Annotated in this window: 55 protein-coding genes (2 of these 55 only partly in view); 20 read left to right on the top strand and 35 right to left on the bottom strand. The window is 35.8% G+C overall.

Annotation, left to right across the window (positions count from 1 at the left end; genetic code table 11):
- Window positions 1–726: the 5' portion of a diacylglycerol kinase family protein gene (locus tag LUA91_RS09510; protein ID WP_231425810.1), read on the bottom strand. Its footprint begins 129 nt before the window's first position; the window shows 726 of its 855 coding nt (coding positions 1–726); it begins with the start codon at window positions 724–726; its stop codon lies off the left edge, out of view.
- A 60-nt stretch (window positions 727–786) separates the two neighbouring features.
- Between LUA91_RS09510 and LUA91_RS09505 the strand changes: the two genes are divergently transcribed.
- Entirely contained in the window at window positions 787–1,761 is a 975-nt protein-coding gene (locus tag LUA91_RS09505) for an App1 family protein (RefSeq protein WP_231425809.1), read from the top strand.
- A gap of 144 nt (window positions 1,762–1,905) precedes the next feature.
- Here LUA91_RS09505 and LUA91_RS09500 read toward each other — a convergent pair whose 3' ends face one another.
- Entirely contained in the window at window positions 1,906–2,274 is a 369-nt protein-coding gene (locus tag LUA91_RS09500) for a YccF domain-containing protein (protein ID WP_231425808.1), read from the bottom strand.
- Between the two features lie 119 nt (window positions 2,275–2,393).
- On the opposite strand from LUA91_RS09500, the gene LUA91_RS09495 reads away from it, so the two are divergent.
- On the top strand, window positions 2,394–2,747 hold the full coding sequence (locus tag LUA91_RS09495) for a hypothetical protein (RefSeq protein WP_231425807.1): 354 nt from the start codon (window positions 2,394–2,396) through the stop codon (window positions 2,745–2,747).
- Between the two features lie 150 nt (window positions 2,748–2,897).
- Here the strand turns inward: LUA91_RS09495 and LUA91_RS09490 are convergent, their stop codons facing one another.
- The gene (locus LUA91_RS09490) at window positions 2,898–4,097 is read right to left on the bottom strand and encodes a DUF1501 domain-containing protein (protein ID WP_231425806.1); all 1,200 of its coding nucleotides are present in this window, start codon (window positions 4,095–4,097) and stop codon (window positions 2,898–2,900) included.
- 17 nt (window positions 4,098–4,114) lie between these two features.
- Complete coding sequence (locus LUA91_RS09485) at window positions 4,115–5,557, bottom strand: DUF1800 family protein (RefSeq protein ID WP_231425805.1); 1,443 nt, start codon at window positions 5,555–5,557, stop codon at window positions 4,115–4,117.
- Between the two features lie 73 nt (window positions 5,558–5,630).
- On the opposite strand from LUA91_RS09485, the gene aat reads away from it, so the two are divergent.
- A complete protein-coding gene (aat, locus tag LUA91_RS09480) occupies window positions 5,631–6,263 on the top strand; it encodes a leucyl/phenylalanyl-tRNA--protein transferase (RefSeq protein WP_231425804.1) in 633 nt (210 codons plus the stop codon).
- A 201-nt stretch (window positions 6,264–6,464) separates the two neighbouring features.
- Here the strand turns inward: aat and LUA91_RS09475 are convergent, their stop codons facing one another.
- The 7 genes from LUA91_RS09475 to LUA91_RS09445 all read right to left on the bottom strand — a co-directional run bounded on the left by LUA91_RS09475 (window position 6,465) and on the right by LUA91_RS09445 (window position 15,321).
- Window positions 6,465–7,247, bottom strand: a complete 783-nt coding sequence (locus tag LUA91_RS09475) for a DUF1080 domain-containing protein (RefSeq protein ID WP_231425803.1) — start codon at window positions 7,245–7,247, stop codon at window positions 6,465–6,467.
- Between the two features lie 68 nt (window positions 7,248–7,315).
- Window positions 7,316–7,630, bottom strand: a complete 315-nt coding sequence (locus tag LUA91_RS09470; RefSeq protein WP_231425802.1) for a DUF2892 domain-containing protein — start codon at window positions 7,628–7,630, stop codon at window positions 7,316–7,318.
- A 56-nt stretch (window positions 7,631–7,686) separates the two neighbouring features.
- A complete protein-coding gene (locus tag LUA91_RS09465) occupies window positions 7,687–10,578 on the bottom strand; it encodes a DEAD/DEAH box helicase (RefSeq protein ID WP_231425801.1) in 2,892 nt (963 codons plus the stop codon).
- Window positions 10,579–10,711: 133 nt separating this feature from the next.
- Window positions 10,712–11,287 (bottom strand): pentapeptide repeat-containing protein, encoded by a 576-nt coding sequence (locus LUA91_RS09460; protein WP_231425800.1) that lies wholly within the window; start codon window positions 11,285–11,287, stop codon window positions 10,712–10,714.
- A 153-nt stretch (window positions 11,288–11,440) separates the two neighbouring features.
- Window positions 11,441–13,141, bottom strand: coding sequence for a glycoside hydrolase family 3 protein (locus LUA91_RS09455; protein ID WP_231425799.1), 1,701 nt, complete (start codon window positions 13,139–13,141; stop codon window positions 11,441–11,443).
- Window positions 13,142–13,408: 267 nt separating this feature from the next.
- Window positions 13,409–14,341 (bottom strand): hydrogen peroxide-inducible genes activator, encoded by a 933-nt coding sequence (locus LUA91_RS09450; RefSeq protein ID WP_231425798.1) that lies wholly within the window; start codon window positions 14,339–14,341, stop codon window positions 13,409–13,411.
- A gap of 53 nt (window positions 14,342–14,394) precedes the next feature.
- Window positions 14,395–15,321, bottom strand: coding sequence for a GDP-L-fucose synthase (locus LUA91_RS09445; protein ID WP_255717772.1), 927 nt, complete (start codon window positions 15,319–15,321; stop codon window positions 14,395–14,397).
- A gap of 116 nt (window positions 15,322–15,437) precedes the next feature.
- On the opposite strand from LUA91_RS09445, the gene trmB reads away from it, so the two are divergent.
- From trmB to LUA91_RS09430, 3 genes are all read left to right on the top strand, one after another.
- Window positions 15,438–16,088 (top strand): tRNA (guanosine(46)-N7)-methyltransferase TrmB, encoded by a 651-nt coding sequence (trmB, locus tag LUA91_RS09440; RefSeq protein ID WP_231425797.1) that lies wholly within the window; start codon window positions 15,438–15,440, stop codon window positions 16,086–16,088.
- Complete coding sequence (locus LUA91_RS09435; RefSeq protein WP_231425796.1) at window positions 16,088–16,426, top strand: MGMT family protein; 339 nt, start codon at window positions 16,088–16,090, stop codon at window positions 16,424–16,426. Before trmB ends, LUA91_RS09435 begins: the two co-directional genes overlap by 1 nt.
- Window positions 16,427–16,491: 65 nt before the next feature.
- Complete coding sequence (locus LUA91_RS09430) at window positions 16,492–16,836, top strand: carboxymuconolactone decarboxylase family protein (RefSeq protein WP_231425795.1); 345 nt, start codon at window positions 16,492–16,494, stop codon at window positions 16,834–16,836.
- Window positions 16,837–17,052: 216 nt separating this feature from the next.
- On the opposite strand, the gene LUA91_RS09425 is transcribed toward LUA91_RS09430, so the two are convergent.
- Window positions 17,053–17,736, bottom strand: a complete 684-nt coding sequence (locus LUA91_RS09425; protein WP_231425794.1) for a hypothetical protein — start codon at window positions 17,734–17,736, stop codon at window positions 17,053–17,055.
- A 178-nt stretch (window positions 17,737–17,914) separates the two neighbouring features.
- On the opposite strand from LUA91_RS09425, the gene polA reads away from it, so the two are divergent.
- The 3 genes from polA (at window position 17,915) to LUA91_RS09410 (ending at window position 22,021) form a co-directional block, all read left to right on the top strand.
- Window positions 17,915–20,722, top strand: a complete 2,808-nt coding sequence (polA, locus tag LUA91_RS09420; RefSeq protein ID WP_231425793.1) for a DNA polymerase I — start codon at window positions 17,915–17,917, stop codon at window positions 20,720–20,722.
- A gap of 2 nt (window positions 20,723–20,724) precedes the next feature.
- The gene (locus LUA91_RS09415; protein ID WP_231425792.1) at window positions 20,725–21,600 is read left to right on the top strand and encodes an energy transducer TonB; all 876 of its coding nucleotides are present in this window, start codon (window positions 20,725–20,727) and stop codon (window positions 21,598–21,600) included.
- Window positions 21,601–21,685: 85 nt separating this feature from the next.
- The gene (locus LUA91_RS09410; protein WP_231425791.1) at window positions 21,686–22,021 is read left to right on the top strand and encodes a hypothetical protein; all 336 of its coding nucleotides are present in this window, start codon (window positions 21,686–21,688) and stop codon (window positions 22,019–22,021) included.
- A gap of 54 nt (window positions 22,022–22,075) precedes the next feature.
- On the opposite strand, the gene LUA91_RS09405 is transcribed toward LUA91_RS09410, so the two are convergent.
- The 6 genes from LUA91_RS09405 to pdhA all read right to left on the bottom strand — a co-directional run bounded on the left by LUA91_RS09405 (window position 22,076) and on the right by pdhA (window position 28,381).
- Complete coding sequence (locus LUA91_RS09405; RefSeq protein WP_231425790.1) at window positions 22,076–22,753, bottom strand: metal-dependent hydrolase; 678 nt, start codon at window positions 22,751–22,753, stop codon at window positions 22,076–22,078.
- A gap of 56 nt (window positions 22,754–22,809) precedes the next feature.
- Window positions 22,810–23,115: a YbaB/EbfC family nucleoid-associated protein gene (locus LUA91_RS09400; RefSeq protein WP_231425789.1), complete on the bottom strand. Its 306-nt coding sequence runs from the start codon at window positions 23,113–23,115 to the stop codon at window positions 22,810–22,812.
- A gap of 448 nt (window positions 23,116–23,563) precedes the next feature.
- On the bottom strand, window positions 23,564–24,796 hold the full coding sequence (locus LUA91_RS09395; RefSeq protein WP_231425788.1) for a serine hydrolase: 1,233 nt from the start codon (window positions 24,794–24,796) through the stop codon (window positions 23,564–23,566).
- Window positions 24,797–24,864: 68 nt separating this feature from the next.
- Window positions 24,865–25,416, bottom strand: coding sequence for a cupin domain-containing protein (locus LUA91_RS09390; RefSeq protein ID WP_231425787.1), 552 nt, complete (start codon window positions 25,414–25,416; stop codon window positions 24,865–24,867).
- A gap of 267 nt (window positions 25,417–25,683) precedes the next feature.
- The gene (locus tag LUA91_RS09385) at window positions 25,684–27,354 is read right to left on the bottom strand and encodes a dihydrolipoamide acetyltransferase family protein (RefSeq protein WP_231425786.1); all 1,671 of its coding nucleotides are present in this window, start codon (window positions 27,352–27,354) and stop codon (window positions 25,684–25,686) included.
- Between the two features lie 31 nt (window positions 27,355–27,385).
- Window positions 27,386–28,381 (bottom strand): pyruvate dehydrogenase (acetyl-transferring) E1 component subunit alpha, encoded by a 996-nt coding sequence (gene pdhA, locus LUA91_RS09380; protein WP_231425785.1) that lies wholly within the window; start codon window positions 28,379–28,381, stop codon window positions 27,386–27,388.
- Between the two features lie 991 nt (window positions 28,382–29,372).
- Between pdhA and LUA91_RS09375 the strand changes: the two genes are divergently transcribed.
- The 3 genes from LUA91_RS09375 to LUA91_RS09365 all read left to right on the top strand — a co-directional run bounded on the left by LUA91_RS09375 (window position 29,373) and on the right by LUA91_RS09365 (window position 31,438).
- The gene (locus LUA91_RS09375) at window positions 29,373–29,930 is read left to right on the top strand and encodes a C40 family peptidase (protein WP_231425784.1); all 558 of its coding nucleotides are present in this window, start codon (window positions 29,373–29,375) and stop codon (window positions 29,928–29,930) included.
- A gap of 182 nt (window positions 29,931–30,112) precedes the next feature.
- Window positions 30,113–31,234 (top strand): CapA family protein, encoded by a 1,122-nt coding sequence (locus LUA91_RS09370; protein WP_231425783.1) that lies wholly within the window; start codon window positions 30,113–30,115, stop codon window positions 31,232–31,234.
- 21 nt (window positions 31,235–31,255) lie between these two features.
- On the top strand, window positions 31,256–31,438 hold the full coding sequence (locus LUA91_RS09365; protein WP_231425782.1) for a hypothetical protein: 183 nt from the start codon (window positions 31,256–31,258) through the stop codon (window positions 31,436–31,438).
- Window positions 31,439–31,445: 7 nt separating this feature from the next.
- Here LUA91_RS09365 and LUA91_RS09360 read toward each other — a convergent pair whose 3' ends face one another.
- Window positions 31,446–31,631, bottom strand: a complete 186-nt coding sequence (locus LUA91_RS09360) for a hypothetical protein (protein WP_231425781.1) — start codon at window positions 31,629–31,631, stop codon at window positions 31,446–31,448.
- Between the two features lie 113 nt (window positions 31,632–31,744).
- Between LUA91_RS09360 and LUA91_RS09355 the strand changes: the two genes are divergently transcribed.
- Window positions 31,745–32,677, top strand: a complete 933-nt coding sequence (locus tag LUA91_RS09355) for an SPFH domain-containing protein (protein ID WP_231425780.1) — start codon at window positions 31,745–31,747, stop codon at window positions 32,675–32,677.
- Between the two features lie 67 nt (window positions 32,678–32,744).
- On the opposite strand, the gene LUA91_RS09350 is transcribed toward LUA91_RS09355, so the two are convergent.
- From LUA91_RS09350 to LUA91_RS09335, 4 genes are all read right to left on the bottom strand, one after another.
- The gene (locus LUA91_RS09350) at window positions 32,745–34,913 is read right to left on the bottom strand and encodes a carboxy terminal-processing peptidase (protein WP_231425779.1); all 2,169 of its coding nucleotides are present in this window, start codon (window positions 34,911–34,913) and stop codon (window positions 32,745–32,747) included.
- 257 nt (window positions 34,914–35,170) lie between these two features.
- Complete coding sequence (locus LUA91_RS09345; protein ID WP_231425778.1) at window positions 35,171–35,854, bottom strand: hypothetical protein; 684 nt, start codon at window positions 35,852–35,854, stop codon at window positions 35,171–35,173.
- A 29-nt stretch (window positions 35,855–35,883) separates the two neighbouring features.
- Window positions 35,884–36,726 (bottom strand): isoaspartyl peptidase/L-asparaginase, encoded by an 843-nt coding sequence (locus LUA91_RS09340; RefSeq protein WP_231425777.1) that lies wholly within the window; start codon window positions 36,724–36,726, stop codon window positions 35,884–35,886.
- Window positions 36,727–36,788: 62 nt separating this feature from the next.
- On the bottom strand, window positions 36,789–37,664 hold the full coding sequence (locus LUA91_RS09335) for a cyanophycinase (protein ID WP_231425776.1): 876 nt from the start codon (window positions 37,662–37,664) through the stop codon (window positions 36,789–36,791).
- A gap of 294 nt (window positions 37,665–37,958) precedes the next feature.
- Between LUA91_RS09335 and cphA the strand changes: the two genes are divergently transcribed.
- Window positions 37,959–40,574: a cyanophycin synthetase gene (cphA, locus tag LUA91_RS09330; protein WP_231425775.1), complete on the top strand. Its 2,616-nt coding sequence runs from the start codon at window positions 37,959–37,961 to the stop codon at window positions 40,572–40,574.
- A gap of 264 nt (window positions 40,575–40,838) precedes the next feature.
- On the opposite strand, the gene LUA91_RS09325 is transcribed toward cphA, so the two are convergent.
- Complete coding sequence (locus LUA91_RS09325) at window positions 40,839–41,294, bottom strand: PA2169 family four-helix-bundle protein (protein WP_231425774.1); 456 nt, start codon at window positions 41,292–41,294, stop codon at window positions 40,839–40,841.
- A 234-nt stretch (window positions 41,295–41,528) separates the two neighbouring features.
- On the opposite strand from LUA91_RS09325, the gene LUA91_RS09320 reads away from it, so the two are divergent.
- A complete protein-coding gene (locus tag LUA91_RS09320) occupies window positions 41,529–42,206 on the top strand; it encodes a hypothetical protein (protein WP_231425773.1) in 678 nt (225 codons plus the stop codon).
- A 55-nt stretch (window positions 42,207–42,261) separates the two neighbouring features.
- A complete protein-coding gene (locus LUA91_RS09315) occupies window positions 42,262–42,666 on the top strand; it encodes a hypothetical protein (protein ID WP_231425772.1) in 405 nt (134 codons plus the stop codon).
- 83 nt (window positions 42,667–42,749) lie between these two features.
- On the opposite strand, the gene LUA91_RS09310 is transcribed toward LUA91_RS09315, so the two are convergent.
- The 10 genes from LUA91_RS09310 to LUA91_RS09265 all read right to left on the bottom strand — a co-directional run bounded on the left by LUA91_RS09310 (window position 42,750) and on the right by LUA91_RS09265 (window position 49,576).
- Window positions 42,750–43,481 (bottom strand): ThuA domain-containing protein, encoded by a 732-nt coding sequence (locus LUA91_RS09310; protein ID WP_231425771.1) that lies wholly within the window; start codon window positions 43,479–43,481, stop codon window positions 42,750–42,752.
- Window positions 43,482–43,518: 37 nt separating this feature from the next.
- Window positions 43,519–43,941, bottom strand: coding sequence for a low molecular weight protein-tyrosine-phosphatase (locus tag LUA91_RS09305; protein WP_255717769.1), 423 nt, complete (start codon window positions 43,939–43,941; stop codon window positions 43,519–43,521).
- A gap of 13 nt (window positions 43,942–43,954) precedes the next feature.
- Window positions 43,955–44,383 (bottom strand): lipocalin family protein, encoded by a 429-nt coding sequence (locus LUA91_RS09300; RefSeq protein WP_231425769.1) that lies wholly within the window; start codon window positions 44,381–44,383, stop codon window positions 43,955–43,957.
- A gap of 114 nt (window positions 44,384–44,497) precedes the next feature.
- Window positions 44,498–44,932, bottom strand: a complete 435-nt coding sequence (locus LUA91_RS09295) for a hypothetical protein (RefSeq protein ID WP_231425768.1) — start codon at window positions 44,930–44,932, stop codon at window positions 44,498–44,500.
- Window positions 44,919–45,299 (bottom strand): phage holin family protein, encoded by a 381-nt coding sequence (locus LUA91_RS09290; protein ID WP_231425767.1) that lies wholly within the window; start codon window positions 45,297–45,299, stop codon window positions 44,919–44,921. The genes LUA91_RS09295 and LUA91_RS09290 overlap by 14 nt, the downstream gene beginning before the upstream one ends.
- Before the next feature lie 54 nt (window positions 45,300–45,353).
- Window positions 45,354–45,620, bottom strand: coding sequence for a YtxH domain-containing protein (locus LUA91_RS09285; protein WP_231425766.1), 267 nt, complete (start codon window positions 45,618–45,620; stop codon window positions 45,354–45,356).
- 71 nt (window positions 45,621–45,691) lie between these two features.
- Window positions 45,692–46,741: an AI-2E family transporter gene (locus LUA91_RS09280; RefSeq protein WP_231425765.1), complete on the bottom strand. Its 1,050-nt coding sequence runs from the start codon at window positions 46,739–46,741 to the stop codon at window positions 45,692–45,694.
- 63 nt (window positions 46,742–46,804) lie between these two features.
- Window positions 46,805–48,205, bottom strand: coding sequence for a sigma-54 dependent transcriptional regulator (locus LUA91_RS09275; RefSeq protein WP_231425820.1), 1,401 nt, complete (start codon window positions 48,203–48,205; stop codon window positions 46,805–46,807).
- Between the two features lie 169 nt (window positions 48,206–48,374).
- Complete coding sequence (locus tag LUA91_RS09270; protein ID WP_231425764.1) at window positions 48,375–49,154, bottom strand: enoyl-CoA hydratase/isomerase family protein; 780 nt, start codon at window positions 49,152–49,154, stop codon at window positions 48,375–48,377.
- A gap of 2 nt (window positions 49,155–49,156) precedes the next feature.
- Window positions 49,157–49,576, bottom strand: a complete 420-nt coding sequence (locus LUA91_RS09265; protein ID WP_231425763.1) for a cobalamin B12-binding domain-containing protein — start codon at window positions 49,574–49,576, stop codon at window positions 49,157–49,159.
- Between the two features lie 291 nt (window positions 49,577–49,867).
- Between LUA91_RS09265 and LUA91_RS09260 the strand changes: the two genes are divergently transcribed.
- Window positions 49,868–51,523: a glutamine--tRNA ligase/YqeY domain fusion protein gene (locus LUA91_RS09260; RefSeq protein WP_231425762.1), complete on the top strand. Its 1,656-nt coding sequence runs from the start codon at window positions 49,868–49,870 to the stop codon at window positions 51,521–51,523.
- 128 nt (window positions 51,524–51,651) lie between these two features.
- Here LUA91_RS09260 and LUA91_RS09255 read toward each other — a convergent pair whose 3' ends face one another.
- Window positions 51,652–52,488, bottom strand: a complete 837-nt coding sequence (locus LUA91_RS09255; protein WP_231425761.1) for an N-acetylmuramoyl-L-alanine amidase — start codon at window positions 52,486–52,488, stop codon at window positions 51,652–51,654.
- Between the two features lie 112 nt (window positions 52,489–52,600).
- Here LUA91_RS09255 and LUA91_RS09250 point away from each other — a divergent pair, with 112 nt between their 5' ends.
- From LUA91_RS09250 to LUA91_RS09240, 3 genes are all read left to right on the top strand, one after another.
- On the top strand, window positions 52,601–54,280 hold the full coding sequence (locus tag LUA91_RS09250; protein ID WP_231425760.1) for a Zn-dependent hydrolase: 1,680 nt from the start codon (window positions 52,601–52,603) through the stop codon (window positions 54,278–54,280).
- 435 nt (window positions 54,281–54,715) lie between these two features.
- Window positions 54,716–57,157 carry a TonB-dependent receptor domain-containing protein gene (locus LUA91_RS09245; RefSeq protein WP_231425759.1) on the top strand — a complete coding sequence of 814 codons (2,442 nt, stop codon included), beginning with the start codon at window positions 54,716–54,718 and terminating at the stop codon, window positions 57,155–57,157.
- Between the two features lie 110 nt (window positions 57,158–57,267).
- Window positions 57,268–57,671 carry the 5' portion of a hypothetical protein gene (locus LUA91_RS09240; protein WP_231425758.1) on the top strand. 1 nt of this gene lie beyond the right edge of the window, so the window shows 404 of its 405 coding nt (coding positions 1–404); it begins with the start codon at window positions 57,268–57,270; the stop codon is cut by the window's right edge — 2 of its three bases fall inside, at window positions 57,670–57,671.

Raw genomic sequence — 57,671 nt, 5'->3', positions numbered from 1 at the left:
AACTTCAATCTTTTTAGGGTTGAAAGGAAGCTTGGTGATCCAAATTTTAAGGATCTCTAAATATGAATAATCTTTAACCAAAACGATTTCGAAAAGCCCGTCATCCAATTTCCCATCAGGATTGATTTTTAAACCAGAACCATACATTGTAGCGTTTGCTATGGCTACCATAGCAGCCTTCGATTTTATAATTTCGCCATCAATATTCAATTCTACATCCATTCTTTTATGGTTCCACAGTGCATGCCATGTTGCTTTTGCATAACCCCACATACCACGTTGCGGCAGGGTATCAAATTTTTTTACCAGGTATGCGTTAAAACCTAAATCAGATAAATGAATGCAAATTTCATCATTAAGCTGTACTACATGAATCTTTTGAGGATTGCCTGCTTCTACTAAATCCAAAGCTTCTTCCAATTCTTGCGGTATACCCAATTCCTTAGCCATTCCATTAGCAGAACCTGCCGGGATAATGCCAATCGGCGTATCCGTATTTAATAAACACTCTGCAACTAATTTTAATGTGCCATCACCTCCCACTGCCACAACGCGATCGGCTTTAGATTGATCAATTTTAGCTTTTATTTTATCTAAAGAACAATCATCAGGTAATTCGAAGAGATCTATAGTTGTATTCTTCTGTTCGAAATGTGTAGAAATTACTTCCTTTAAATTAATATCGTGACTACCAGAGCCAGGGTTGATAATGAACAATAATTTCATGTTTTTGCTTTAAATGCGTTACATCACAAACAACTTTTAATTCACTCTGTTTTAACTGCAATGAATAAATCTGTAAGTGTAAAAATTTATCATGGCTATGGCCACAAACATAACTTAGTGGTATATGGCCATGTTTTTAAACGTAAGGCCAGAACATCGCAGATTTACAGCAATAATATTTTCGTAAATATCATCCACCTTTTCAAACTCTTTATCATCAAACCCTACCCTCAAGTAAGGGTTCGTCTACAATTTTTCGATCAAACTATAGAAAACAAAACCGAACTGGATGGTTTTTTTAAGTTTGAGTGGGAAGCATTACAAGATCTTGAAGCTGGTTGGCATTTTGTAAAAGTTGAAGCCATTGATGAAAATGATAAAGTTTTAAGCTCAAGCGAGGGTAAGGTTTATGTGCCTCACATTACCCAATATGCATTTATTTCAGATATTGACGATACAGTAATGGTTTCCCATTCGGCTACCATTGGCCGAAGGTTAAGAGAATTATTCATCAAAAATCCACATACCAGAAAAACATTTCCAGATGCGGCAAGTCACTACCAGCAACTTGCTTTGTCGCATACCGAAAAAGGCCAGCCTAATCCTTTTTTTTACGTAAGCAGTAGCGAATGGAATCTTTATGATTATTTAATTGAAACCTTTAGGTTTAACAAATTACCAGATGGTGCCTTTTTACTTAACACCTTAAAACGCTGGAGAGATTTGATTAAAACCGGCAAAACCGGTCACGAAGGGAAATTACTAAGGGTGATGCGAATTTTAGATGCATTTCCAAATCAGAAGTTTATCTTCTTCGGCGATAACTCTCAACAGGATCCTACCATTTATGCTTCAATTGTAGAGAAATATCCTAAAAATATCGAAGCAGTTTACATTCGCAACATCCGACCAGAAAAAGAGGAAGAAACCAAAACTTTACTTCAAAAAATTGAAGCGAAAAATGTTTGTGCCTGCCTTTTTAAAGATAGCGCCGAAGCCATCGAACATTCTAAAAAAATTGGATTGATTAAATAGATTTTGGAGCGCAATTGCTCGTTTTCTTAGGTTACCTTCTTCCCGCTTTTCATTTCAACCTTCGCTACGCTGCAGTTTCCATTACAATCGGGGCTAATTAACACCTACCTATGCCTTGAATAAGCAAGTTGAGCGCCTTAAGTTTTACGATATTGATTTTCCAAAAGGTGTGAAAGCCAGGTTCATCAATTTAAAATGCTGGCGACCAAATGGAATACCTATAATGGTTATGCAAAACAAAATTCCGAAGAATAAATGTGTTAGGGCAATCCAAAAGCCACCACAAACTAACCAAAGCAAATTCATTACTGTTGATAAGCAGCCGGTATTTGATGAAGTATCAGTAATTTTAACCCCAAAAGGTGCTAAGCCAACAATGGCGAATTTAAAACACTGGATACCGAACGGAATGCCCACAATAGTTAGGCAGAGTATCAAGCCACCGATGATGTATTCGAAGAAGATAAATATCCCACCGAAAATTACCCAAATGATGTTGCCTAAAAAGTTCATCTATTTTTTTTAGGGTTAAGATATAATTTGGCTACAAATGTTACAATCCTCCATATGATTTCTGTTTTTTCATTGCCCAAAAATTTTTAATTTACAGGCACACACAAAAGAAACACATCATGAAAAAATTATTAATTGCTGCGGCACTTGCTGCCTGCTTTGCCACAAGTATTTCAAAAGCTCAAACGGTAAACGGAATAAGGTTAAGCGAAATAAAAGCAGATTACATTCAGTTTAAAGGGATTAGAAGAACATTTTCAGATAAATACCTTATCTCTTTAGAATATGGACAAAACATAACTAATTTTGAAAATAGTTACGTTAAAGACGATAACGGGAAAAAAATGGAGTTTGATTCAACCTTTGATTTTTTAAATAAAGTGAAAGGTTACGGTTATGAACTTTTTCAAATTTTTCCTGAAACTACAGGAACCGATAGTAACAGGCCAATGTATGTACTTAAGAGAAAATAGCGCCGATACTAAATTTATCTAATGGAGAATTTCTTATAATAAACAACGTTAAAGGCCAGTCTAAATTTGTTGGCCTTTAACGTTTAGTAAATAAATCTGTTGTACTTCCAGGTTATGTTTTAAGTGAATTCCGGATATACTTTCTGAAACCTAGATAAAATCTAAGGTGTTAAATTTCTTATTTAAAATATCGGCATTGTTTACATCCAGCCATTTATCTAAAATGGTTCCGTAAACTTGTCTAAAATCGAGCTGATATTTTAAATCTCCGGTATCTAAATCACTTAAGTTTGGAGCAGCATTAAATATGCCTTGTTTTTTCAATCTTCCACCAAAAACAAACATGTTGTTCGCCGTTCCATGGTCGGTTCCATTACTTGCATTTTGTTCTACACGGCGGCCAAATTCAGAAAAAGTGACCACTAAAGTATCATCGAGTTTGTTGTTCGACTTTAAATCTTTTAAAAAAGCAGACATACCTTCGCTATATTGTTTAAGCAAATTGCCCTGCTGATTCAATTGGTTAACATGCGTATCGAAACCACTTAAGGACACATAATACACCCGTGTTTTTAAACCTGAAGAAATAAATTTTGATACCGTTTTAAGCTGATTTGAAAAGCCACTTTGAGGATATACAGCCTGAGATTTATATATTTTTGATGTGTTTTGAATATAACTTGCTGATGATTGCGTTTCAATCATTGTTTTATATAAATAGCCTAAATTATCTTCATCTAAATGCTCTTTGTCGTTTTGCAACATGGATTTGAAAAATGGATCATTCGTATTGCGGAACAAGGCTGCAGGATCTTTCAGCGCAATTCCTTTTTTAGTTTGCCCTTTCATGGCCAAAGAAAGTGAATCATCAACTTCAATAGCTGTATAGGGGAACTTGCAGGTTTGGCAATTGCTATCTAAATAGCGGCCAATCCAACCAGTAGAAAGAAACTGATTACTATCGCTTCCAGTTTGCCAAATATCCATTGAACGGAAATGTGACCTATCCGGATTTGGATAGCCAACATCGTTTATAATGGTCATCCAACCCTGATCATAAATCTCTTGGAGTGCCTGCATATTTGGATTTAAGCTCTGCATATCATTAAGCTTAATCACTTCCTCTGGTTTAATGGCAATGTTTTTACGCTTTTGGTAATAAATATCATTTCCAAACGGAACTACGGTATTCAATCCATCGTTTCCACCTGATAGCTGTACCACAACCAAATTTTTATACAAGCTTAGCTCATCAAGCGCCATTGCTTCCAGCGGTTTCATAAATGCAGGTACAAATAATGAACCGGCGGCAACGAAACCTGTATTTCTTAAAAAATTTCTTCTGTTCATTTTTTCAGGTTTTAAACTTAGCAAAGTTGATATTCTGGCATGCTTGTAATTTCTACCGCAGTACTTCTTAATCCTTTATTATCACTAACCATTTTGGTTATTTTATCGTTCAGCTTTGGCTGAAGAAGGAATTCTGTTAACGCTAAAGGACTTAAGCCCTTAGGCAAAGTATCTAAAAATTTCGGCCAATCGGCTTGTGCATTAACGTATGATTTTGGTTTGTTGTTGCTGTTTGCATTGGTAGTTGCAATTCTACTCAAGGCAATTACCGCCTCGTCTTCCGGATCAGCTTTGCCACTAAAATCGATTTCTCCATCGTTTAAAACCAACGAAGGAATACGCATTCTTAACATTAACGAAGAGCTGTCTATCCAGTTTTGCCCTCCCGGCCAACCAGCCACATTTGGTGGATTAAACAGGTACTGACCCAAACTACTTTGCAGCTGAATAAGTACTTGTGGTTTATTGTAGGTAACAAAAAACTCGCGACTTAACCCGATCAGAAACTCCGCTGGTGATTTTATTTTAGTACCGACATTTTCAGGATTGTAAAACCATTCTGAAGTAAACAGTTTACGCATGAGTTCACTAATATTATATTTTGAGTTGTAAAAATGATCGGCCAACTCCTTTATATGTGCATCATTTGGATTATCATTTACAAAGAATTTATATACCTTTTTACTGATGAAAGTGGCCGTTTCAGGTTTTTCTAAAATGATATCGATGATGTTTTCACCTTCAAAATTTCCAATTTTACCAAAAAAAGTTTTTGTGCCATCATCATGCTGGGTTTTTCTAAATATAAAAGCCCCATCCTTATCGTAGCTCCAACCTGTAAATGACCTAGCCGATTCCTTAATGTCATTTTCAGTATAGTTCCCTCTGCCTAAAGTGAAAAGTTCCATTAACTCACGGGCAAAATTCTCGTTAGGTTTTCCTTTTTTATTTTGCTGATTGTTAAGGTATTGCAGCATTGCCGGAGATTTAGATACTTCGACAAGAAGTGTTCGGAAGCTCCCCAAACCATGCTGACGCTGGATATTATTCAGCTGTTGCGCATACATAGGGTTATTGTTCCGGCAGGCAAAGTGACCATGCCAAAAAAGAGTCATTTTTTCTCGCAAAGGGCTTTCTGTATTGATCATTTTGCTTACCCAAGCGATATTTAAATCGCGACTAACTTTATTTTGCATTTGAACAATTTCACGGCGCATTTTCTTTTCATCATCCGTTAAATCTTTTTTTGCATACAATCCCGATTGAACCAGCATTTGTCGCCGCGATTCGGTATCATTAACCAAAGTTATAGCATAGTCCTTTTTGGGCTCTTCAAGTAATCCATCAACAACTTTACTAATATTTTTTTTGCTTAATTTATTCAGTTCAGGATAAGAAATACCGAAGCCTGCACGGTTGTAAAGATGCTTTACTTTGCTGAAATTATCTTTTGCGCTCATAATGGACAATTTAACAGTATGACATAAATTAAACGCCAGGGTTTAATGTTTGTTTTCTTTCTTATTTTCGCACATGTTTTTTCAACTGCTTGAAGATGACTATAGTTTCCCGGATCCATCACTGGCAGAAGCCGATGGTTTGCTAGCCATTGGAGGGGATTTAAGCGTGGATAGGTTGCTTAGTGCGTATTCTAACGGAATATTTCCATGGTTTAGTGAAGGTGATCCTATTTTATGGTACGCACCCCATGAGCGCTATGTAATCTATCCTGATAAAATAAAAGTAAGCAAAAGCATGAAAAAAATTCTATCAGCCAACACTTTTGAAATTACTGTTGATAAAGCTTTTGAAGATGTAATAATAAACTGTGCGAACACTCCAAGAAAAGATCAGGATGGCACTTGGATTACAAATGATATGCAACAAGCTTACACCAATTTACATCAGCAAGGTTATGCGCATAGCGTAGAAGTTTGGCTCGATGGAACATTGGTAGGTGGATTATATGGGCTGAAAATGAATCGCGTTTTTTGTGGCGAAAGCATGTTTAGCCATGTAAGCAACGCATCAAAAGCTGCATTAATTTATTTAAGCAAACTGAATATCGATTTGATTGATTGTCAATTGCCTAATGATCATTTAATAAGCTTAGGTGCTGAAATGATTGATATGGATAAATACTTAGATATTTTAAGAAAGGATTAGTCTATAACTTAAGTCATTACATTTTCCATCCGTTTCTCAGTAGAGCCAAATGTTTAACCAGCGTATGCATAATTGCGCTAAGAAATGAATTAACGAAATACAATGCCATTGGATAGTGATAATTTTGAATACATGATAACAAATAGGTGAATAAACAAAAAACCTGCAAATGTTTATTTTGCAGGATTTCAAAACAGGTGATTATAATTCTCTCACCCAAATATTTCTAAAACTTATCGGAGGACTTGGATCGCCGTGGTCTTGTAATTTGATAGTTGATGCACCATGTTTTTTGTATTCTGGAGCACCGATATATCTGGTTTCTCCCTTTAAAACAAAGTTATTCTGCAATAATACACCATTTAATATCACCGTTACACTAGCTGGTTTTTTAACTGAACCATCCTCGTTAAAACGTGGAGCATTCCAAATGATATCGTAATATTGCCATTCTCCTGGTTTTTTATTGGCATTAGCTAATGGAACGGCTTGTTTATAAACACTTCCTGTTTGTCCGTTAACATAGGTTTTGTTATTATAAGCATCCATTATCTGAATTTCATAACCATCATCGCCACCACCTGTTGAAGCTAGAAAAACACCACTATTGCCTCTTGCCTGTCCTTCACCAGTAATATTTGCAGGAATTTTCCATTCCATGTGCAATTGGTAGTCAGTAAATTTTTTATTGGTTTCGATATTTCCTGTACCTTTTTTAACCGTAAAAAATCCATCATCAATTGTCCATGCGGCAGGTTTCGTAGGATCTTTTACAGAATGCCAGGCATCTAGATTTCTACCATCAAATAAAATGATGGCATCAGATGGTGCATTTTGTGGCAGTTGCCCTGGTGAAACAGTTTTCGGTACTGGCTCCCAAACTTCAGTCGTTTTCGGATCTTTAGCCGGATCAGTTTTGTTTTCCTGTGCCATTGCCGACATGCCAAGTAATGTTGGAATAAAAAATAATGCGTACTTGCTCATAATTATGAATTAACTTTTTAAAGTTAATCAGTTTGTTGAGAAATGGAAATTTCGTATTGAATTTATTACTACAGCTCAGTGGAAATGATTGTTTCTTTGATGATGATATCATCTTCCAAATCCAATTCTCTACGTTGTTCTGCCAAATCGCGGGCAGGGCAATAACCTGTTATGCCACGGTACAATAAACCAGCACCCACAGCTGCTCCTGTTGCACCAATAACCGGATGCGAAAAGATACTAGTTAATCCTTTAAATAATAGATAAGAACCCACCACTCCTGATAAAATACGCTCGGAGCGTGAGGTGTTTTGAAATAATTCAGGATATTTCCAAGCCTCTTTAACATTGTTTAGGGCTGTATTTAAATTTTCATTTGTCATGATCGTAGATTTAATGTTCTTCGATATAACAAATTGCTAATGATACAGTTTTAGTATTATCTCAATAAATCTTTAATATCATCTTTACTTAACGATTTAAAGAAACTCTCTTCCGTGGTGATTAATGAATTGGCTAATGATTTCTTTCGATTTTGCAAGGCAAGGATTTTTTCTTCAACCGTATCTTTTGCAATAAACTTATAGATAAAAACCTTTTTATCTTGCCCAATGCGGTGTGTTCTATCGATTGCTTGTTGCTCTACAGCAGGGTTCCACCATGGATCGAGGATGAAAACATAATCGGCCTGCGTTAAATTTAAGCCAACACCACCAGCTTTTATCGAAATTAAGAATACTTTTAAATCAGTGTTTTGTTGGAATTCTGATACAATTTCGCCTCTATTTCTGGTGGCACCATCCAAATAGGCGAAAGGAATATTTTCTGCCTGAAAGTGTTTTTTAAAAATATCGAGGTGTTTTACAAATTGAGAGAACACCAATACTTTATGCCCGCCCTTCAGCACATTATCCAATGTATGAATTACATTTTCAAACTTACCCGAATCAGATTCGTAATCTGCATCAATCATCATTGGATGATTGGCCAATTGACGTAGCGCCGTTAAACCTTGTAAAAGCTGAACCTGCTTTTGCGCAAAAGTACCATTGTCCATACTTTCCAATAAATCATTGCGATAGGCCGACTTGGTTTTTTCATAATATGCAGCCTGGTCTTCACTCATATCGCAATAAATTACCTGTTCGGTTTTGGGCGGCAATTCGGCAGCTACCTGCTCTTTTGTTCTACGAAGTACGAATGGTTTTATAATGGATTGTAGCTTGCGGGCTTTTTCTTCATCCTTTTTCTTCTCAATAGCCTGAACATATTCATCGTAAAAAAAAGCCTGTGTACCCAATAAACCTGGATTTAAAAACGTAAGCTGCGACCATAAATCGCCTACTGAGTTTTCGACAGGTGTACCACTCAAAATTAACCTGTGCTTCGATTTTAAACTACGAACAGATTTAAATGATTTCGATGCCGGATTCTTGATATTTTGACTTTCATCTAGAATCACATAATTGAAATAAAAGTTTTTTAGCTCTTCAATATCTACTCGTGTAACGCCATAGGTGGTAATTACGATATCATAATTTGCAAAATTGGCTACATCTTTATTCCTGTTGCTACCCGTATGCGCATAAATTTTAAGTTTTGGGGTGAATTTTTTTGCTTCAGTTAGCCAATTATAAATTAACGAAGTGGGCATAATAATCAGCGAGGTAGTTTGCAAACCGCCTTCCTGATCATCTTCCTTTACTTTTTGCAACATAGCCAAAGTTTGGATGGTTTTACCCAAACCCATATCATCAGCCAAACATCCCCCAAAATTATATTCTCTTAAAAAGCTGAACCAATTGTATCCAGCTTTCTGATAATCGCGTAAGCTACCCTTGAAATGGATAGGCATCTGTGTATCAGCAATATCTTCAAAATCAACCAATCTTTGCAGTTTTCTTTCCAGCGTTACATTCGCTAAACTATCTTCTGCCAAATCGTTTATTAAACCAATGTGGTGTTTCTTTAATTTGATGCCCCCAGATGTTTCCGCCAAACTGAACAAACTACCATATTGGGTAAACCATTTTTCAGGAATAATGGCTACTTCACCATCAGGAAGCAAAAACTCCCTTCTTTTATGGAGGATGTGTTGTTTTAAAGAAAGAAAAGGAATTTGATATTTACCAAACCAAACCACTGCATTGATATCGAACCAATCGTTGCCTTCCTTAACTTCTAAATCTATTTTATTGGCACCAAAAACAAATCGTTTCTGCCCTGTGGCTTGCTCAATTTCGAATCCAGCTGCACTTAAAATTTCAATATGCTCATTAACCCAATTTATGGCAGCATAACTTGGGTTTTCCTCTTCAATAGCAACCTCTAAATTGCTAAAGAGCGAACTTGTTTTTTTTAGGCCGAGTGAAAGAAGTAAATTGAATTGTTTTTTTTCCCAATCTGCCGATCGCTTGATGCGGTGAAAAATATAATTATCGGCAGTTTTCTCTAAACGCACCGTTACTTTATGGGCATTCTCGACAGGGAAAGTATATTCACCATATTTAAAGTACAGTTGAATTTGCGATAATCCGCCATCAACATATAAAACTTTAATAACAGGTGTAGCCTCAAATTGCTCCGTTCTAATTTCAAAACCTTCTGCATAAACATGGTGCTTTTCAATCAGCGGCGCTACAAATTTTTCAAAATAGGTTGCTTCGGTAGATTTTGGAATTGCAATGTACCGTTTGGCCAAAAATGGTTGTAATTTCTTTCCTTCAATATCCTGATCAAAAAAGTAAAGCACATCATTTAACAATAACCAAGCAGGTTTATTGCTGATAATTTGTGCCTCTTTGAACATAAACTCAATGCGAAGATTCTGATATTTTATGGTTGGAAAATACCTGGTTTCGATCTCGTTTCTACGAAAATGAAAAAGTATAGAAGCAGGTTCGGCTGCAAGTTCAATTTTACGCTCAACCGGCCAGCCATCTTTATCCATAACATAAAGTTCGTTTTTGACCTTTAAAATTTCGAGCGCTTCTGCAAGCTTCTTTTCAATTTTTGGCCGAACGCTGTCGTAGAATTTAACATCAAAAATTTTCGTGAAAAACTCCGTTGGTCTTATTAGCTTTTTATAATATTTTTTTATAACAGAATCTTGCTCAATATCATCTAAAATTTTAATGAGCTTATAGTCAATTTCTGATAAGCAAGCGGCAAATTCTTCGGCGGTATGGGTAAATATCCGTTGATAGGTAAACGAAAAATCGCCTTGTGGATTTAATTGAACAATATGGGGTTCAATTAAATAGCCTAAATACTCATGTTTGCACAAGGAGTACACGATTTTACAAGGCTTAGAACTATCGACGCGTAACATTGATAAGGGATAAAATTTTTATAAGCTACTCGCTTAAAAAACTCTAAACTTACAATATTTTAGGTTTACATCAAAAGATGTGTAACATTTTAGAGAAGAATTATTTCTTAATTTATTGAAGGCTACATTTTAGCTATTGACTAATCACAATATCATATTTTGTTAATAGGCCGGCCAATCCAGATTGAGAGAATTTGGCCTTTTTAATACGATTCTGATCTGGATCGATAATATAATTATATGCTGTTTTAAAATCGGCCTTCTCTAAAATAGTTCTATCGAAAGTAGCACTTAACAAATCGCAATTATCGAGACTAGCGTTTGTTAAATCGCATTCCGAAAAATCGACTTCATGTAGTTGCGAGTTTTTGAAAGTGGTTTTCTTCAGTTTTAGTTTATAGAAAGAAGAATGATCGAGTTTGCAATTATTAAAACTGAAAGTTAAACCGAAATCATTACAAGATTCAAAGCGTAAACCAAGCATTTTGCAATCGTTAAAGCTTATTTCATTAAAAGTTGTTTTCGTTAAGCTCGCTAAGCTTAAGTTACACGAAACAAATTCGCAATCGAGAAATTTCACACCACTTAAATCAGCATTGGATAAATTGCAGCCTATAAATTTACAGTTTTCGTATTCTGCTTTTGGTAAGGCTCGTAAAGTAAAATCTTCTTTTGTAAATGTTTTTTCGGCGATGTAATTTTCAGACATGAATGCAGTTTTTATCGGTACGAAGATAAAAATTATACTTGCGGATGGGAAAAATGAATGCGAGAAAATGTTGAAATCAAAAAGATTTTAAAACAGTAGTCATCCGATGAATACCAAAATCATGTTGATATTCATCGGATAACTAATTTCTAATTATAATCCATCACCAAATTTATAGTTAGGCAAAATACTTACGGGCAATTTACCTTTAGCAACCAAGCGGTTATTAATTACAGCCGCAGCAGAAATTTGCATGTAATCTTCTTTTTGATAAGCTACAACTAAACCTTTGCTATTTTCCAAACCTGGCAAAGCCGATAAATTGTAAGGATTGGCAAATAATGAAAATACCGTATTTTTAGTGGAAAGTTCCTTTATAAAATTCTTTACTCCTGCATTTAAAGGAATATTGTTACCTGGCCTTGAGCGACTATCGTGAATACCTACGATTACCTGATCAAAAGCGCCAATTTCCCGGGCAACATTCGAAATTTGGGTAGCAGTTGCATCCTTATCCAAAACATAATATACCGAGTTATAAAAGCCCTTTGAAATCTCTTTCTGAAACCTGGTAACCGATGGAACACCAATACTAATAATGGCCGTTCTTCTTATCGGCACCATATTTTTTATAAAATCCTTACCTCTTAGTAATGTTACTGATGCATTAGCCAATTCTTGCACCAAGGCATTGCTTGCATTTCGGTTAACACCTGCAATTATACCTTGTGTAACTACTGTATCACGCTTTGCTAACCCAGCCCAATACTTAGCAGTTAGAATTTTTCGCACACTTTCATCAATGGTTTTCATATCAATTCGATCATGTCTTACTGCTTTACGCACCAAACTGATCGCTCTCTCACTGTTTTCAGAAAGCTCCAGAATATCATTTCCAGCAATAATTCCCATTAAATCTGCCTCTCCGTTTTTGAAATATTTTACCACACCTTTCATGTCCATCGCATCAGAAATAATCAAGCCCTTAAATCCCAAACGTTGTTTCAAAATACCGGTAACAATCGGTTTCGAAAGTGTTGATGGCAGATTTGGTGTATTATCTAGTGATGGAATATTCATGTGCGCAATCATTACGCCCGAAGCACCTTGTTTAATCAGCTCTTTGAAAGGATACATTTCCAAACTATCCAAACGTGCTGCAGTAAAATTAAGTTGGGGCAAATCGTAATGTGAATCGACATCAGTATCTCCGTGACCAGGAAAATGTTTCAATGTGGTCAATAAACCGCCATCCTGCATTCCCATCATATATGCTCCTGTTTTGGTAGCAACATTAAATTTATTTTCACCAAATGAGCGATAATTGATTACAGGATTTTTAGGATTATTATTGATATCGGCATCAGGAGCTAGGTTCATTTGCATGCCCATACGTTTAAAATCTTTTGCCACCTCTTGTCCCATTTTATAAATCAGATCTTTATTTTGTATGGCACCAAGTGTCATTTGATAAGGAAAAGAAATGGTGCTATCCAAGCGCATACCTAAACCCCATTCGCCATCGTTGGCAATAATCAATGGTACATGGCTAACTTTTTGGTAAGCATTTGTAGCACGGGCTTGTCTTACTGGTCCGCCCTGAAAGAAGATTACACCGCCCAATTGTTCTTTTTTAATTACCAAACCTACCGAATCGGTATATTTTTGACCAAGATTGGTATGTGCTCGAACGAAAAACATTTGAGCGATTTTTTCTCTACGGTTTAGCTTTTTAAAAACTGAATCAACCCATTTTGGCTGATTGGCCAGCATCTCTAAATAGGTAGGTTTTTGAGCATTAGCCGAAAAAACAGTAATGCATAGTAGTACAATGAGTATGATATTCTTTTTCACGTTGTTTTGTTGTAGCGGCTAAATTAATAAGTAATAACCGAATTAAACAAAAACCAAACCAAGTAATCGATTTAATACAATAGGTTGTAGAACATGTTAAAGGGAAAATACTAGGAATTTGGAAATGAAAGGACAGCCATTTTTCGGTAACATAAGTCCCACTGTTCGCTGTAGCCGCTCCCGATGAAAATATCGGAGCGGGCTGACGCTACCATTGGGTTTATTAGCAAAAGTAATTGCTTCTTCGCTTATCAAAACAAGTCGAGATTAAATCCCAACAATATCTTTCTTCTTCTTTTGCTTCATGGTTTTTGGTATAATGGCCAAAATTTCATCTTTTAATGCGTTCAGCATTCTCCTTTTAATAAAGTTTTTGTGTGTAACCAAACTGATTTCACGAACAGGTTCCGGAGATTTAAAATGGCGAATTTTATTCGATTGCTTCGTATTCAGTTCTGCTATTGCCAACTCTGGCAGTAGCGTTGCCCCACCATTTAAGTCAACCATTCTCACCAAAGTTTCAACACTACCAGTGTTATATTCCAAACCCTGTAACCTATTGTTTTTTGTTGATCGACAAATGTTCAATACTTGGTTTCGCATGCAATGTCCTTCATTTAGCAACCAAATATTTTCATCGTTCAAATCTTCAGCATCTACAGCTTTCTTTTTATAAAGCCTACTGTTTTTGCTAATGTAGCTTACAAAATTTTCATAATACAAAGGCGTTTCCATAATGTTCGAATCCGTTAACGGAGTAGCCAAAATACCGCAATCCAACACGCCGGTTTTTAGATGATGAATAATATCTTCAGTGGTGTATTCCCAAATGAGGAGTTTTAATTCCGGGTATTTTGCTAGCATTGCCGAAATTACTTGAGGAAGCAAATATGGCGCAACCGTAGGAATTACGCCAATGCGTAACTCACCCAAAACATCTTGTTGCTGACTGTTAATCAACTCCTTAACCTTGCCACTTTCTTGTAATATGATTCTGGCTTGAGCAACTATTTGAGCACCAATTTCAGTAGGCGAAACAGGCTGCTTGCTTCTATCAAAAATTTTAACGCTTAATAATTCTTCCAACTTCTGCACTTGCATACTAAGTGTAGGTTGGGTTACAAAACACTTTTCTGCAGCGGTAACAAAACTTCTATAAGTATCTACCGCAACAATATATTCTAGCTGAACTAAGGTCATATAGTTAAAATTGATTTATCTTTTCAAATATATCAATTTTAACTATGAATAATTTAATACCTACTTTGAAAATCCTGGTAAGCCAATTCAATACCTTCCCTTAATTCAATTTTATGTTTCCAACCAAGGTTATGAAGTTTGGTTACATCCATTAATTTTCGAGGTGTTCCATCTGGCTTACTGCTATCAAATTCCAGTTCACCATCAAATCCGAGTACATCTTTTATTAATAGCGCTAAATCTTTAATGGTTAAATCGTGCCCGGTTCCTATATTAATCAAATTGGGTTCATTAAAGTTTTGCATTAAGAAATAGCAAGCATCGGCCAAATCATCAGCAAATAAAAATTCACGCAATGGTGTTCCAGAACCCCATACGGTTACATACTTTTCATCATTAACTTTAGCTTCATGTATTTTTCTGATCAAAGCAGGTAAAACATGTGAGTTTTGCGGATGATAATTATCGTTATATCCATACAGGTTGGTTGGCATCACAGAAATAAAATTACAACCGTATTGATCGCGATAAGCATCGCACATTTTAATACCGGCAATTTTAGCAATTGCATAAGGCTCATTGCTATCCTCTAACAATCCCGTTAACAAATAATCTTCTTTAAGTGGTTGTGGAGCTAATTTTGGATAAATGCAACTCGAACCTAAAAACATCAGCTTTTTAACTCCCGTTATATAAGATTGATGAATCACATTATTCTGAATGGCCAAATTTTCATAAATAAAATCAGCTCTATAAGTATTGTTTGCCACAATGCCGCCCACTTTTGCCGCAGCTAAAAATACATATTCTGGTTTTTCTTCTGCAAAAAAATCGGCCACAGCCTGTTGGTTTCTTAAATCTAATTCATCAGAAGTTTTGGTTATTAAATTTTCGAAACCTTCTTTTTCCAGCTTACGATAAATTGCTGAGCCAACCATACCTCGATGACCTGCAATATAAATTTTAGCGCTTTTTTCCAATGTGTTGTTTTTAATAGTCTGCAAAAATACAATTGATAAACTAAAAAGACATGATTTCTGCGCTCAAAAAGAAGTGTTGATAAATGATTTAATTGTAAATTTGCCAAAAAAAACTTTTGGGTAAAGATAAACTTAGACGTTTTGCCGAGATAGAAACCTTTGCAAACGTATATCAATTAGATCAGGGAAAAGATTTAAAAGGCAAATGGGCAGAAACGCATTTTAAAAACAGTAATCCTATTGTATTAGAACTAGCCTGTGGAAAAGGTGAATACACAGTAAATTTAGCCACATTATTTCCTGATAAAAATTTTATTGGCGTTGATTATAAAGGCAACCGCATTTGGCGAGGTGCAAAAACCGCAATTGAAGAAGGAATTAATAACGTTGCTTTTCTAAGAATTCAGATTGAAAATTTACTGGATTATTTTGCCGATGGAGAAATTGATGAAATTTGGATCACTTTCCCTGATCCTCAACCGCAAGACAGCAGGGAAAAAAAGCGACTAACATTTCCTGCATTTTTAAATCGTTATAAAGCAGTTTTAAAGCCTGGCGGAAAGGTAAATCTTAAAACCGATAACGATCAGCTTTATGCCTACACCTGCGAAAAGGTTAAAGAACTTGGTTTGGTGGTACATAAAAATACTGATCATTTATACACATCTGATTTAGCAGATCATGTTTTATCGATCAAAACATACTACGAAAAGAAATATTTGCTTCACGACAAAAACATCAATTACATTCAATTTTCATTTGAATAATGGATACTAACTTTTACGAACAGGTTTATGAAATTGCCCGTTTAATTCCTAGTGGAAGGGTTACTTCTTATGGTGCCATCGCTAAAAGTTTGGGAGCGGCAAAATCATCAAGAATAGTTGGGCATGCCATGAGCTACGCCGGAACAGCACATCCAAAAGTACCTGCCCATCGGGTAGTAAACAGCAGCGGCTTGCTCACCGGGAAATTTCATTTCGAAACACCAGAAATGATGGAAGAACTGTTGCTAAAGGAAGGAATTGAAGTAAAGAATGACAAGGTTGTCAACTTTAAAAAGGTATTCTGGAATCCAATGGAAGACATTAACGTTGAAGGTTAAGATTATAAAATTTACAGGGTTAACGCCAACTCATTCAAGATCCACTCAGTCAATAATTAATTAATATGGGAAAATTAGTAGAAGAATTTAATGGCTATCGTGAAAAAATGAACGATAGAATCATGGAAACCGCCAACACAAATATCAAAAGATTTTTTGCGCTTGATACGACATCTTATGCTGATGGAGCACTAGATGTGAAAACAAAAGAAATGCTTGGACTTGTGGCATCGATGGTTTTGCGTTGTGATGATTGTATAAAATATCACTTAGGCAAATGCCATGACGCTGGCGTAAACAGTGATGAAATGAATGAGATTTTTATGATTGCAAACTTAGTTGGCGGCAGCATTGTAATTCCGCACTATAGAAGAGCGGTAGAATATTGGGATGAGCTTTTGGCTGGTTAGTAATTTTATTGGTAGTTTTTAAAGGCTTTAAAGAGTATCGAAATAAGTCTATAACTTAATTAATTATTCGCGATGCGTAGTTTCTTAAATTAATTACAGCAGGGCTGATGATAGCCGGATTATATCTTCAAAATTCACAATCATTTAATGCTCTGCTACTTTAACTTTGCACTCAACAAATCGATCTTATAATCCTTTAATCACATCAATTCTAATCTATTTTTTTGCAGCATTATACTCTTTAATCAACTCAATTACCTCACGGCTATTAAGCGCTGTACTACTTTCAACCTTCGATTTTAAACTTAAATTATCTCCTAATTTTTGTAGAAGAATTGTTTTTACATTGGCCGTTTTATCTTCATCAGTTATGGCTTTCATGGGTACTTCCTGCAAAGGTCCACTTCCTGGCTTTTCGATAAAATAGCGAATAGCCGGTGCGCCAGCTGGTCGTTCAGGTGCTGCATTTCTATTGTCCAATCCAACGCCTATACCACCACCCATTCCCATGCCACCGAAGTTGCCAGTTCCTGTTCCAATACCAATAGAAGGCCTAAACTTCACCTTCTTTTCTTTCACTGCGGGCACCAGAGTTCCACCACCAAAAGAATAAAGATTTACTGCTCCCAACTCAATTAATTTCACAAAGCGGTATTCAAAATTTTTGCCATTGGCGAAGCCTTTACTTAAGAAACTATTTCCATTCCAGAAGAAATTTTTAACATCTTTTGCAGGAAGAATTACGTCAGCTTCATCATTTGCGCTAATATAAACCGAGTAATAATCTGTGCCTTTAATGGTACCACGAATCACATCGTCATTATTTTTAACGATGAAATCTTGTGCAGAAATGGTATTAGCAGTAAATAACAGGAAAAGTATGGTAGATAAAAATTTCATAATTGTTGTGCTCAATCACAAATAACGGAACAAATTATTAAATCTTGCAATTTCCCACGATTTTAATACTGATCAAATATTAATCACTTTCAAATTTTTAAATATTAGCTTTTAAAAATCATTTTTTTTGTTGAAAAAGCATTTTACTGATATGGCTAACTTTGGTTACTTTTATAACATGAATAAAAAACTTTTTCTTCTGGATGGTATGGCGCTGATGTATAGAGCACATTTTGCGTTAAGTAAAAACCCTCGTTTTACTTCATCAGGCATCAATACATCGGCAGTTATGGGTTTCACTAACACCTTGCTCGATGTTTTGAAGAAAGAAAAACCAACACATATTGCCGTTGTTTTTGATACCGAAGCACCAACTGAAAGACACACATCTTTCGAAGCTTACAAAGCACACAGACAAGCTATGCCCGAAGATTTAGCGGCGGCTATGCCTTATGTTATCAAATTAATAACCGGTTTTAATATCCCAGTAATTACATCCGATGGGTATGAGGCTGACGACATTATTGGCACATTGGCCAAGAAAGCAGAACTAAAAGGTTATCAGGTTTTTTGTATGACTCCCGATAAAGATTTCGCACAACTCGTTTCTGAAAATATTTTCATTTACAAGCCTGCTCGCATGGGTAATGGAATGGAAATTTTGGGAGTGCAAGAAATTTTAGCTAAATGGGAAATTGAAAACGTTCTTCAAGTTATTGATATTTTAGGCCTGTGGGGCGATGCAGTGGATAACATTCCCGGCATCCCGGGTATTGGAGAGAAAACTGCGAAATTGTTGATTAAGCAATATGGCTCCATGGAAAATATTATTGCCAATTCGCATGAACTTAAAGGCAAGCAACGTGAAAATGTAGAAAATTTTGCCGAGCAGGGATTGATTTCAAAAAAACTGGCAACTATTCAATTGGATGTACCGGTAGAATTGGATGAAGAAAGTTTGGAACTGTGCGATCCAAGTAAGGATTTACTCGAGCCGTTATTTACTGAACTCGAATTTAGAACCTTAGGTCGCCGTGTTTTTGGTGATGAATTTTCTGTAACCACAGCAAAATTTGGCGAAGGAACACAAACTGATCTTTTTAGAAATCAATCGGGCGAAACCATCCAATATACCAATACTTTAGAAGAGGAGCCAGTAGAAAAACTTCCTGCAAGAACAATAGAAAACACAGAACATGACTATGTGCTGGTAGAAACTGCCGAACAGCGTGCAGATTTAATTAAATTATTACTAAGTCAAGGTAGCGTTTCTTTTGACACAGAAACTACCGGTACCGATGCAAATATGGCTGATTTAGTAGGCCTTTCATTTTCAATAAAGCCAGGCTCTGGTTATTACATACCTGTTTCTGCGAATAGAGAAGAAGCGCAAGCGATAGTAGATGAATTCCGCGTAGTGCTGGAAAATGAAAAAATTAAGAAGATAGGGCAGAATACCAAGTATGATATTTTAGTACTGAAATGGTATGATGTTCAAGTTAAAGGAAAACTTTTTGATACCATGCTTGCCCATTATCTGATTGATCCGGATACCCGCCACGGAATGGACGTTCTTTCAGAAAACTATCTGGGTTATTCTCCTATATCCATCACTAAACTAATTGGCGCAAAGGGCAAAAATCAATTAACCATGCGTGATGTTCCGGTAATTGATGTGGTAGATTATGCCGCAGAAGATGCTGATGTTACACTGCAGTTGGCCCAGGTGTTTGAGCCGAAATTAAAGGAATTAAATGCCGCTAAACTGGCAGATGAAATTGAAAATCCGCTGGTTTATGTTTTGGCTGATATCGAAAAAGAAGGTGTACGAATAGATATTGAAACACTGATTGCTTATTCAAAAGAGTTAGAGACTGATATTATTAAGTTTGAGCAAAATGTTTATGATAAAGCTGGAATCAAATTTAATTTAGCATCGCCGAAGCAATTGGGCGAAGTTTTATTTGATAAACTTCAGTTAGATCCAAAGGCGAAGAAAACCAAAACTGGGCAGTATCAAACAGGTGAAGATGTGCTTATGGCATTGGCCAGCAAAAGCGATATCGTAAAAGATATCTTAGATTTCCGTCAGTTACAAAAACTGAAATCTACATATGTTGATGCTTTGCCATTGATGGTAAATCCTAAAACAGGAAGGGTGCATACTTCGTACAATCAAGCTGTTGCCGCAACAGGCCGGCTAAGTTCTAACAACCCAAATTTACAGAATATTCCAATCCGTACGGAAAGAGGGCGTGAAGTACGTAAAGCGTTTATCGCTCGTGATGAAAACCACATTTTATTATCGGCCGATTATTCGCAGATAGAATTAAGGATTATTGCAGAGATCAGCAAGGAAGAAAATATGTTGGATGCATTCAGTAAAAATATCGATATCCATACTGCAACGGCTGCAAAAGTATATGGTATAGCGATTGAAGATGTAGATAGTACACAACGTAGAAATGCTAAAGCCGTAAACTTCGGTATTATATATGGACAGTCTGCATTTGGATTATCGCAGAATTTGGGGATTCCACGTAAAGAAGCAGCAGATATTATCGAACAATATTTTGCTCAATATCCAGGTATAAAACGATACATGAGCGATACTATGAATTTCGCCCGCGAAAATGGATTTGTGGAAACCATTATGGGCAGAAGACGCTATTTAAGAGATATTAATTCGGCTAACCAAACCGTTCGAGGTTTTGCTGAACGGAATGCTATAAATGCGCCAATTCAAGGATCAGCGGCAGATATGATTAAAATTGCGATGATTAATATCCACAAGGAAATTAAAGCGCAAAACCTTCAATCAACCATGACTATGCAGGTGCATGATGAACTGGTTTTTGATGTATTGAAGTCAGAGAAGGAAATGATGAAATCAATTATTCAAGATAAAATGGCCAATGCGATAAAATTAACCGTTCCAATTGTAGTAGAAATTGGCGAGGGAGAAAATTGGTTGGCAGCACATTAGAGATGAAAATATTATTATTATTTTTCCTTTGCGCTTTTTCAATTGGTGCGATTGCACAGAAAAGTGATACGCTTGTGGTATATGCCATAAATGGAACTGCAACGAATAAAATCAGTAAAGCAAATTCTGTCTACAAAATCTATAAAAAAGATAGTACGAGCTGGGTAAGGTTAAAATTTGGGATAAATCTTGAACCAATTTCAAAAGAAACATTTTCCGATTCTGCCTTAACAACCTTACATGGAAATTATACCCAATATAGAAATGGCAAAATTTCTTTAAAAGGAAGTTTTTATGATAATGAAAAGACAGGATCATGGATTGATTATGATTCAACAGGAAAAGCTACAGCTACCAAGATATATATTCGTGGAAAATTAAACGGCGCATCCGCTAGATACTGGACTAATGGAAAAATGCAGGAAGAAGGAAGTTATTCGGATGGCAGGAAAAAAGGTGAATGGAAAGTTTATTACCCATCTGGAAAACTTGCTGTAAAAGAAATTTACAACGAAAGCAATAAATTAATTGATAGTACTTATTTAGATAGTAGTGGTATAGCAACTCACAAAGACAGTATAATTACTGCTCCAAATTTCCCGGGTGGTTTAAACCTGTTTTACAAATCCCTTAGTAAGGCAGTAAGATATCCAGATTATGATGTTCACAATCGCATTCAAGGCAAGGTTTATCTCTCTTTCATAATTAGCGAAAGTGGTTATGTTGAAGATATTACTATAATTTCTGCGCCAAGCAGAACACTGGCCGATGAAGTAATCAGAGTACTTCAGAATATGCCAAGGTGGACACCTGGAAAACTACTCAAACAACCTATTCCTCTTATCTATAAAATTAATGTTGGTTTTAGCTTAAACTAATTTTTTCCTATCTTCATTAAAACTTCATCCCGATTAATCAATTTTATATCAACAAATAAACGAGTAAAACAAAAAATTAAAGAGTATGAAAAAGTTATTGAGTTTAATCGCAATCGCAGCATTTGGTTTAACTACAGCATTTGCACAAACACCAGCAGCCACAACACAAGCGAAAAAAGCTGTTAAAAAAGAAGTAAAAACAACTGTTGCTCCAGTAAAAGCAGGCGTAAAATCAGATGCTAAGAAAGTAGAAACTAAAACCACAACAACGGCTGCTAAAGTAAAAGCAGATGGTACGCCAGATATGCGTTTTAAAGAAAACAAAACAAAGGTAGTAACCAAGGTTGCTGGTCCTACAAAAAAAGATGGAACAGCCGATATGCGTTACAAAGCAAACAAAGCCGCTGTTAAAAAGAATTAGGTTTAGGTTTATAATTTGAAAAGGGGACTGATTAACATCATCCCCTTTTTTGTTTTATAAATCTATCGTTTCTCCAATTTGAGGCAATAGTAAGGTTTTGCCTTCACGTTTGAATTTCGATAAAGCGTCTTCAGTATCAATACTAATTGGCGGGAAAGTGTTGTAGTGAACCCCAATAATTTGATCGCAATCAATATATTTTGCTGCGATTATGGCATCATCCACATCCATTGTATAGTGACCGCCAATCGGCAATATTGCAAAATCCAAATTGTATAGTTCAGATAATAATTTCATTTCGACCGTTAAAGCTGTATCGCCGGCAAAGTAAATCTGCTTTCCTTCTAATTCTAATACAAAACCAGCTGGATTGCCACCGTAACTTCCATCTGGATTGGAGCTGCTGTGTACAGCCCAAACCGTACGAAGCTTCCCGAATGATAACCTTTGTGTTCCAAAATTAATATCAGTAACCTTTTCTACCCCTTGTTCTTTAATCCATTTGGCAACTTCTACCATTGCTATAACTTCAGCATTGGTTTGTTTTGCCAATTCCGCCAAATCGGCAACATGGTCGCCATGCCCGTGGCTAACTAAAATATAATCGGCTTCGATTTTAGTTGTATCAATATCTTTGGCTAATGGATTTGATTTTATAAAAGGATCAAAAAGAAATTTTTTGCCATCTGCTTCAATTAAAAAACATGATTGGCCATAATAAGTATATTTCATAGTTATAGTATCGAGATGAAAATATTAAGTATTTAAGGATGGAGACAAACTGAAAATTATTGACCAAACATTCCACCTAAACCGCCAAGCATATCTTTGGCAGAAGCTTGCATTTCTGTCGAGCTTACTTCTTCTGCATTCGCTAAAGCCTTATTTATTGCAGTTAAAAGTAATTCTTCCAGTTCTTCTTTATCAGCGTTTTTTAAAAAAGCCTCATCAATTGAAACTCCTGTTATCGCTTTATTGGCTGTAGCTGTTATTTTAATGGCGCCGTTTTCTACTTCGCCGAATACCGAAATGGTATCTAAACGTTTTTTAATCTCTTCGGCTTTTTGCTGTGCTGCGAATAATTTATCGAACATAATTTGTTGTTTATTATAAAAAGGAAAATTTTGCGTTTTGGTTTTATATTTTTTTTTGAAAAGCAATAGCAGTAGAAATATTGATGTCAGTCCCGCTTTTGTTTCAATCTTTTGTGAATGTTTGCTCCAAAAATCTAACAACCTGCAACAAAAGTATTTTCACGACAATACGGGTTTAGTTAACTTAAAACTGTACGCTAAACTTAAGCCTGTTGCCTGCAAATTCCTAATTTATACGCCTAAAACAATCCCTTGTTCATAAACCAGACAGCAGCAAAATATCCTTTTTTGTTTCCTAATATAGACATCCGATGAATAAAGCATTTGGTCTAAATTCATCGGATGGCTAAAATATTGTACAAAAAAGATATTGCGTATGGCGGGACTGCATTTGCCATAAATGGCAGAACCGTTCATTTTCAAATGTTAAAAATGCTTTGAAACAATGTTAATCTTCGTCGCTTCCTGGTAAACTACCATTTCCATGGTAAGCACCTTTACGAATAATCGGCATATTTAAATGCTTGTATAAGTCATCCAAATGCATTAAACTTCCGTTGGTTAAGTTGCCTAAGAAAATTACAATAATATTTTTATCGAGATCGCGGACGTAAATGTGACGGAAACCATGCCACCATCCAGTATGATAAACTACTTTGTCCATTTTTTCGCCATCAAACATCCTCCATCCATATCCATAATTAAAATGCCCATTTACAGGTTTGTTTCGGCCAACATACGAAGAATCGGTACTATTTTTACTTAATAGTCTGCCATTTTTTAAATACTTATCATAAAGCACCAGATCATGAACGGTACTGTATATTCCCTTATCTCCAACTGGCCCATCCAAAAAGTTTTGGGCAACTGAATATCTAAAGCTATTGCGATCATGCCCAACTACATCAACAGGAATTTTTTCGTATTCAGTTGTACTGTAAACGTGAGTATGTTTCATGCCTGCTGGCTTAAAAATATGTTCCATCATGTATTGGGAGAAACGTTGACCTGTAACTTTCTCAATAATTGCCCCTAATACCATAAAGTTGGAGTTATTGTAATGAAAGCGATCATCAGGTTTTACATAACGATTTGGCTTGCGTTCTGCAATAACATTCATTACTTCCTGGTTGCTTACGCCTTTTTTCATGTTGCGTTTCTCTTTCCGCCAGATATCATCAATGAAATAAACATAGTTCATCATTCCGCTGCGGTGAGTTAACAATAGCTTAACTGTAATTCCATCATAAGGAAAATTTGGAAAAAACTTTTTTACGTTATCATTTAATGAAAGCTTACCCGCCTCTACCAATTGCATAATTGCGGTACCCGTAAAAGTTTTAGTGATGGAAGCCAGTTCAAATTCTGAAGAAATTTTTAAGCTATCGCGATGCAGATAATCTGCCCAGCCAATTGCTTTTTCATAAAGAATTTTGCCATCCTTTGCAACCAGCATATTTCCATTAAAACCGTATTTTTTATGTAGATTTTGAACAAAATCAGCAATCCATTTATCGCCTTTTGCAGGATCGTAAGCAATTGAAAGGCTGTCGGCTTTATCATCTTCTTTTACGCGTATTTTGGCATCAGCAGCTTTTTTCTCTTCCGATTTTTTGCTATTACAGGCGGTTATTAATGTTACAGAAAGTGCTAGTGCTGAAAATATAAATCTAAAATTCATTAATATGTAGGGTAGTGTATTTAAAACCCGAAAATTAAAGAATTTTAGACTGGTAAATAGAAAGAGTTTTAAACATTTGCGCAATTTTGCTTATACCAGCACTCAAATAAATGACCTTTACTGCCATAAACAGGATCACTTTCTGGATTTTTTACTTTTGCAATATCTCCATCGGCCTCAGGTCTTTCTTCTGGCCTACCATATTTTATGTTATAATCTGATCCATTCGGATAAGCACCAACAACTGTGAAGTCTTCGCTAGAATTTAATTTCATGTGTGCCACTCCTGCCGGGATCACCACAACATCACCCTTATCAAGCTCGATGCATACGCCATGATCACCCCCAAACTGAACATCCGCTTTGCCGCAAAATACACCCATTACCTCATGTGTATTGCTGTGGTAATGCTGATAATCAAAAATTCCGTCTACCCATGCATTGGTGTATCCATTTTGAGCAAAAACTTTTTTAATTGCCTCTTCGGTTTCATCAGGATGAATTAATAATGCGCCTTTATAAATCATTAGAGGCAAATTGGGGTTGTTAGGAAAGTTTCCGTTTTCTTCTATTTTATGTGAAACAAGATAGGCCTCTTGAATTAATTTTTCTTTGTTCATGATTGTGGTAGATTTTAATAATTAACAAAGTATATGAGAAAGGGTTTAGGATTTGTTTGTTTCTACAAAATCTTGCAAACACAAATATGATGCTGAAATAAATTCAGCATGACGGAGCGGCCATAGCGATAGGCAAATGCTATGCTAAGAAGATATCTGCGGAAATCCCCGAAATCTGCGGGAAATCTTTTAACCAAAAAGCCACTCCTTTTTAGGAATGGCTTTAATATTAGTATTATCCTTCGACAAGCTCAGGATGACAAACGATTATGCTAATAATCTAATTGGTTCTTCCAATAAACCTTTTAACGTTTGTAAGAACTGTGCTCCGGTTGCACCATCAACCACACGGTGATCACAACCTAAAGTTAATTTCATTACATTACCAGGAACAACAGCGCCATTTTTAACAACAGGAACCGCTTGAATAGCGCCTACTGATAAAATTGCACCATCTGGAGAGTTGATGATTGATGTAAATTCATCAATACCAAACATACCTAAATTAGAAACTGTGAAAGTAGAACCTTCCCAATCTGCTGGCTGCAATTTTTTAGCTTTTGCCTTACCACCAAAATCTTTTACTTCAGCAGAAATGTGTGATAATGATTTACCATCAGCAAAACGCACAACAGGCACTAATAAGCCATCTTCAACAGCCATAGCAACACCAATGTTTGTGTGCTCGTTGAAACGGATTTTATCGCCACCCCATGATGAGTTAACAGCCGGGTGTTTTTTCAATGCAACAGCAACTGCTTTAATTACTAAATCGTTGAAAGATACTTTAACCGGAGCAACTGCATTGATTGCAGTACGTGCAGCCATTGCATTATCCATATCAATACTTACGGTTAAGTAGAAATGTGGAGCTGTAAATAAGCTTTCTGCCAAACGTTTTGCAATTACTTTACGCATTTGCGAAACAGGCTGTTCTGTAAATTTAACTTCGCCAACAAAAGTTGGAATTACCGGAGCAGCAGCAGCGCTAGCTTTCTCAGCAGCAGGTGCCGATTCTGATTTCGCTGGAGCAGCGGCTGGTTTAAAGTTTTCGATATCTTTTTTAATGATACGACCACCTTCTGCACTACCTGCAACTTGCGATAAATCAATTCCCTTATCTTTCGCAATTTTTTTAGCCAAAGGAGATGCTTTAACACGGCTATCAGATGATGAAGAACTCTCTGCAACAGGAGCAGATGAACCTGCATCAGCAGTTGTAGCTTGTTTTTCCTCTTTCGGAGCTTCCTCCTTGCTTTCAGCTTTTGCAGCTGGAGCAGAGCCACCTGCTAAAATACCGCTAACATCAGTTCCTTCCGGACCAACAATAGCAATAATGCCATTTACTTTAGCTGCTTCACCTTTTTCTACACCAATGTGTAATAATGTTCCGGTTGCATAACCCATCACTTCCATAGTGGCCTTATCGGTTTCTACATCAGCTAAAACATCATCATCCTTAACCTGGTCGCCAACTTTTTTATGCCATTCAGCAATAACGCCTTCAGTCATGGTATCGCTTAACAAAGGCATACGAATTACCGTAACACCTTTAGCTGCTAATTCTTCTTCGCTTAAACCACCACCTTGAGCCGGGGCAGTTTCTTCTTTTTTATCTTCAGCTTTTGGAGCTTCAGTGCTTTCGGTTTTTGGAGCCTCGCCACCTTTTTCAGCATCTAAAGCTGCTTGAAAATCTTCACCCTCTTTACCGATAACGGCCATTACAGCATCAACCGGAACAGCTTCACCTTCTTTTACACCAATGTATAAAAGTGTACCATCCCAATAAGATTCCATATCCATTGTTGCTTTGTCAGTTTCTACTTCTGCCAAAACATCGCCGCTTTTTACTTTATCACCCACTTTTTTATGCCACTTCGCCAAAACCCCTTCGGTCATGGTGTCGCTCATTTTGGGCATTTTAATTACATCAGCCATTATATCTAATTAATTGAAATCTTTTTAAAAATTAGTCCATTACGTAAGGGTAGTTCTCAGTCATGTAAACATCTTTGTATAACTCAGATGCTTCTGGCCATGGAGATTCTTCTGCAAATTTCACAGCCTGATCTACCGTAGCTTTAACTTTAGCTTCCACTTCTTCGATCCAAGCCTGATCTGCATACTTTTCTTTCAGAATAGTTTCTCTTGCATGCTCAACCGGATCTTTTGCTTTATAATCTTCTAATTCTTCTTTAGTACGATATTTTGCAGGGTCAGACATTGAATGACCACGGTAACGGTAAGTTCTCATTTCTAAGAAAGTTGGCCCTTCACCTTTACGGGCACGTTGAATGGCTTCGTCCATTGCATTGTGTACCGCAACTGGGTCCATACCATCAACCGGAGCACACGGCATATCAAAACCTAAACCAATTTTATAAATATCAGTCATGTTTGTAGTACGTTGTACCGAAGTACCCATTGCGTAACCATTGTTTTCACAAACAAAAATTACTGGCAATTTCCACAACATAGCCATGTTAAAGGTTTCGTTTAATGCACCCTGGCGCACTGCACCATCGCCCATATAACAAATATTAACGTTGTCTGTTCCTTTATATTTTTCTGCAAAAGCAACACCAGCACCTAGTGGAATCTGACCTCCAACAATGGCGTGGCCACCATAAAAATTGTGTTCTTTGCTAAACATGTGCATCGAACCACCTTTACCTTTAGAGCAACCAGTAGCTTTACCATACATTTCTGCCATAATGCTATCGGCACTAACACCTAAAGCCAAAGCATGAGCATGATCACGGTAAGTAGTAATCATCGAATCGCCTTTTTGCATTGCAGATATTGCTCCTGCAACTACAGCCTCTTGTCCAATGTATAAATGACAAAAGCCACGAATTTTTTGTTGTCCGTATAATTGGCCAGTTTTCTCTTCGAATTTGCGCATCAGCAACATCGATTCGAACCATTTTAACCAAGTATCTTTATTTATTTCTACTGCACTCATTTTAGGATATTTGTTTTTTTGCGACAGCAAATCTAATTTTTTTATTGTAATTTTTGGCACTTTTAAGTGTAAAAACATCATGCACTTTCATACAATCGTATATTTAACAGTTGTTTTACATTTGAAACTTCATCATCACGCCTATTTCCTTCCAAACATCGATTTTATATATTTTAAACTTAGCAAGTTATCGCATCAGCAGTTCTAATTTATTGTAAAATTTAATTCTGTAAAATTGCATTTAACCGTAATTTATAAAATTTTATTTGAAAGGCTGTTTCAGAAGCATTTGGGTTACTGCAGCCCCGCCATACGCATTATCTTTTTTGATAAAATATTATAGTCATCCGATAAATTTAATCAAATGCTTTATTCATCGGATGAATTTTTCATGAAACAAAAAAGTATAATTGCTGCTGTCGGGCTTAAAACAGATAGGCAAATGCTATAAATTTAAGCCTGCTTAGAAACCACCACTTACCCCTCGTTGGAAATTTAGGAAGGGAATTTGTCTGTGCTAAAAGCTAATGTAAGCTTTACGTGGATTTCTAGCACCGACATCTAACTCATAAGAGTTTTGCACACACATTTCATAGTCCCCATTTAATTTAAGTGAGGCAGGATGGTAAATTATCCCAAGTACACAAACACAATTATTTTAAACCTGATAGAACGAAAATACTTTTATTGCTTTTGAAAGTTACTAACTATATATATACCTGGTTGTTTAGAGTTAGTAACTTTGCAATAAAAGATTGTAGGGATAGCAGGGCTTTCTAAACCGATGAAATACAGAACCCTGCTTTTCAGAAAGTTATTGATCTTTTTATTATTTTTCAACAGGCAGAAATCGTTGAAATGTTAATAACTTTCATTTTTTAACAGTTAACATTTGGATAACATTTGTATAATTAATACTTTTGGCAACCAACAATAAGCCCATGTGGTTTACGTTACTGTGTAAGTGAATACCCAAACATAACTGTATAACATGATTAAAAAATTTTTGTTTTCATCCCTAATCGCTATTTGCACGTTCTCAGCCGCATTTGCGCAAACAAAAACAAAAGAATCTGGTAAAGACTTAAATGATCCCGACAACTTAGCCTCTCAGTACTTCTCGCAAGTAATGGGTGTTGCAGTTGATGCAACTTCGAACTTAAAGTTATATAAGTTTGTATATGAATGGATCGGAACACCTTATAGCTACGGTGGATCGAGCAAAAAAGGGATTGATTGTTCGGCTTTTACCAAAGCGATTTACGATAAAGTTTTCAACACTACAATCAGAAGAAATTCCCGCGATATTTTTAGCATGGTAGATCCATTATCTAAAGATGATTTAAAAGAGGGCGATTTAGTTTTCTTCAAGATAAAAAGCAGAAGTATTTCTCATATTGGTATTTACTTAGGCGACAATAGATTTGCCCATGCTTCTAGCTCTCGCGGCGTGGTGATTAGTAATTTAAATGAACCATATTACAGTCGCTATTTTTACAAGGGCGGAAGAATTTTAGAATCGTTTAAGAAAGAGTTTACCGTAGAATAAGGTAATTTGCGATTGTAGAAATACGATTTTAGATTGAACATATATAATCCTCCTGAAGAAATTTTGGAGGATTTTTTTTTATAGCACCAGATTTTCATACTATCGTCATCCGGAATTTATTTCAAGGATCTTCAAGCGATGGCTTTTGATTTGGATGCGCTAGATTTTAATAGATCGCTTTTATGAAGTTTATTACAAATATAATTTTCTCATTTCTTGTTGTTATTTTATTTTTAAGCTGTACCAGTAATAGTGCACAAATCAATGTCCCTGTAGTAAAACAGGATACTGCAATTAGAAAGCTGAAAGATACCATTTCGATTACTGCAGTTGGCGACATTATGCTGGGTTCGGCTTTTCCATCAAAAACAAACTTGCCACCAGATGATGCCGTAAATAGTTTTAAGGCTGTAGATAGCTTGCTAAAAGGTGATATTGTTTTTGGAAATTTGGAAGGTTGCTTTTTAAATTCCGGAAATTCCAATAAATGTAATGGCATTAACCCCAACAATTGTTATGCTTTTAGAATGCCCGAACGTTATGCTGGAATTTATAAAAAAGCAGGCTTTAATGTTTTAAGCATTGCCAATAACCACGTTGGCGATTTCGACACCCGAGGCAGAAAAAATACTGCCCATATTTTGGATTCATTACAAATCCATTATGCTGGCCAACTTAATAAACCATTCGAGATTTTTGAAAAAGATAGTGTTAAGTATGCTTTCTGTGCGTTTGCACCAAACGAAAATACGGTTTCTATAAATAAAATAGATAGTGCCAAAGCATTGGTTTCTCGTTTAAAAAAACAAGTTGATATTGTAATTGTATCATTCCATGGCGGAGGTGAAGGCGCCAGATTTGAGCATGTGCCACGTAAAAACGAAATCTTTTATAACGAAAATCGAGGAAATGTATATGCATTTGCACACGCCGTAATTGATGCAGGCGCCGATGTGGTTTTAGGACATGGTCCGCATGTTACCCGAGCGGTTGAAGTTTATAAGAATAAATTTATTGCTTACAGCCTTGGTAATTTTTGTACTTATGGCATGTTTAGCTTAAAAGGCAATAACGGCATTGCGCCACTGCTTCAACTTAAAATTAATAGTAAAGGCGATTTTCTTTTTGCCGATGTAATTTCCATTCAGCAAGATAAAATTAATCGTTTAACCATTGATGATAATAATAGGGCCTTTAAGCGAATAAAAGAATTAACAGACATTGATTTTATTGGACACCAGTTTAAGTTTGAGGATAACAGAATATCAATGATAGAAAAATTAAATCTGAAACCTCAACCTTAGTTCATTATTAGCTATACAATCATGAAAAAAGGATTAATTCTACATTATATCATTGCAATAGCAGCAGCAATTTTAGTTTTAGTTGCAGCTTACTATATCAATGAAAATCCAAAAAATCTATTATCAGCTGGAATAATAATATTGGCTGGCTGCTTGGTCGCTTTCAGCCAATATCAAATTATAAAGAATAAGAAGAAACAGTAATTGCTTACTAACTTTCGTCTTTAGTATTTTTTACCAGGCCAATTCCCGATACAAAGAAAATCAAGCCTATAATCCCATATACCATTAAACCTCTGGTTTCCTGGCTATGATTTACAAAACCCCAGCCGGCATAAATTAATCCGATTATTCCTAATATGGTTAGTACCGTTCCAAAAGTGCGTTTTACATTCATAATTTAGTTTTTAGTAACATATAGACAAAAAATAAATCCTTTTGTTTTATGGCTGGTTTTAAAGGTTTGATGTTTATATTTTATTTTTTATAACTTCAAAAAAAAATCTAATTATGCAATACACAATTTACATTCTCGCATTCATCGGAATCATTATCTTGTTAAGCTCTTTTGTTACGGTTAAACAAGGAACCATAGCTGTGGTAACGGTTTTTGGTAAATATCGAAGGCAGCTTCGCCCTGGATTAAATTTTAAAATCCCTTTGATTGAACAAATCTATTCCCGGATATCTATTCAGAATCGCTCAGTTGAACTATCGTTCCAGGCGGTAACACAAGATCAGGCAAATGTTTATTTTAAGGCAATGCTCTTATATTCTGTGGTAAATCAAGATGAGGAAACGATTAAAAATGTAGCTTTTAAATTTGTTGATGCAACCAACTTGATGCAGGCATTAATCAGAACCATTGAAGGCTCTATTCGTGCTTATGTAGCCACTCAAAAACAAGCAAACGTATTGGCGCAGCGTAATGAAATTGTGTTACATGTAAAAGAACAGATTGATCAGGTTTTAGATGGTTGGGGTTATCACCTACAAGATCTTCAATTAAATGATATTACTTTTGATGAAGAAATTATGCGTTCTATGAGCCGCGTGGTGGCATCAAATAACTTAAAAGCTGCTGCAGAAAATGAAGGTCAGGCTTTATTAATTACCAAAACCAAAGGTGCTGAAGCTGATGGTAACGCCATTAAAATTGCGGCAACGGCAGAACGTGAAGCTGCCCAACTTCGCGGACAAGGTATTGCTTTATTTAGAGAAGAGGTTGCAAAAGGTATGACCAACGCGGCGCATGAAATGCAACAGGCAAACCTTGATACATCGGTAATTCTATTTACCATGTGGACAGAAGCCATTAAACAATTTGCCGAATATGGTGAAGGAAATATTATTTTCTTGGATGGCAGTACCGAAGGGATGAATAAAACAATGAAAGAAATGATGGCCATGCAATTGAGCCAAAATCCAATTAAACCTTCTTAAAAAATACTGTTTTTAAAAAAGAAGCCCGATCAAAATTTGATCGGGCTTCTTTTTTGCTTTATTTTTATTATAGTTTAGGAGCTGTAGCAACACCTAAATTCATTACGTAATTACCAGATTGTTGCATGAAATCGCCCATTACCCTTAGCGATTCATCTTCAATAAAATCAAATGAATCTTGCTTGGTAACCTTCTCACCTTTTTTAATTGCAGGCAAACCTCGTAATGCTCTCAATTCATTTTGTCTAGCTAAAGATTTTGCTTCTTGTGCCTCACGTTCAGCTTTCAATTTATTTTCATTTAGCGTCACCGAAACTTCAGCATCTCTCTTTTTCAAGTCTGCAATATCTTGCTTAATAAATTTAAAGTCTAATGAATTTGCAATTCGTTGTTCGCTATTTTTTATTAAACCCGCTTTCACTGCTGTTAGATTTGCAACGGCTTTAAAGTTCGAGCTTGGAATTACATCCCATGGCAATGCCGATGGTTCTGTATCTTCGCCAATCTTATCCATTGGATAAAGAGAAGGGAAAACCACATCAGGTGTTACCCCTTTATGCTGGGTACTGCTACCTGCAACACGGTAAAACTTAGCCATCGTTAAATTAATTTGACCCAAGTTAATATCCGCTGGGTTGGCACCAGTTGGAGATGTACCAATGGTTTTATCTCTGGTTACTAAACCAGCAATTTTTTGAAGCATGCCAGGGTTTACCAATTTATTTAAATCAATAGACGACTGTACAGTTCCTTTACCATAACTCTGGCTACCCATTACAATACCTCTTCCATAATCCTGAATCGCACCGGCAAAAATTTCAGAAGCAGAAGCACTTAAACGATCTATCATTACACCGAAAGGGCCATCCCAGGCTACTCCTGAAGTTTGATCTTCATCAACTTCAATTTTACCTCTTAGATCTTTTACTTGCACAACAGGACCTTTATCAATAAATAAGCCTGTTAATGAAATTGCTTCTACAAGTGAACCACCACCATTTCCACGTAAATCCATAACAATTGCATCGACTTTGTCGATATTTTTTAATGAATCAACCAATTTTCTAACATCACGGGTTGTACTCTTATAGTTTTTATCTCCTGCATTTGCTGCTTTAAAATCTGCATAAAAGGCTGGTAAAGAAATAATTCCGATTTTATAATCTTTACCGTTTGTATTGATGGTTTTAACTTTTTTCTTTGCGGATTGATCTTCAAGAATGATTTTCTCCCTAACCAATTCAATAATGACTGGTTTAGATGACATTTCCTTTCCTACCGGAATTACTTTCAAGCGCACCTTAGTTCCTTTAGGGCCTTTGATTTTGGTTACTGTAACGTCTAATCTCCAACCAACTACATCAACAAATTCACCATCGCCTTGGGCAACAGCAATAATTCTATCGCCAGCAGTTAATTGTTTACCTTTAAATGCCGGACCACCTGGAATAATTTCAGAGATTTTAACCACTTCATTTTCCAGCTGTAATCTTGCGCCAATACCTTCGAATGAACGCGACATTTCCTCGTTAAATTCGGTTGCTCTTGTAGGCACGAAATAATTGGTATGCGGATCTACAGATTCGGTGAAAGCATCCATCAAGATCTGAAACACATCTTGATTATTAGTTTTTGACGTTTGAGATTGAAGATTTTGATAACGCTTTGTTAACGTTTCTACGTTTTTATCTTGGGCGGTACCTGCTAAATTCAAATTAATTAATTCATATTTAATTCTTTTTTTCCAGGTTTCGTTTAGTGCTGTTGAAGAAGCAGCCCAAGGCATTTTTTCTCGATCATAAACATAGGTATCGTTTTGATTGAAGTCGTACTTGCTTTTGATTTGCGCTAAAGAATATTTAAAATATTCATTTAATCTTTTTGCATAAACGTTGTAGATATAAAAAGGCCCGCTTAAATCACCGTTTTTAAAATCGTCATCAAGGGTTGTTCTGTATTTTTCAAATTCTTTGATATCGGATGCTAAAAAATAATTTTTTCCTTGATCCAAAGATTTGATGTATCTATCCAAAATTAAGGAAGAAATAGAATCATTGATCTGAATCTTTTTGTAATTGTAACTCTCGATAAGATTTACGACCTCCTTAATTACTAATTTCTGCTGCTCATCAGGCATCACATTTGCAATCCCTTCCACAATTGGCTGAGGCTTAGGTTCAGCATGGCAAGCAAGTACTGCTGCTGTAAAAATTACAAAAAATATTCTCTTCAACATCTCTTTAAACGATTTAAAATCCATTTTCAATTCTATATAGCCAATATGATACCATTTTAACGAAAAAACAAAAAAGAGACAGCATTATTACCGTCTCTTGTTAAAATTTTATCAAATCTAGCTAAAAGCTTTTTATTTAACAATTATTGAAATTTAACGAAATATTGTGGCTTTTGTTTTAAAAACAGCCATGTAAGGTATTCTGAAAGAGAATATTACAATTGCGTTATGGACGCCAAAAAATCAAATGGATTTTATTATGATTTTTTTAGTGTGGTTTTATTTGCGATAACTTCTCTAGCATCGCTAATTTGACCTTTGTATTGTGTAGTTTTAATTGAACTGGCCAACCATTCTGCAGTTTTTAAATCTCTCAGTGCCAAGGTAAAATCTTTCTTTCTAATTTTAACCTGAACAATACCCAATACTGATTCGATATAGGAGTTATTGCTTTTTAGCTGTTTAGCTAATATGCCTTGCTGAGTGTAAAACCACATGGATTGGGTGTATTTACTATTGGCTAAGTAAACTTTACCCAAAAGCTGATAAGTGTTCATTAAACCACTTCTGCTACCCATTTTGGAATAATTTTTAATAGCAACATTTAGGAGAATCTGTTCTGCATCGCCAAAGCGCCCCAATTGATAATGCATGTTGCTCATTTTGATGATCGCCTGACCGTATTTGGTAAAATTTTTAACTGCATTGTATTCAAATGCAGCCTTACCAAATAAAGTGAGTGCCTCATTAAAATCACCTTTTTTCTCCAAATCTTCAGCGTCCTCAAAAAAAGAGTTTCCCTCTTCCAAATCGTATTTTGAAACTGCAATTGTAATAGCGCTACCTCCATTAGGTTCTTGGAAATCAGCCTTATCGATATTTTGAGCTTGTAAATGTAATGACGCGAAGAGGCTTACCAAAGCCAATACATATTTGGACATGCAACAAAAATAATACTTTATATTTAATATTAGTTAAATACCTGTAAATTAACGTCGAATGATGCCCAAACCATGTACGGATGTGAATCGCAGTGATAAATTTCGCCTGAAGATGTAATTCCAATTACACCTGCAAAGCCATCAAATGCTTTTAGTTCTGCAAAAGATTTATCGCAAGCATCTTTTAATGAAAAACCATCTGTAACACGGGTTACAATTTTCGCAGCTGTTGCATTGCTTACAATATCTTCCCCAACTCCCGTACATGAAATGCCTGCATGCTGATTGGCATAATTACCGGCGACTGTAGCAGAATCGCTTACTCTGCAAGGTATTTCGAAACCTTTACCACCAGTGGATGTAGCTGCTGCTAAATTACCTTCAGCATCTAATGCTACACAGCCAACTGTTCCCAGATTATTATTTTGATTTAATTTTGCCTCATACTCTGATTGTCGTTGAGCCGTAATCGGATTAAAAAACTCATGGCCGTTTTTGCGGGCAAAGTTTTGCGCCCCATCGCCACTTAAAACGCGATCATCATAAGTGATTAAATCTTTAGCTACTTCAATTGGATTTTTAACATCCTCTACATTGATAACTCCACTAAATTTTTCAGTGTTCCCATCCATTAAGGATGCGCTTAAACGCACTTTTCCATCACTTTGAATTTGCGAACCTATTCCTGCGTTGAACAGTTCATTATCCTCCAACAAAGCTACCGTATAAACAACCGTTTCTAAAGCCGTATGGGTTTTTAAATAATCGTGACCAAGCACAACAATTTCAGATAAAGCATCTTGCTTTGCCTTTTTAGTTTCCTGGTTGGTTGATGACTCACTGAAAAAGCCACCGTGTATGATTAATTTCATTTTAATAGTATCAAGACTTTAGTATCTAGTATCAAGACTGAAACTCTCAACTAGAAATCACATTATCCTATCGGAACAACTTTCGGGTGGTGAATAACCAAACTGTGATCGGTTAAATCATAAACATCTCCATCGCACATTACATGTACAACCATGTTTTTAATTGAAACTGGTTGCCCCATTTCAACATCAGTTAGGTTTGTATCGGCCATTTGGCGTCCATCTACTAATATAACCATTCCTGATCCAATAGCTTCCATTACATGCCCATCCGAAATAAATAGACCTGTATCCTCGCCTAAACCAATACCTAAAATACCAGGATTACTTGCCGCAGCATACAGTAATCGGCCAATTCTTCCACGCTGAACAAAGTGGGTATCAACAATTACATCATCAATAAAGCCTAATCCACCGGTAATTTTCACTTCACCTTTAAGTAAAGCATCTTTACTGCTGCCTTGATAAATCATGTTTTTTGAACTTGCCGCCGCTCCTGCTGATGTACCAGCAATTACCACAGGTTCATTTTTATACTTTTCTAAAAGAATTTGATGAATCTTTGTTCCACCAAAAATAGACGATAAGCGTAATTGATCTCCACCAGTAAATATAATTACTTCTGCAGCTTCAATTCTAGCAGCATTTTCTTCCGAATTAGCTTCCTCACGATTGGTAATATTTAAAACACCAACATTATGAACATCTAATTGCGCATAAGCCTTGATATATTCTTCGCCAACTTTTTCTGGCATTAATGAAGCCGTAGTGATAATTTCGAAACGCGATTCGATATCTTTTACTGATTCGGTAGTGATTCTTTTCAAAATCCCACGCTCAAAAAAATTCATGTTTTCAGGTAATCCGAACTGTGTTTCTGCAAAGCTGCCTGTGTTTATTGCTCCACCAATGATGATAAGTTTGCCCTTTGGAACCATTCTTTGTGTATTAATATTGTATCAAAAAGCTCAAATATATCAGCTTAAGATAAAAAACACGACTTTTTTTGTCAATAATTACTCAATTATTAACAATCGTTGAAATAATTATGAAGAGAATAGGCATTTCTTGGAGCGGTAAACAAAACAAATTCCGATTTATTTTGATTTAGCTATTTGAGATGCCAATTTTCAAAATAAATGTATAATTTACAATCATCAATTTCATTCTAAAAATATTGATTAAAAGGCCATCCCAACGCTTGTTTAACAAAAAAAACGACAAAATATTACATGAAGATATCAAACATACAAGTACTGAGAGGGCCAAATATCTGGTCGATAAGTAGAAAAAAGCTGATCCAAATGCGCTTGGATTTGGAAGATTTAGAACAAAGACCAACCAATACCATTGAAGGTTTTAGTGAACGCATTGAAAAACTATTGCCAAGTATGTTTACACACCGTTGCTCAAAAGGTGTAGAAGGTGGTTTCTTTACCCGTGTTAAAGAAGGCACTTGGATGGGTCACGTGATTGAGCACATTGCACTTGAAATTCAAACCATTGCAGGTATGGAAACGGGTTTCGGCCGCACCCGTCAAACTAAAACTGAAGGAATTTATAACGTTGTATTCAGTTATTTGGAAGAAAAAGTTGGTGTTTATGCTGCAGAAGCTGCTGTAAAAATAGCCGAAGCATTAATCAATAACGAAGAATACGATTTAGACCACGATATCAGGCGAATGAAAGAAATTCGCGAATTGGAAGCCTTAGGACCAAGTACCGGTTCAATTGTTCAGGAAGCGGTGAGCAGAAATATTCCCTGGATTAGGCTAAATAAAAGCTCGTTGGTTCAATTAGGATATGGTAAAAACCAAGTTCGTTTTAGAGCCACCATGACCGAAAAAACGAGTAGCATTGCCGTTGATATTGCCAGCAATAAAGAAGAAACAAAACGTTTACTTACCGAAGCTGCAATTCCTGTTGCTTCTGGAGTTACGATTTCCAATCCAGAGGATTTAGAATCATCGGTAAATAAAGTGGGTTTTCCTTTGGTTTTTAAACCATTAGACGGTAATCATGGAAAAGGTGCAACCATCAATGTAAAAACAATGGAAGCCGCAAAAGCAGCTTTTGAATATGCCAAGACTTATTCCCGACGTGTAATTATTGAGAAATTTATCACTGGATACGATTTTCGCGTTTTAGTGATTGATCATAAAGTTGTTGCTGCCGCACAACGCGACCCTGCCCATGTGATGGGCAATGGGATTCATACAATTCAAGAGTTAATTGATAAGGAAAATGAAGATCCCCGCCGTGGTTATGGTCATGAAAACGTATTAACAGAAATCTCTGTTGATCGTGATACTTTGGATTTATTGGCAAAAAAGGAATATACATTAGAAACTATTCCCGAAAAAGGAGAGATTGTTTATTTAAAATCTACCGCTAACTTAAGTACCGGCGGAACGTCAATTGATGTAACTGATATTGTTCACCCACAAAACATTTTTATTTGCGAACGTATTTCAAGGGTTATTGGTTTAGACATTTGTGGCATTGATATTATGGCGCAAAACCTTACCCAACCACTTACGGAGAATGGTGGAGTGGTTTTAGAGGTGAATGCGGCTCCAGGTTTCAGAATGCACTTGGCCCCAAGCGAAGGTTTGCCACGAAATGTAGCTGCATCAGTAGTAGATATGCTATATCCGCAAGGAAGATTATCGCAAATTCCAATTATTGCGGTAACAGGAACGAACGGAAAAACGACCACAACACGTTTAATTGCACACATTATTAGAAGCAATGGCAAGCGTGTTGGTTTTACTACCAGCGATGGTGTATACGTTCATAATACCATGCTAATGAAAGGTGACACCACTGGCCCAGTGAGTGCAGAGTTTATCCTCAAAGATCCGACGGTTGAGTTTGCAGTTTTAGAAACAGCTCGTGGTGGCATTTTAAGGGCTGGTTTAGGCTTTAATGCTTGTGATATCGGGGTAGTGACTAACATTCAGGAAGATCACCTGGGTATTTCTGATATCCATAATCTGGATGATTTAACTCGGGTTAAAGCGGTAGTAATTGGAGCTGTGCGTAGAAAAGGATGGGCTGTTTTAAATGCTGATAACGGCTATTGCGTAAAAATTGCAAGAGATGCCCGTTGTAATGTGGCCTACTTTAGCATGGACGAAAATAATCCTGTTATTAAAGATCATTGCAAAAAAGGTGGTATTGCTGCTATTTATGAAAACGGATACATCACGATTAAAACCGGAGATTGGAAACTAAGGGTTGACAAGGCTACTCATATTCCATTAACCTTTGGCGGATCTGTAAATTTCATGATTCAGAACGTGTTGGCTGCAACATTAGCAGCATATTTATGGGGTTATAAGCCAGAAGATATTCGTTTATCGTTAGAAACTTTTATTCCATCAGCGGCACATACCCCTGGAAGAATGAATGTTTTTAGGTTTAAAGATTTTAAAGTTTTAGTAGATTTTGCACATAATCCTGATGGATTTAATGGTGTGAAAGCTTATTTGCAGAGTGTTGAATCTACAGAACAGGTTGGCATTATTTCTGGTACAGGCGATAGAAGAGACGAAGATATTATTGAGACTGCTCGCATTTCGGCACAGATGTTTGATAAAATTTATATCTGTCAGGAAAAATATTTGCGTGGAAGACAACAGCAAGAGTTGATTGATTTGCTGGTAAGAGGAATTAAAGAGATAGATCCGAACAAGGAAATTATTATTAACAACAAAAGTGCTGAATGCTTGCAAATAGCGATTTATAATGCCAAAAAGGGTTCATACTTAACCATTCTAAGCAATACAATTGATAATACTATTCAACGCGTTACTGAACATTTGGATAAAGAACTGGAATCTTAAATTACCGGCCTAATAAAAAAAGCTCCTGATAAATTTAGAGGGCACTGAAAAAGTCCTTGTCTAAAATGTCTTATTAAATATCGAGAAAAAACGGCAGATAAGGACTCTTAGAATCGTCTAATTGCAAAATAAAACTCAAGCGACTGCGAATATCACAAAGAAAAGGGCTTATGGAATAAAAAATTCATAAGCCCTTTTTCAACTGGTAGTTTTTCAGTGCCCTCTAAATTTATCAGGAGCTTTTTTTATTAACATAAATTAGTGTTATGCTTGAGAATCACGTAATCTTTTAATTTCATCATGCGATACTCGCAAGGCTGTTTTTTGATCAGCAATTAATTCTCTAATATTCGCTGGTAGATCTTCTACTTCTAAAGCTAATTTGTATGCATTTTGAGCAGCATCTTCACCAAATTCGCAATTGTTTAAAACTGTTTTACGATCGTGACCAGTAAATAATGCTTTCACGTCCATCCAACCTCTGTAAATTTTACCTGATGTAGTTGTTCCGGTTTCAATATCTTCTCCTGATGCTGCAACTTCTGTAGCCAAAGCCATTTTATATTTTTGGCTTTCAGAAATCATATTTAAGAATAAAGTTTTTAAATCTGCATCACCATCTTTTAATTCTTGACGAGCTTTTTCGTAACCTTCAATACGATCGTTATTAATTTGAACCAGGTCGTTTAAAACCTCTGCTGTTGCTGTTGTAGTTTTCATGTTTTTTATAGATTTTGATGTTATTATTTGAACATGACAGGCAGGAAAAGGTTTGTCATTTTTCCTAAAACTTATCCTAATCAGCTATAGATCAATTATATTAAATTATTTTTTGGTTAAATAGGTGTGAAAATAAAATTAATGGCAAGTCGCAATTTTTTTACTTAAAAACTCAGCAAGTTTTCATTGTATTTGGTTTTATAAATGCAGATTGCAAATTAACCAATACTAGCTATGATCACCCTTTTTCAAAACCCTCCTGATGGAGGAACCATATACACTGAAACGAACTTAAACAACTTATTTCCTGAACCATTAAATACAATTACAAGTTGTTTCTTCTTGGGTATTGCCATTTACTGGACCATTAAATTGTGGGGAAATTTCAAACAACATACATTTTTAAGTATTGCTTTAATATTGCTATACATCGGGGGTATTGGAGGAACAACCTATCATGGTTTACGAAGATGGCCAATTTTCATAATGATGGACTGGATGCCGATTATGCTGCTTTGTTTATCGGCAGGGGTTTATTTCCTAGCCAAACTTACCCAATGGTACTACGCTGTATTAATAGTTGTGGTTTATGCATTTTTTCAATTTTATGTAAGGCAACTGTTTGCAAGTGGCGATTTTCAAATCTTCATTAATATAAATTATGCCTTTATGGCTGCGTTGGTATTATTTCCAGTATTTGGATATTTGCTCAAAACAAATTGGAGAAATGGTAAATGGGTCGGCTTTGCACTATTGGCTTTTATATTTGCGCTAACCTTTCGAATTGCCGATAAATGGGAAATATTAGAAATCGGCACACACTTTTTATGGCACACCTTTGGCGCTGTGGCGGCATTTTGTATGCTGAATTATATTTTCCTCGTAAACTATAGAAATAAAAATGAGTTATAATTCTTAAAAGGAGTAAAACGCTTATCTTCGTAATTAACAATTATCAATTATTGAAATGAGGAAAATATTTATATTATCTGCATTGGCAGTCGGTTTAAACTTATCATCCAACGCACAAAGTATTATAAGTAAAGTAGGTTCTGCCGCAGCTACATCTAGTTTTGATGTAAGCAGTTTATCTTCCGGTATTTTAGGAAAGCTTACTCCAGCATTGAATTTAACACCAGCACAACAGCCGACCGTTACCTCAATGGTAAAAGACTTTTTAGTTCAGAAAGCAACAGCAATGGCTACCTCAAAAACAAACCCAACTGCCACAAAAACAAAAGTTGGAAAATTAATTTCTGGTTTAAAATCAAATTTGGGTACCGTTTTAACAGTTGCTCAACTATCGAAGTTTACTGCTTTAAAACCTGCTGAACCTTCAGCAACAAATGTGCTTTCGCAGTTATTTTATTAACTATAAGATTATCATCAATATTAAAAGCCGCAGACTAGCACAAATTATTAATCTGCTCGTCTGCGGCCTTCTCCATTGTACTATTATTTCCTATCAATGGCATATAAAATGCCGCCATACAGGTGTATCAGAAACAATTTATCTGTCCAGGTTTCTTTGGTATGCCCCATCGATGTGTAAAATGCCCTACCTCCATCAAAATTATGGTACCAACTAAATGGGTGAAACTTTCCATTCTTTCCTCCCGTATATGAATTTTCATCAATGGTTAACAATACATTGATATCCGGGTTAATATCTTTAAAATTATAAAGTTCATCCTTGTGTATCCAAACCGAATCTTTAAGGAAACTTGTAGCCGGATGTTTTCGATTTTTTACGATAAATTTTGCTTCTTGAACCGCAGGATGGCTCATGAAATATGCACCTGCTAATTTGCCATACCAAGGCCAATCGTATTCTGTATCTGTTGCGGCATGAATACCTACATATCCTCCCCCTGCTTGAATATATTGTTCAAAAGCTTTCTGTTGCTGATCATCCAGAACATCTCCGGTGGTGTTTAAAAAAATAACTGCGGCGTATTTCTTTAAGTTGTTCTCTGTAAATAATGCCGCATTTTCAGTAGTATCTACCAAAAAACGATGTGCTTTACCCAATTTTGCAATTGCAGTTTTTCCATCATTTATTGAATTATGTCTAAAGCCTTTGGTTTTCGAAAAAACTAAAATGCTTATGGTTTTTTTATGAGTGGAAAAACTTTGGAATAAAATTAATAAAGCAACAACTACAAAAAAAGGAATAATCTTCTTCATTACACTGGTTTGGTTAGGATTGGTTACAGCTGTAAAATTAAGAAAGTTGTTTGATAATTTCTTTACACCTTTCTTCAACCTGATTACAAACTGGGGCAAAAAGAGCATTATCCCAGTAGGGATCAATAACATCATTCTCCGATAAGAAAAGTTTAACCTTTTGCCGCTCGCTATCTGTTTGGGCTAATTGTTGTAAATCAGATAGATTATTACTGTCCATTACCAAAATCAAATCATATTGAGCAAACATACTATGATTAAATTGTTGCGCCCTTTGCTTGCTGATATCATAACCTAAGGCTTTTGCCGCAGCAATACTTCTCTTATCTGGCGCTTTTCCAATGTGCCAATTACCAGTTCCTGCTGATGCAATTTCCCAATTTAAATGTTGTTGCTTTGCAAGGTGCCTCATAATGCCTTCTGCCAATGGAGACCTGCAGATATTGCCAAGACATACCATTAAGATTTTAAAATTATTTGGAGCTATATACATATTCGAAAGTGTAAACTGTTCCGCCAGATGCAACACTTGTTTTGGTTTGTGTTAGCTTATTACCAGATAATGTATAAGGAAACTGTGGGGCTGAAGAAATTAAAATTTGATTTCCTTCTCTAGTCCAGGTTACAGGCTTACTATTTGGAAGTTGAAATAAATCGCATAAGGCACCATTGGCACTTTGAGTGAAGATTCCATCTGCCGAAAAAATTAAGGTAGTAGTGGCTTCGCAACTTGAAGGACCCGATAAATCTAAGTAGTTCGTGCTAATTTTTGATCCGATTGTCATTGCAGGAGTGACTGTAATGGATTCAATACGCCAATTTTTACTTGAAAGTTTTTTGTCTAAATCCTTTTTGCAAGAGAACGATAAACAAATAATGAGGATGAGTAATATTCTATTCATAAATTGGGTTTTAATAAGAACGGTTTAAATCAGGATTATGCTACATTTGAAATATATATTTAGAAAATCCTTAAATACAAGAGCCTCATATTGATGATATGAGGCTCTTAAAATTTAATACGTTTCGCTATCAGGCGGGATTCCGTAATCAATAAATTTTTTAGCTTTTTGTTCCTTCTTTTTTCCAAACCAGCCTTTCACTGAATTAACTATCGCCGATAAATGTTCTGCATCTAAAGATTTTCCTACTTTACCAGACACAAAACCAACTGCTGCTTTTGTTAAAAATCCGGCACCTCTAAAAATCGTTTTGTTCATAAACATTGGCAGAAGAAGCGACATTGCTGTTCCGCTAATATTCAGTTTCTCATCAGCCTTAAATAAATTACTTGGCGTTGCAAACTTTTTAATCAAAGCACCCAAAGTGAACTGCTTTAAAAATTTTTGGCCATCGGTTTTAAGCATATTTTGCTTAAGAGTGTATTCTACTTTAAGCTCTAATTTTGCCGCTTGAAGATCTTCTAAAGTTCTGATGTTATACTTTCTCATCTTCTTCCTCCTTATCTGCAAGTTTGTCGAAATATTTTCTAATGGCTACATTGATAATCGCCTTTTCAATATATTTATCTTTGGTTAAGTATACGATAACGGCTAATAAAAGATAAATTCCTGAAACACATCCAAAACCTCTGGTATAACTTCCTAAAACATCTGATAAGAAAAGTGCCAATGTTAAGCTACCGAACAAAAATGCAAGCACAAAACAAACTATTACGGTTGTATTTGTAACTAAATCGGCAAATATTTTTGATACCTTTTCTACAAGGTAAAGTCTTGTATATTCAACTCTTGCCTCCAGAAATCCTTTGGCATCTTCAACAAGGTCTTCAATACTTTTTTCTTTATTTTCTTGCATAGTTTAGATGGAGTTTAACTGGGCGCTATAAAAGCGCCCAATTTTAAATTTATTTTAAGCGTGCTCTACGTCGTCGCTATATTCTTCTTCAACGCTTCTTAATTTCGTTTTGATAGAGCTAACAACTTTATCTTTTAAGCTTGATAAGTTATTGATTTCATCAGCAGCTTTATCTTTTATCGAATCGCCTAAATCCTTTAAAGACTGACTTAATTTATCACGTGTTTCATCACCTTTATCTGGTGCAAATAGGATACCTAAAGCGGCACCAGCAGCTAATCCTGCTAAAAGAGCAACTACTACTTTTGAGTTATCATTCATAATTATTTATTTTAAGGGTTTAACATTCACAATATAAGCACTACTATATTACTTTATTGTTAAGCTATAAATTATAACTCATTAAGCTCATTATTTGTTTTAATTCTTTCCAATCTTTCTGAAGCCAAGGTACTGGTTTCATAAATTTTAACGAGCAATATAAAGTAAGATAAAAGTAGTGGACCAAAAACAAGGCCTAATATTCCAAATAAAGGAATACCAATAATTACGCCAATTACTGTAATAATGGGATGAATATTTCCAACTTTTTTCGCAATAATGAATCGAAGTACATTATCAATGTTTATGATAACTACAAAACCAAAAATAAGCATTGCCCAACCCGCAAAATTATTTCCATTTGCAATTTGTAAAATAGCCGCAGGTACAAAAACAACCGGTGGACCTAAAATAGGCACAAAAGATATGAAGGTAGTAATCACGCCCCAGAAAACGGGATCTTTATACCCTAATATGTAAAATGATAAGCTTACCAACGACCCTTGTACTAAGCAGATTAATCCTTGTCCAATTACATTTGCATAAGTGGTATTGCGCATCTCATTACCAAAGCGTAATGCATTTTGCTCTCTAAGCGGCGCATACTTTATTAACGAACGCTCAAATGTTTTGCGCTCAATTAACATAAAGTATAGTAAAAAGTACATCACCAAAAGGCTTAGTATAATATTTACAGCACTCGAAATTAATGAAGGAAATAAATCTGTAGCCCAATTACCTAAGCGATTTAATCCATCCTGAATAACATCTTGATTGATGTTAAAAGGAACTAAATGTTGTAGTTTAACCAATAGGTTTTTAAAAAAAATCTCGTTGTTTTTTAGTTCGGATATTTTACTGATAACCATGCTACTTAGCGCATAAAAAGGCAACACGATTAATAATATGCTAATTACAATAAGGAAAATGGCAACAAATCTTTTATTCCAACCTTTTACTTCGGCTAAGTGAACATAAGCTGGACGCATGATGGTATAAAGCACTAATGTGCTAAGAATAGCACTAAAAATTGCTTGTAAAGAATACGCTATCAAAAGCCCAAGAGCAATGATGATAACGAGGTTAATGTTATTGCGCTGTTTAAATGAGAATACCGACATATTATTGATGTTTGGTATTCTGTTAATATCAAAAACTGGGGTTTTGTTTTGGCTAATAAAAGATTATTGCTGGTCTTCGATTTTTATCACCTTGATTTTATTGTAGAGCGTTTTCCTATCGATATTTAAAATTTTAGCAGCCTTAGTTTTATTAAAATTTACTTCTTTTAAAACGCTAAGGATGGTGTCATATTCAGCCTCTTGCGCTGCATTTTTTAAATCTTTAGGTTTATCACTGGATTTCGATTTTATCTGCTTCAAGGCTTGCTCGCGATCGAAATCCTTTGCATAGTTTGAAAGCTCTAAAGGCAAAACGTCTACCTGAATTTCATTTCCATCGGTTAGTAAAGAAACACGTCTAATTACATTTTTTAATTCCCGAACATTTCCTGGCCAGCCATAGTTTAAAAAACAATTTTTCACCCCTTCGCTAAAACCTTTAATATTTTTATTGAGTTCTTGATTAGCAACCGCTAAAAATTTATCAGCAAAAATTAAGATATCGTTTCCACGCCTTTTTAAAGATGGTAAATGAATGGAAAATTCGTTGAAGCGATGGTATAAATCTTCTCTAAAAGTACCTTTGCCAATATTATCGACAAGATTTTCGTTTGTTGCTACAATGATACGTACATCCAAATCAATTTCTTTTGTGCTCCCAATACGTTTGACCTTTCTTTCCTGCACGGTTCTAAGTAAAGTGGCTTGGATTTCATAAGAAAGATTACCAATCTCATCCAAGAATAAAGTTCCGCCATTTGCTTGCTCGAAATGGCCGATTTTTGTATAAAGTGCACCTGTAAATGAACCTTTTTCATGCCCAAAAAACTCGCTTCTGGAAAGTTCTTTAGTTAATGAACCACAATCCATAGCTACGAAAGGCTTATCTCTTCTTAAACTATTTAAATGGATCGTTTTAGCCACACATTCTTTTCCAGTTCCGCTTTTACCGGTTAAAATAATACTGTAAGATGTAGGTGCAATTAATTGAATTTGTTTAAGCAAGGTAGCCGATACATCACTTTTTCCGTCAATATATTCGGTATAATTTACATATTCCGACTCTGTTTCATTTTTTTTGCCAGATCCACCTTTATTCTCGTTCAGCGCTCTTTGGGTTTCCAGCGCCTTATTAATTGTATTTAAACTTTCATCAGGATATAGTGGCTTGGTGATGTAATCGTAAGCTCCAAGTTTAATGAGTTCTACTGCTAATTTAATATCTGAATATCCAGTGATGATAATTACACCTGTTGTTGGGTAATTTTCTTTGATTTTGATTAAAATTTCCCTGCCATCAGTATCATCCAAACGGTAATCGCACAAAACCAAATCAAAGGCTTCATTTGCCATCATATCCAGAGCAGAAGTTCCGGTTATTGCATTTGCAACTTCGAAACCATTTCTAACGAGAAATTTTGATAACAGTAAACCGATGTTTACTTCGTCATCAACTATAAGAATTTTTTTTTCATGAGACCATCTGTTTGTACACTACAGATTTTATAACCTTCACAAAAAGGTGATTATAAAGCGTGATAATAGATGGCACATAATTACTCAAAATAAATTGATTTGGGAAATTTTTTCTACACTTGTTTTATTTCCACATCGAACTAATAATACAATTGTACTACTTTCCGATAAACACTGCTTTTCTTTTTTCAACAAAAGCATTAACGCCTTCTTTAAAATCAGCTGTTTCAAAACATTTTCCAAACTCTTCTATTTCAACATCATAACCGCCAATACCATCTACTGAAGCATTTACTGATTTTATTGCTGCGGCAATTGCGAGCGGAGCCCGTTGCTTTATAAGGTCTAAAATTTCTTTTGCTTTGCTAATTAAGTCAGATTGTGGAACCGCATAATTTACTAACCCAATTTTTTCGGCATCAACAGCGTTAATCATATTTGCCGAAGTAATTAATTCAATCGCTTTTCCTTTGCCAACCAATTGCGTTAAACGTTGTGTGCCACCATAACCCGGAATTAAGCCTAATGTAACTTCTGGCAAACCTAACTTTGCCGTATCAGCAGCTATACGCATGTGGCAAGCCATCGCTAATTCCAAACCGCCGCCCAATGCAAAACCGTTAATGGCCGCAATAAAAGGTTTTGGTGAATTTTCAATAGCATTGAAAACATTTTCTTGTCCTTGCCTCGCCAATTCTTCTCCCTGCTTTCCACTATAATCAGAAAACTCCTTAATATCTGCACCAGCAACAAAAGCCTTTTCTCCAGCGCCTGTTAAAATTATAGCCCTTACATCTTCAGTTTTCCCAGCAAACGCAATCACATCAGCCAGTTCGGCAAGTGTATCTTTATTTATCGCATTTAATGCCTTTTCGCGATTTATGGTAACATATAAAATGTTTTCTTTTACCTCTGATATTAAATTTTGATATGCCATATTTAAAAATTTCTGTTTTCTGTAACCCAATTTTGTATATATTCTACAATGCTCGCCATCGTTGTTCCCGGCGGAAATAATTCTCCGACGCCTAATTCAGCAAGTTTTTTCCGATCTGCATCAGGTATAATTCCTCCGCCAGTTAACAACACATCATCAAGCTGCTTTTCTTTCATAAAATGAATAATTTTTGGGAAAACCGTCATGTGTGCGCCTGATAGAATGGAAATTCCAATGGCATCAACATCTTCCTGAAGGGCTGTATTCACAACCATTTCCGGCGTTTGGCGCAAGCCGGTATAAATGACTTCCATACCTGCATCACGAAGTGAAGTGGCAATAACTTTTGCGCCCCGATCATGACCATCAAGGCCAACTTTTGCCACTAAAACACGTATCGGCCGGTTTAATACTTTGCTCATAATGAATATTAAGTTGATGTAAATGTATTGAATTTTCTTTTAGGGAAATAGATTTGAATAATGGGAGATAAGAAATGGGAAATAGATCGTAAGTGTTTCAAATGTTACTATATATTGATAAAACAAATTGAATAACAGAAATAAGCGCCTAATCTGTTTTCTATTTCAACTACCTACTCTCTAACTCACACTTAATACATATCAATTCTCTATTTCCTCCTTTCTATTTTCTAATCGTTACCTAATTACGATCAATATTTTTACATTTGCATTCCTAATTTACAGGTTTTTATGAGTGAAGAGAAGTCATTGAACTTTATTGAAGAAATTGTTGAGAACGACTTAAATAGTGGCAAGTATGAAACTTTGGTTACGCGTTTCCCGCCAGAACCTAATGGTTACCTACACATTGGCCACGCCAAAGCGATATGCTTAAACTTCGGACTAACACAAAAATACGGCGGTTATACCAATCTGCGTTTTGATGATACCAATCCGGTTACGGAAAAAACTGAGTATGTAAACAGCCAGCAAGAAGATATTAAATGGTTAGGTTTTAATTGGAAAAACGAATTATATGCATCAGATTATTTTGATGAACTGTATTCTTTTGCCATTAAACTAATCGAAAAAGGTTTGGCTTATGTTGATGAGAGTTCTGCTGATGAAATTGCAGCTTTAAAAGGTTCACCAACAGAACCTGGCCAGGATAGTCCATATCGTAACCGCAGTGTTAAAGAGAATTTAGACATTTTCACTAAGATGAAAAATGGCGATTTCCCTGACGGAGCATACATTTTACGTGCTAAAATCGATATGGCAAGTCCGAATATGCTAATGCGTGATCCGATTATTTATCGCATTAAACATGCCGAACATCACCGTACAGGTAACAAATGGTGCATTTATCCGATGTACGATTTCGCTCATGGTCAAAGCGACAGTATTGAAAACATCACCCATTCCATTTGTACTTTAGAATATGTTTCGCACCGTGAATTGTACGACTGGTTTATCGAACAATTAGAGATTTTTCCCTCAAAACAATATGAATTTGCCCGTTTAAACCTTACTTCAACAGTAATGAGTAAGCGTAAACTATTGCAACTGGTAAATGAGAATCTGGTAAACGGTTGGGATGACCCACGCATGCCAACAATTTCAGGATTACGCAGAAGAGGTTTTACACCAAAAAGTGTTCGCGAATTTTGTGAACGTATCGGTATTGCCAAACGTGAAAACTTAATCGAATTGAGTTTATTGGAATTCTGTATTCGTGAGGATTTAAATAAATCGGCTAATCGTGTGATGGCAGTTTTAGACCCAATTAAATTAATTATTACCAATTACGATAAAGGTACTGAAGATTTAATTGGCGAAAATAATCCAGAAGCCGAGGACCATGGCGGCACACGCGTAATTCCTTTCAGCAATGAACTTTGGATTGAGCGTGAAGATTTTATGGAAGTTCCGGCGAAGAAATGGTTCCGTTTGGCTCCAGGCGCAATGGTTCGCTTAAAATTCGCTTATATTGTAAAATGCGAAGATTTTGTGAAAGATGAAAACGGAAACGTGACAGAAATTCACTGTACTTATATTCCTGAATCGAAAAGCGGAAACGATACCAGCGGCATTAATGTTAAAGGAACCATCCATTGGGTGAGTGCTCAACATGCAAAAACTGCTGAAATCCGTTTATACGAACGTTTATTTACATCAGAAACTCCTGATGCTGAAGAAGGTGATTTCAAAGATTATTTAAATACCGAAAGCTTAACGGTTTTGCCTAATGCCTACATTGAACCTGCTTTGGCAGATGCTGATTTAGATAGCCGTTACCAATTTATTCGTAAAGGATATTTCTGTTTGGATAAAGATTCTACACCTGATAAATTGGTTTTCAATAGAACGGTAACATTAAAAGATACATTTAAGAAACCTAATTAATCAACACTTTTTAACCACAAAAAACACGGATGAACATAAATTCTTCCGTGTTTTTTTATGTCTTATTGTGCAGGATTTGTCATGGAATCAAAACAAAATTCAATACGATAGTATATCTTTTGATCGGTTTAATACTTCAAATAAACATTGTACAATACCAAAACATCAACTGGTGTTAGCGTTTTGGTAATATCTGATTGTATAAAATGGATTTTAAAGGCCTCAATGGCAGCAGGTAGGTTAGCTGTATTATAACCAATATATTTCAGCGCCTTTTCCGTATCAAAATCGGCTGGTGGATTTTTCAATATATCATCATACCAAAATCCAAATCCTTTCTCCGCTAATTTTTTCCAGGGAAAATTTTTAGGATCATTTTTACGCCCAGGCGCAATGTCTGCGTGGCCGATAAAATTAGCCGTTGGAATATTGTAGGTTTTTTTTAATGTGGCCAATAACTTGATTAAACTGTTAATTTGAGCATCTTTCCATACATCACCAATACCATTATTATCCAGTTCTATTCCTATTGATGACGAATTCAGATCCGTATCCTTGCCCCACTTACTTATGCCCGCATGATTTGCACGAAGATAATCGTTAACCATGTGTACTACTTTTCCATCGCGGCTGATTACATAATGTGCGCTGGTGCCTGCTCTGGTAGAATGGAATGTTTTAACAGTTTGCGCCAAGCTATCTTGCGCAGTATGATGAATAACTACAAAATTAGGCTTCCGTATCCCAAAATTTACAGAACCAATCCATTGCTGGTTTGTTGCATTTAAACTATCATAAAGCTGTCCTTGTGGTGGCACGGAGGTTATAATCTTTGCAAATTCTTTAGTTTTATCTTTATAGATTTTTTCTGTTGCTGCATACTTGGTTGAGCTACAAGAAGAAATTATAATGGCAGATCCTAACAAGAATGTAGCTTTAAAAGTTAAAGATTTTACTGAAATCATGTTTTTATTTTTGTTGATGATTGCTTACAAAGTTAGGTTAAAATCATTCATTACATCAAACTTTATACAAAGCCTTCAAATTTTACTAATTTAGTCGCGATATACTTTAATAATGAAGAAATTATACAAACCCATCTCATATTTAACGGTCCTGGCTATTTCAGCAAGTTTATTATCAGCCTGCACCAATACTGATAAAGCTGAAAATAAAAATAGTGAAGCGGTACAAACCGACAGTTTGATCGATTATGTGGCACAACGTTTACCTATTTACGAAAGGGTTAAACTGACAACAAACCTGAATCAATTAAGTGTTAATGACCGCAAAATTTTACCATTGCTTATTCAGGCTGCCGAGATTATGGATGAATTGTATTGGAAGCAGGCATATCCGCAACGAGATAGCTTGTTGGCAACCATTAAAGATGAGAAAACCCGCGATTTTGTAAATATAAATTACGGCCCTTGGGATAGATTAAATAATGAAAAACCTTTTGTTGCCGGCGTTGGACCAAAGCCAGAAGGAGCTTCATTTTATCCTTACGGGATCACTAAGGAAGAAATTGAGAAGTCTACTTTAGCGGATAAATTTGGCGCCTATTCAGTTATCCAAAAAGATAGTACAGGTAAACTAAGTACTGTTCCTTACCATATTTTATTTGCGGGAGAATTACAAAGAGCAAGCTCGTTGCTAAAACAAGCTGCATTAATTGCTGAAGATGCAGGCTTAAAAAAATACCTGAATTTAAGGGCTGATGCGTTAGTTACCGATAATTTTACAGCAAGTGATTACGCCTGGCTGGATATGAAAACCAATGGTTTGGATATTATTATCGGGCCGATTGAAAATTACGAAGACAAACTTTTTAATGCCCGCACCAGTTACGAGGCTTATGTTTTAATAAAGGATAAGGAGTGGAGCAAACGCTTAGCGAAGTATGTAAAAATGCTTCCTGAATTACAAAAAAACTTACCTGTTGCCGCTAAATATAAAACTGAAACGCCTGGAACAGATTCTGAATTAAATGCCTATGATGTGGTTTATTATGCCGGCGATTGCAATGCCGGATCGAAAACCATCGCTGTAAACTTGCCGAATGATGAAAAAATTCAACAGGAAAAAGGAACGCGTAGATCACAATTAAAAAATGCGATGCAGGCCAAATTTGATAAAATTTTAGTTCCAATCTCAAAAGAATTAATTGATGCCGATCAGCAGCAGTACATTAAATTCGATGCTTTTTTTGCCAATGTGATGTTTCATGAGGTAGCACATGGTTTAGGGATCAAGAAAACCATCACTGGAAAAGGTTTTGTTCGTGAAGCCTTAAAAGAACAATACAGCTGGTTAGAAGAAGGTAAGGCTGATGTTTTAGGCTTATATATGGTTACAGGTTTGCTTAAAAAAGGCGAATTAACTGGTGATATTAAAGATTACTATACCACTTTTATGGCGGGCATTTTAAGATCTGTTCGCTTTGGTGTTTCTGAAGCACATGGCAAAGCCAATATGCAATGTTTCAACTATTTTCAGGAAAAAGGTGCTTTCGAACGTACCAACAAAGGAACTTACAAGGTTAATTTTGAAAAGTTTGCGATAGCGATGAATGAGTTAAGTGCATTCATTATTACTTTGCAGGGTAGCGGAGATAAAGTAGCTGTTGAAAAAGCACAAAAAGAAAAAGCTGTTATTTCTGCTGAACTTCAAAAAGATTTAGACCGATTAACCAGAAAAAACATCCCTGTTGATGTTGTTTTTGAACAAGGAGTAGATGTTTTGGGTGTTAAATAGAAAAATTATTTTATCTAGTTTGAAACCGCAGATCCACAGATTATTACCTGTTGATTTGCGGTTTTTTTGTGCTGTTCTTAGTTAAATAAGCCTGACAAGAGCGAAAATCCTTTTAAAAAATTTTGCTGACAATCATTAATTCTCTGACAATCAATTTAAAAGATTGTAGCAAATGGCAGGGCATAATTTGCCATAAACCACTGCCTTAAACTTTCTAAAAAATTAAGAAATTCGATATTCAGAATAAGCCATTTTTACTTTTTCACTTCTCCATGTAACCTTTTTCAAGAACCATCGTCTTATTCATAACTAAACAATGGAGACCGTTCGTTTCCAAACTAAACTTTAAAATGAGTAGGCAAAATTCACAAAAGCGCCATATGGCTGCTATGGGATTGTTTTGCCAAAATTTTAAAATTATTATACCAAGAAATTATGAAGACGTTTTACAAATTAACCCTTATCATATTAACTGCACTTACACCTTTTTATGTGCAGGCACAAACTACACCTAAAGTAAATGTTACCGGAGTAATTCTGGATGAAAATAAAAAACCAGCCGATTATGTAACGGTGGTCCTTTTTAAGTCTTCAGATTCAAGCATTATTAAAACTGCATTTACAGATCAATCAGGTGTTTTTGGCTTTTCAATTGCAACAAAAGGCAACTACTTTTACAAAGCCAGCAGCATGGGCTACAAAACATTTAAAAGCAAAACCGAAGCATTAGGAGATGATCAGAAAATTGATTTTGGAACAGCCCAATTGGCCTCTTCCGCTCAAAATTTGAAAGAAGTTACCGTTGCTGCAAATGTACCTTTGGTAGAGCGAAAAATGGATAGAACTGTAATGAATGTGGCCAATAGTTCCATCGCATCGGGCTCAACAGCTTTGGAATTATTACAGAAGGCACCTGGCGTAAACGTAGATCAAAATGATAATATTTCTATGCAAGGCAAGCAAGGGGTATTGATTCAAATTGATGGAAAACAGACCTACATGAGTAGTGGAGATGTGGCTAACTTACTTAGGGGCATGCAAAGTTCGGAGATTGAAACCATCGAGTTAATTACCAACCCATCTGCAAAATATGATGCTGCAGGTAACTCCGGAATCATCAATATTAAAACCAAAAAAAGTAAAGGTGGTGGTACAAATGGGAGTTTAACAGGTGCTTTTGGTCGTGGTACTAAATTTAGATCGAGCGCTGGTGGAAGCATTAATCATAGAACAAAATCGCTGAATTTCTTTGGTAACTACAACTATTACCAACGAGATAGGGAAACCTACATGGAAATTGACAGGATCGCGAATGTATCACCTAGCAATCGTTATTTTTCTCAAAGAAGTGATTTTACCAAAAGAAATCACGGACAAAATTTTAAAGCTGGTGTAGATTATTTCATTAATAAAAACAATACACTTGGAGTTTTAGTAACCGGTTACGATGGAAGTAACAGTGAAACATCAGTAAATGCTACCCGAATTGGTGGTTCCTTTACTCAACAGGATTCTTCTGTTTTAGCGAACAATGTGATTAGGAACAAATACAATAATATATCCTATAACTTAAATTATAAATCTGTTTTGGATACCGCAGGACAGGAAATTACTGTTGATTTGGATTACGGCAGATATAAAGGAAATGATGATGCAGACTACGTTAGCGATTATTTTTTTAATAATGGAACGTTGATAAGGCCAACGGTGATTACGAGAAACATTACACCATCGATTATTAATATTAAAGCTTTCAAAGTTGATTATGCGCTTCCGTTGAAAAAGCAAATGAAATTAGAAGCCGGACTAAAAAGCAGCTGGGTTACCACAGATAACAACCTTATTGCCGAGCAATTTTTAAATAATAATTGGCAGAACAACAAACTGCTAAGCAACCAATTTGTGTATGATGAAAATGTAAATGCTGCTTATGTAAATTTTAACAAACAGTTTAAAAAAACAAGTGTTCAATTGGGTTTGCGAGCCGAACAAACTACATCAAAAGGAAATTCTATAACCACTAATAAAATAATTGAAAGGGAATATCTTAATTTTTTCCCAAGTGTATTTGTGAACCAAACGTTGGATAAGAACAATGATATCAGTCTTTCTTACAGTCGCAGGATTGACAGACCAAGTTATGATGCATTGAATCCGTTCGTTTATTTTTTAGATCAATATACTTATAGTCAAGGTAATCCGTTTTTGAATCCACAATACACCAATAATTTTGAGTTTACTTATTTACTAAAAAAGAAATATTCGGTAACATTAAATTATAGTAGAACTATTGATGTGATTACCGAAGTGATTTTGCCAGATAATGAGAAGCAGGCCTTGTACCAAACCAACCAAAATATTGCAACACAAAATGCCTACTCCATGGTAATTAATGCTCCTGTAAGTTTTACAAAGTGGTGGAGCAGCAACAACAATCTGAATTTATTTCATATTCGTTTTAAAGCACCAGATATTGCCGGACAAAAATTGGATAATAAAAGCACATCGTTTCAATTTAAATCGCAGCATAGCTTTAAAATTCAACCAGGTTTATCGGCAGAATTAAATTTTAGTTATGATAGCCCGGTAACCTTCGGTGTAATGGAGATTAGAACGCGTTATGGTTTCGATGCAGGGATAAGTAAATCATTGCTTAATAAAAAAGCGAGTTTAAAACTGGCTGCGAACGATATTTTTAATACGCAAATCAACAACATCAACAGTGCATTCCCGGGACTTTATTATACCCTTTACGGAGTAAATGATAGACAATCGGTGAGTTTAACTTTTACATATCGCTTTGGTAAAAACGAAATTAAACCAGCCCGTAACAGAAGCACTGGCCTGGAAGCCGAGCAGGGTAGAATGAAAAATTAGACTAATCCAATCAAAGGCCATCAATTAACCATTGGTGGTTTTTTTGTGGAATATAATGAATGGTTTCATCTTAAATTTGAAAACAAAATACAAAGCATTAACTTCATGCCATGGGAACCGATTTAATTATTTCTAAGATAGATACATTTCATAAACAGGCGGATCTAGCTTTTATTGCGAAGAACGCAGACCACTATTTTTCAATCTTCGATCCTTCCTTTAAGTTTACTGGTGCTAATGCGATAACGCTTAACTTAAGGGATTATAAAGCAGATATTCAAAGTCTTTTCAGAAGAGCGAAAAGCATTGAAACCAGTCATTACCGGATAAAATCATCTTTCGAAGACGAGGTTTTTACTGAAAAAATTGCCCGAAAATCGATCATCATTAAACCCAACTTATTGATCTTCTCTAAAAAGCAAACCATCCAAACGGAAGAAATCTATCAATGGAAAAATATTGGTGGCGAATGGAAGGTACTAGCTATTGAGGTAGTTTTGGAAGAAAAGTATTA

Source organism: Pedobacter sp. Leaf250 (assembly GCF_920984735.1).
In the GTDB taxonomy this organism is placed as follows: Bacteria; Bacteroidota; Bacteroidia; order Sphingobacteriales; family Sphingobacteriaceae; genus Pedobacter.
This window is presented reverse-complemented; position numbering and strand designations above follow the sequence as displayed.

Bases quoted from the DNA above. Each gene is read 5' to 3' on its own strand.
- LUA91_RS09325 (WP_231425774.1), bottom strand. From the start codon at position 41,294: ATGAAAACTACAACAGCAACAGCAGAGGTTTTAAACGACCTGGTTCAA.
- LUA91_RS09365 (WP_231425782.1), top strand. From the start codon at position 31,256: ATGAAAAAAGGATTAATTCTACATTATATCATTGCAATAGCAGCAGCA.
- LUA91_RS09265 (WP_231425763.1), bottom strand. From the start codon at position 49,576: ATGAGCAAAGTATTAAACCGGCCGATACGTGTTTTAGTGGCAAAAGTT.
- LUA91_RS09350 (WP_231425779.1), bottom strand. From the start codon at position 34,913: ATGTTGAAGAGAATATTTTTTGTAATTTTTACAGCAGCAGTACTTGCT.
- LUA91_RS09500 (WP_231425808.1), bottom strand. From the start codon at position 2,274: ATGAACTTTTTAGGCAACATCATTTGGGTAATTTTCGGTGGGATATTT.
- LUA91_RS09295 (WP_231425768.1), bottom strand. From the start codon at position 44,932: ATGAGAAAGTATAACATCAGAACTTTAGAAGATCTTCAAGCGGCAAAA.
- LUA91_RS09400 (WP_231425789.1), bottom strand. From the start codon at position 23,115: ATGTTCGATAAATTATTCGCAGCACAGCAAAAAGCCGAAGAGATTAAA.
- LUA91_RS09250 (WP_231425760.1), top strand. From the start codon at position 52,601: ATGAAGAAATTATACAAACCCATCTCATATTTAACGGTCCTGGCTATT.
- LUA91_RS09390 (WP_231425787.1), bottom strand. From the start codon at position 25,416: ATGAACAAAGAAAAATTAATTCAAGAGGCCTATCTTGTTTCACATAAA.
- cphA (WP_231425775.1), top strand. From the start codon at position 37,959: ATGAAGATATCAAACATACAAGTACTGAGAGGGCCAAATATCTGGTCG.
- LUA91_RS09415 (WP_231425792.1), top strand. From the start codon at position 20,725: ATGAAAATATTATTATTATTTTTCCTTTGCGCTTTTTCAATTGGTGCG.
- LUA91_RS09465 (WP_231425801.1), bottom strand. From the start codon at position 10,578: ATGTTACGCGTCGATAGTTCTAAGCCTTGTAAAATCGTGTACTCCTTG.
- LUA91_RS09425 (WP_231425794.1), bottom strand. From the start codon at position 17,736: ATGAAATTTTTATCTACCATACTTTTCCTGTTATTTACTGCTAATACC.
- LUA91_RS09255 (WP_231425761.1), bottom strand. From the start codon at position 52,488: ATGATTTCAGTAAAATCTTTAACTTTTAAAGCTACATTCTTGTTAGGA.
- LUA91_RS09345 (WP_231425778.1), bottom strand. From the start codon at position 35,854: ATGTCCAAATATGTATTGGCTTTGGTAAGCCTCTTCGCGTCATTACAT.
- LUA91_RS09315 (WP_231425772.1), top strand. From the start codon at position 42,262: ATGAGGAAAATATTTATATTATCTGCATTGGCAGTCGGTTTAAACTTA.
- LUA91_RS09490 (WP_231425806.1), bottom strand. From the start codon at position 4,097: ATGAACAGAAGAAATTTTTTAAGAAATACAGGTTTCGTTGCCGCCGGT.
- LUA91_RS09370 (WP_231425783.1), top strand. From the start codon at position 30,113: ATGAAGTTTATTACAAATATAATTTTCTCATTTCTTGTTGTTATTTTA.
- LUA91_RS09460 (WP_231425800.1), bottom strand. From the start codon at position 11,287: ATGTCTGAAAATTACATCGCCGAAAAAACATTTACAAAAGAAGATTTT.
- LUA91_RS09505 (WP_231425809.1), top strand. From the start codon at position 787: ATGAATAAATCTGTAAGTGTAAAAATTTATCATGGCTATGGCCACAAA.
- LUA91_RS09475 (WP_231425803.1), bottom strand. From the start codon at position 7,247: ATGAGCAAGTACGCATTATTTTTTATTCCAACATTACTTGGCATGTCG.
- LUA91_RS09405 (WP_231425790.1), bottom strand. From the start codon at position 22,753: ATGAAATATACTTATTATGGCCAATCATGTTTTTTAATTGAAGCAGAT.
- LUA91_RS09450 (WP_231425798.1), bottom strand. From the start codon at position 14,341: ATGACCTTAGTTCAGCTAGAATATATTGTTGCGGTAGATACTTATAGA.
- aat (WP_231425804.1), top strand. From the start codon at position 5,631: ATGTTTTTTCAACTGCTTGAAGATGACTATAGTTTCCCGGATCCATCA.
- LUA91_RS09290 (WP_231425767.1), bottom strand. From the start codon at position 45,299: ATGCAAGAAAATAAAGAAAAAAGTATTGAAGACCTTGTTGAAGATGCC.
- LUA91_RS09410 (WP_231425791.1), top strand. From the start codon at position 21,686: ATGAAAAAGTTATTGAGTTTAATCGCAATCGCAGCATTTGGTTTAACT.
- LUA91_RS09385 (WP_231425786.1), bottom strand. From the start codon at position 27,354: ATGGCTGATGTAATTAAAATGCCCAAAATGAGCGACACCATGACCGAA.
- LUA91_RS09245 (WP_231425759.1), top strand. From the start codon at position 54,716: ATGAAGACGTTTTACAAATTAACCCTTATCATATTAACTGCACTTACA.
- LUA91_RS09430 (WP_231425795.1), top strand. From the start codon at position 16,492: ATGGGAAAATTAGTAGAAGAATTTAATGGCTATCGTGAAAAAATGAAC.
- LUA91_RS09495 (WP_231425807.1), top strand. From the start codon at position 2,394: ATGAAAAAATTATTAATTGCTGCGGCACTTGCTGCCTGCTTTGCCACA.
- LUA91_RS09435 (WP_231425796.1), top strand. From the start codon at position 16,088: ATGGATACTAACTTTTACGAACAGGTTTATGAAATTGCCCGTTTAATT.
- LUA91_RS09260 (WP_231425762.1), top strand. From the start codon at position 49,868: ATGAGTGAAGAGAAGTCATTGAACTTTATTGAAGAAATTGTTGAGAAC.
- LUA91_RS09305 (WP_255717769.1), bottom strand. From the start codon at position 43,941: ATGGTATGTCTTGGCAATATCTGCAGGTCTCCATTGGCAGAAGGCATT.
- LUA91_RS09360 (WP_231425781.1), bottom strand. From the start codon at position 31,631: ATGAATGTAAAACGCACTTTTGGAACGGTACTAACCATATTAGGAATA.
- LUA91_RS09320 (WP_231425773.1), top strand. From the start codon at position 41,529: ATGATCACCCTTTTTCAAAACCCTCCTGATGGAGGAACCATATACACT.
- LUA91_RS09340 (WP_231425777.1), bottom strand. From the start codon at position 36,726: ATGAAATTAATCATACACGGTGGCTTTTTCAGTGAGTCATCAACCAAC.
- LUA91_RS09270 (WP_231425764.1), bottom strand. From the start codon at position 49,154: ATGGCATATCAAAATTTAATATCAGAGGTAAAAGAAAACATTTTATAT.
- LUA91_RS09280 (WP_231425765.1), bottom strand. From the start codon at position 46,741: ATGTCGGTATTCTCATTTAAACAGCGCAATAACATTAACCTCGTTATC.
- LUA91_RS09485 (WP_231425805.1), bottom strand. From the start codon at position 5,557: ATGAGCGCAAAAGATAATTTCAGCAAAGTAAAGCATCTTTACAACCGT.
- polA (WP_231425793.1), top strand. From the start codon at position 17,915: ATGAATAAAAAACTTTTTCTTCTGGATGGTATGGCGCTGATGTATAGA.
- LUA91_RS09355 (WP_231425780.1), top strand. From the start codon at position 31,745: ATGCAATACACAATTTACATTCTCGCATTCATCGGAATCATTATCTTG.
- LUA91_RS09375 (WP_231425784.1), top strand. From the start codon at position 29,373: ATGATTAAAAAATTTTTGTTTTCATCCCTAATCGCTATTTGCACGTTC.
- LUA91_RS09335 (WP_231425776.1), bottom strand. From the start codon at position 37,664: ATGGTTCCAAAGGGCAAACTTATCATCATTGGTGGAGCAATAAACACA.
- LUA91_RS09300 (WP_231425769.1), bottom strand. From the start codon at position 44,383: ATGAATAGAATATTACTCATCCTCATTATTTGTTTATCGTTCTCTTGC.
- LUA91_RS09395 (WP_231425788.1), bottom strand. From the start codon at position 24,796: ATGAATTTTAGATTTATATTTTCAGCACTAGCACTTTCTGTAACATTA.
- LUA91_RS09470 (WP_231425802.1), bottom strand. From the start codon at position 7,630: ATGACAAATGAAAATTTAAATACAGCCCTAAACAATGTTAAAGAGGCT.
- LUA91_RS09310 (WP_231425771.1), bottom strand. From the start codon at position 43,481: ATGAAGAAGATTATTCCTTTTTTTGTAGTTGTTGCTTTATTAATTTTA.
- pdhA (WP_231425785.1), bottom strand. From the start codon at position 28,381: ATGAGTGCAGTAGAAATAAATAAAGATACTTGGTTAAAATGGTTCGAA.
- LUA91_RS09285 (WP_231425766.1), bottom strand. From the start codon at position 45,620: ATGAATGATAACTCAAAAGTAGTAGTTGCTCTTTTAGCAGGATTAGCT.